The following is a 57,671-nucleotide window of genomic DNA, read 5'->3' as shown; positions in this document are numbered from 1 at the left end:
AGACGGATGTCCTCGGCGGATTCGTCGCGAATGTCGTCGAGCAGCGGCAGCTTGCGTGCGAGCAGCAGCTCGGCGATCTTCTCGATCATCCGCGATTTCTGCACCTGGTAGGGAATCTCGGTGACGACGATGACGTAGCCGCCGCGGCCGGCATCCTCCTTCTCCCAGCGGGCGCGCACGCGGAACCCGCCGCGGCCCGTCTTGTAAGCTTCGAGAATCGAGGCGCGGTCCTCGACGATGATGCCGCCCGTCGGAAGATCGGGTCCGGGCACGAATTCAACGATCTTGTCCAGGCGCGCATTCGGATGCTTGATGAGATGCAGCGCCGCGTCGCAAAGCTCGGCGGCGTTGTGCGGCGGGATCGAGGTCGCCATGCCGACGGCAATGCCGGTCGCGCCGTTGGCGAGCAGGTTCGGAAAGGCGCCCGGCAGGACCACCGGTTCCTCGTTCTCCTCGTCATAGGTCGAGCGGAAATCGACCGCATCCTCGTCAATGCCGCGCAGCAAAAGCTCGGCCACCGAGGTCATCTTCGATTCGGTGTAGCGCATGGCGGCGGCGTTATCGCCGTCGATATTGCCGAAATTGCCCTGCCCGTTGACCAGCGGGTAGCGCACGGCGAAATCCTGGGCGAGCCGCACCAGCGCGTCGTAGATCGCCTGGTCGCCGTGCGGGTGGAAATTACCCATCACCTCGCCGACGATCTTGGCGGACTTCTTGAAGCCGCCATTCGAACGCAGTCCCATGTCGCTCATCGCGTAGACGATGCGCCGGTGGACCGGCTTCAGACCGTCGCGCACGTCCGGCAGGGCCCGATGCATGATGGTCGAAAGCGCATAGGCGAGATAGCGCTCTTCAAGCGCCGATTTGAGGTCGACCGGTTCCGATCTGTCGTCGCCGTTTCCCGGCGGAACAAGGCTTTTTCCCATGTCCTGCACTTAGCCGATGCGTTGATTCGCGGCAAGGCTTGGTGCAGGTTCCAGAACTGCCATACAGTTGAAGTATAACCCTTGGGCAACCATGTAACAGTTTGGTGAGGTTCCCTGCCCCGAAAAATACCGTATAGGCTGTTATTGGACCGATTAACACGCTTGAATGGCACTCGCCGCCGCGGTGGCGCCTGCAAAAATAGAAATCTCATATCAGGAAGGACAAGATATGCGCGCCCAATCTTTCAAATCCGGACTATTTGCGGGCGTCGCCCTGCTGGCGACCACCCAATGGGCCGCGGCTCTCGACGCGGAGGATTTCGCCAAGAAATTCGCCGCCGCCTATGCCGCCCAGGGCGCAGAGATCACCTATGGCAGTGCCTCCGGCCAGGGGGACACGATCGTCATCAATGACGTGACCATGGAAATGCCGGGCGAGGAAGAAGGGTTGAATTTCGGCGATCTGACCTTCAACGGCGTATCGGAAGACGGATCGGGCGGCTACAAGGCCGATTCCCTGACGGAAGACAAGATCGAGTTCTCGGCCGAAGATGTGACGTTCTCCGTCAGCGACCTGAAGGTCGAGAACCTGCATGTACCGGCCGAACCCGGCGGCAATACGCTGGACGATCTCCTGTTCTACGATGCCGTCTCTACCGGGCCGATCGTGCTGAACGTCGAGGGCAATGACGTGTTCCAGGCGTCCCGATCGGTGACCAAGACCTCCAAGAACTCCGACAACACGCGGGTCGATTTCGACGCACGGATCGACGGCCTTGAGGTCGATCTCGGCGCTGTGGAGGATGCGCAGGCCCGCCAGGCGATCGACGGTATGGGCTACCAGAACATCAATGGCGACATCGTCATCAACGGCTACTGGGCGCTGCCCACGGGCGAGATCACCTTGTCGGAATACGCTCTAACGCTGGACGATGTCGGCCGCCTCGACCTGCAGTTCTCGATCTCGGGCTACACGCTCGAATTCATCAAGGGCCTGCAGCAGATGCAGGAGCAGATGGCCAGCCAGGAGGACGACGCCAAGGCCCAGCAGGCGATGGGGCTTGCCATGATGGGCATGATGCAGCAGCTCACCTTCAACAGCATGTCGGTCCGCTTCGACGACGCGTCGCTGACCAACAAGATCCTCGACATGGTGGCCAGCCAGCAGGGCATGAGCCGAGACCAGATGGTCCAGGGCCTGCAGGGCATGCTGCCCCTGGTTCTTGCGCAGCTTCAGAATCCCGAGTTCCAGCAGCAGGTGACGGAGGCCGTCAGCCTTTACCTGTCGGATCCGAAGAGCATCGAGATCAGCGCCAAGCCGGATGCTCCCCTGCCCTTCGCCTCGATTGCCGGATCGGCGATGGGCGCGCCGCAAACGCTGCCGCAGGTGATGAACGTATCGGTCACCGCGAACGAGAACTAGAAACAAAAAAGACCCGCCGTGAGGCGGGTCTTTTTCGATCTGGCGGGTGTCATTCCTCCCGGGCGACCGGGATGATCCTCAAATTGAGCTCGCGCAACTGGGCCGCGTCGGCCTCTCCCGGCGCGCTCATCAGCAGGTCCTGCGCCTGTTGGTTCATCGGGAACATGGTCACTTCGCGCAGGTTCTTTGCTCCGACCAGCAGCATGACGATGCGGTCGATGCCCGCCGCCATGCCGCCGTGGGGCGGCACGCCGTATTGAAACGCGCGGTAAAGCCCGCCAAAGCGTTCCTCGACCACGTCCGCATCGAACCCGACCAGGCCGAAGGCCTTGACCATAAGTTCCGGAACGTGGTTGCGGATCCCGCCCGAACCGATCTCGAAGCCGTTGCAGACAACGTCGTACTGGTAGGCGAGGATCGATTTCGGGTCCTTGCTCTCCAGCGCTTCCAGACCGCCCTGCGGCATCGAGAACGGGTTGTGCGAGAAGTCGAGCCGGTCTTCCTCGTCGTTCCATTCGTAGAAGGGAAAGTCGACGATCCAGCACAGATCGAACCGTTCGGTGTCGATCAGTTCCAGTTCCTCGCCCACGCGCGTGCGTGCATCGCCCGCGAAGCCGACGAATTTTTCCGGCACGCCGGCGACGAAGAAGCAGGCGTCGCCCGCTTCCAGGCCGAGCTGGCCGCGGATGGCATCGGTGCGTTCCGGCCCGATGTTCTTGGCGAGCGGCCCGGCGCCGGCGACGGCGCCTTCCTCCTCGCGCCAGAAGATGTAGCCGAGGCCCGGCTGGCCCTCTCCTTGCGCCCAGGAATTCATCCGGTCGCAGAAGGCGCGGCTGCCGCCGGTCTTGGCCGGTATCGCCCAGACCTCGACCTTCGGGTCGTTGGCGATCATGTTTGCAAAGACCTTGAAACCGGAGCCGGCGAAGTGCTCGGTGACCGCTTCCATCTCGATGGGGTTGCGAAGGTCCGGCTTGTCGGTTCCGTATTTGCGGATCGCCTCGGCAAAGGGGATGCGGCGGAATTCCTGGGTCACCGGCCTGCCCTCGGCGAATTTCTCGAAGACGGAGCGGATGACCGGCTCCATCGTCGCCAGGATGTCCTCCTGCTCGACGAAGCTCATTTCAACGTCGAGCTGGTAGAACTCGCCCGGCAGCCGGTCGGCGCGCGGATCCTCGTCGCGGAAGCACGGCGCGATCTGGAAATAGCGGTCGAAGCCGGACGCCATGATGAGCTGCTTGTACTGTTGCGGCGCCTGAGGCAGCGCGTAGAACTTGCCTTCATGGATACGGCTCGGCACCAGGAAGTCGCGCGCGCCTTCCGGCGAAGAGGCCGTCAGGATCGGCGTCGAATACTCGGTAAAGCCCGCCTCGCCCATCAGATCGCGCATCGCCGCGATGATCTCCGTGCGGCGCACGATGTTCCGGTGCAGCGTCTCGCGCCGCAGGTCGAGGAAGCGGTATTTGAGGCGCACGTCCTCGGGATAGTCCGGCTCGCCGAAAACCGGCAGCGGAAGCTCCTTGGCGGCCGACAGCACCTCGATCTCGCGGGCATAGACCTCGACCTCGCCCGTCGGCAGGTTGGGATTGACCGTGTCGTCGGAACGCGCCTTGACGTCGCCGTCGATGCGGATCACCCATTCGCCGCGCACGGTTTCAGCCAGGTTGAACGCCGCGGAATCGGGATCCGCAACCACCTGCGTCACGCCGTAATGGTCGCGCAAATCGATGAACAGGACACCGCCGTGGTCGCGAACGCGATGGACCCAGCCTGACAGTCTGACGGTGTCTCCGACATTGGATTTGCGAAGGGCGGCGCAGTTATGGCTGCGATAGCGATGCATCGGTCTTACCTGATTGTTTTTCTGAACCTGAAATGACAGCGAGCCTGTAGCGGCCGCATGTCACCGTGAAAGCCGCGCGGACAAGCGCATGACCGGCGTGATTTGTCAAGAAGCGGCTGAAATTATCGGCCGGATTGGGCGCGACAAAACCGATGAAGGTGCTATGGTCATTTGTCTTCAACCGACTCCTCGATTCCGTGCCGCCCAGACCATGAATTCCATAAGACCGCTCATCCCGCTGTTCGCGGCGGCCGCCATCCTGCTCGCCGGCAACGGACTGCAGGGCACGCTGATCGCGCTGCGGGGCGCCGACGAGGGTTTCTCCACGCTGGTGATCGGCGTCATCGGCGCGGCCTATTTCGCCGGCTTCATGGGCGGCTGCTTCATCGTGCCGCGCATTTTGCGGGCCGTCGGTCACATCCGCGCTTTCTCGGCGCTCTGTGCCATCGCCGCCAGCGGTACGTTGCTCCTGGTACTGATCGTCGATCCGATCGCCTGGATGGCGCTGCGGTTTGTGATCGGGCTTTGCTTCGCCTCGCTTTTCACCACCGTCGACAGCTGGCTGAACTCGGGCGTGACCAACGAGAACCGGGCGCGGGTGCTGTCGATCTACCGGCTGATCGACATGATCGTCGTGACGGCCTCGCAATATCTCATCCCGGTGTTCGGGGAATCGAGTTTCGCCATCTTCGCGATCCTGGCGATCATGATCAGCATGTCGCTGGTGCCGATATCGCTCGCCGACCGCTCCAATCCGAAGCCGCCACGCAGCTTTTCGTTCAGCCCGACGCTGATCTGGCGGCTGTCGCCGATCGCCTGTATCAGCTGCATCGCGATCGGCCTGACCAACGCGACCTTCCGCCTGATCGGTCCGATCTACGCGCAGGCGATCGGCCTACCGCTCACCGCGATCGCCACCTTCATGGGCGCCGGCATCCTGGGCGGCACGGTCCTGCAATATCCGTTCGGGGTGCTGTCGGACCGCTATGACCGCCGCATCATTTTGCTAATCGCGACCGCGGGCGCGACACTCGCCGGCATGTTCATCAACAGCTTTGCGGGGACGGACGCTGTGTTGAACTATGTCGGCATCTTCATCTTCGGCGCATTCTCGCTGCCGCTCTTCTCCCTCGCCGCGGCCCATGCGAACGACCACGCGACACAGGAGCAATACGTACAGGTCGCGGCGGGTCTGCTTTTCTTCTGGTCGATCGGGGCGATCCTCGGACCGTTCATCTCCTCGGCCCTGATGCAGGGTTACGGTCCGTCGGTGCTGTTCACGTTCACCAGCGCGGTGCACGGCGCGCTGATCGTCGCGACGCTGTGGCGTATGCGTGTGCGGGCCGCCGTTCCGCGCGGTGCACGCGGGCGCTACCATGCCCTGCTCCGGACTTCTCTGTCGTTCAACCGGATGGCCAGCAAGGAAGGGCGGCGTGCCCGCGACGAGCGGTCAGGTAATGGAAGACAAGACAAGGAATATTAGGTAAACAGCCTTCATGGATATCATCAGTACGACCGGCGGCCTCGAAGCCGCCTGTAAGAGTCTTTCCCAATCAGATTTTCTCACAATCGACACGGAATTCATTCGCGAGACAACCTTCTGGCCGGAACTCTGTCTCATCCAGATGGCGACCGACGACCTCGCCGTGATCGTCGATCCGCTGGCCGACGGCATCGAGCTGCGACCGTTCTTCGAACTGATGGCCGACACCTCCGTCGTCAAGGTTTTCCATGCGGCACGGCAGGACATCGAGATCATCTATCACCGGGGCGGCCTGATCCCGCATCCGATCTTCGACACGCAGGTTGCCGCCATGGTCTGCGGCTTCGGGGACTCGGTGTCCTACGATCAACTCGTGCAAAAGACCGTCGGGGCACAGATCGACAAGTCGTCGCGCTTCACCGACTGGCGCCAGCGGCCGCTCTCCGACAAGCAGCTGCGTTACGCGCTCGCCGATGTGACGCATTTGCGCGACGTTTACAAAATGCTCAATTCACGCCTGCAGGAGGACGGCCGCGAACACTGGGTCAAGGAGGAGATGGACGTGCTGGAGTCGGCCTCCACCTACGACCTTCATCCGGACGATGCCTGGAGGCGGCTGCGGATGCGGGTCCGCAAGCCGATAGAGCTGGAGATCATGAAACACGTGGCGGCCTGGCGTGAACGCGAAGCGCGCGAACGCAATATACCGCGCCGCAGGGTCCTCAAGGATGAGGCGATCTACGAGGTCGCCCAGCAACAGCCGCGCGACGTCGCCGCGCTCGGACGCCTCAGGACGATCCCGAAGGGCTGGGAACGTTCGCAGGCCGGCGGCGCCGTTGTCGCTGCGGTCGAAGGTGCTCTGGCCACGCCGAAGCAGGACCTGCCGCGCATATCCCGACCCTCGCAGCCGCCGGAAGGCGCCGCCGCTGCCAGCGAGCTTCTCAAGGTTCTGTTGAAGCTGACGACCGAGAAACACGGGGTCGCGCCGAAGGTCATCGCCAATACGGACGACCTCGAGCGGATCGCAGCCGACGGCGAGAACGCCGAAGTCGGCGCGCTGGCCGGCTGGCGGCGGGAACTGTTCGGCGAGAAGGCGCTCAAACTGTTGCGCGGCGAGATGGCGCTGCGCTTTGTCGACCGCAAGGTCGAGGTCGTCGAATTGCAGGATTGACCGTGGCTCCTCTTTCAAATGGAGGCAGTATTGAGCGAACACAAGATTTACGAGCGGCAAGGTTATGGCGGTTCAGTGGGCTTCGGAAACGCGCCTGCCCTGCTTGTTGTTGATTTCGTCAACGGCTTTCTCGACCCCGAGCTCTTTGGCGGAGGAAACATCGCCGAAGCGGCCGCCCGCACCGGCCCTTTGCTCGCTGCCGCACGCAAGACAGGCATCCCGGTCGTCTTTACCAGGGTTGTCTATGCGGAAGACGGCTCGGATGTCGGCATGTTCTGCAGGAAGGCGACGCGCCTCAGCCAATTGACTGAACACGCCGATACCAGCCAGATCATTGAGGGGCTGGCGCCGGCTTCCGGCGAATTGATCGTTCGTAAGACGCAGGCGTCCGCATTTTTCGGAACCGGCCTCGCTGCCAATCTGATTGCAAAGCACATCGATACTGTGATTGTCACGGGCTGCACGACCAGCGGCTGCGTCCGGGCGAGTGTGGTGGATGCGGTCAGTTACAATTTTCGGCCAATCGTCGTCACGGACTGTGTCGGCGACCGGGCGCTTGGTCCGCACGATGCCAATCTCTTCGACATGGGTCAGAAATATGCGGACCTGATGCTCTGCGACGATGTCGTTGCCCGATTGTAGTCAGTCCTCCATCTCGAAATAAACCGTCTTGCCCGTCAGCTTTGAGAGCTGCAGCAAACGGCCCTCGAGGCGCTCGCCGGCAAATTCCTTCAGGTGACCCGGTATCATGAGCACCAGTTCGTCGGGGCCCGTCGGCTCGAAGCGGATCGATGGCGTCACCCCGGGCATCGATGCCGAAAACAGGTAGCTCACGCGCAGCAGGCCGCCGAGGAGTTTTGCGAATTGCTGCAGGCGGGGCGTCGCGATCGCCGCGATGGCTTCGCTGAGCCCGTCGTCGCGCAAACCCTCGAAGCGATAGTAGTTGGCGAGCGCGATATAGGCGCGGCCGGCATGGGTTATGCCCCCGAAAGTGCCGTTTGCGATGAGATTGAGCGATTGGGATCCGCGATAGTCGGGATGCGCGCGCCAGCTGATGTCGGCGAGCAGGCACGCGGCGCAGCGATAGCGGGCCTCCTCGTCCGTCTCCATAATGCCGAATGCCTTGAACGCCTTTTCCGTCCAGCCGGTCAGTTCGCGTGCGTGTTCCGGCGAGCGGGCGCGCAGGATCGCCAGTTCATTGGCCGCGGAAATCAGCGGATCGAGCGCCTTCTCCTGCTCGCCGAGCAGCGAATAGAGGAACCCCTCGCGCACGCCAAGCGCGGAGAAACTCACCTTTTCCGGCTGCATCGCCTGCAGGATCTCGGACATGGCGACGGCACCGAACGGCAGCAGGCTGCGGCGGTTGCGCGACACCGCCCGCATCGCCCCGCTCTTGATCGCGCCGTTCTTCTCGATGCCGGCGAGAAAATCGATCGCATTGGCAACCGGGATCTCATAGCCCTGCGTCATGTGCAGCGGGTAGTCGGTCAATTCCATATGCAGCTTGGCCAGGTTTCGCCAGGTTCCCCCGACCGCGTAGAAGGTGCGGTCGCGGCCGTTCTCGAGCAGAGTCGCGGCCTCCAGCTTGGTGCGCACGATCTTGCGCGCCTTGGCCAGCGATCCGCCCGCCACTTCCGACAGCCGCAGCCCGCCGACCGGGAGGGTAATGCCGTCGCCGATCTCGGTTCCGACGATATCGACGAGTTCCAGTGAGCCGCCGCCGAGGTCGCCGACAATGCCGTCCGGCCGGTAGTAGCTGCCGATCACGCCAAGCGCCGAATAGTAGGCCTCCTCGCGCCCGCTGAGGACGTGGATCTCCTGTTCGAGAATCCCTTCCGCCTCCTGGATGAAATCCGGGCCGTTGGCGGCCTCGCGCGCGGCGGCCGTGGCCAGGACGTGGAGATGGGTGGCGCGGGCCTGCTCTGACAGGGCGCGAAACCTGCGCAGTGCGCCCAGGGCACGCTCGACACCCTCGATATGCAGCATGCCCGTGGCCGCGATCCCCTTGCCGAGACCGCACAGGACCTTTTCGTTGAACAGCACGGTCGGCGTCCGGTTCAGCCCCTCGTAAATGACGAGACGAACGGAGTTCGAGCCGATATCGACAACCGATACCGGGGCAATACCGGGCAACCGGCCCTGGGCTTCCGATTCAACCATTCAGCGTTCTTAGCGTTCTGAGCGTTGTCTTTTCTGCTGCGAAACCAGTCCCGCTATCAGCTTGGGCGCGCTTGATGCCAGTGCACCCCCCCGCCCCGACAGGCTGGGATTGGTCATGAAATAGTGCTGGGCGTTGAACGGCTCCTCTCCTTCGCGCACATCCATCCTTCGCGATGTGCCATCTGCAAGTATTTCGTAGCCTTGCTGGTTGTCGATCAGGTTGCCGAGCATGATCTGCGACTGTACCTGTTCCTTGACGGTCGGATTCTCGAGCGGCACCAGCGTCTCGACCCGCCGGTCGAGGTTGCGCGGCATTATGTCGGCCGAGCCGATATAGACGATGGAATCGGCGCTCGGCAGACCCTTGCCGTTGCCGAAACAGAATATGCGGCTGTGCTCCAGGAACCGGCCGACGATCGATTTGACCCGGATGTGCTCCGACAGGCCCTTGACCTGCGGGCGCAGGCAGCAGATGCCGCGGATCACAAGATCGACTTCGACCCCCGCCTGGCTGGCGCGGTAAAGCGCGTCGATCGTCGCCGGATCGACCAGCGAGTTGGCCTTCATCCAGATCGCCGCCGGTCTGCCGTTACGGGCATGTTCGATCTCGCCCTCGATGTGATCGAGCAGTCGCGTGCGCATGGTACCGGGCGACACCAGCAGCTTCATCTCCTCGGTCGGCTGGCTGTAGCCGGTGATGAAGTTGAAAACGTGGGCCACGTCGTGGGCGATGTCGGGATCGCAGGTGAAGAACGAGAGGTCGGTGTAGATCTTGGCTGTCACCGGGTGGTAGTTGCCGGTGCCGAGATGGCAGTAGCTCGCCAGCCGGCCCTCCTCGCGGCGCACCACGAGCGACATCTTGGCGTGGGTCTTGAGCTCGATGAAGCCGAACACCACCTGCACGCCGGCGCGCTCCAGGTCGCGTGCCCAGCGGATATTGGCTTCCTCGTCGAAGCGGGCGCGCAGCTCGACGAGGGCGGTCACCGATTTGCCCTCCTCGGCGGCATCCACAAGCGCCCGCACGATGGGACTGTCGTTGGACGTGCGGTACAGCGTCTGCTTGATCGCCAGGACATCGGGATCGCGCGCCGCCTGGCGCAGGAACTGCACGACCACGTCGAAGGACTCATACGGGTGGTGTATGACGATGTCCTTCTCACGGATTGCCGCAAGGCAATCTCCGGCATGCTCGCGGATGCGCTCGGGGAACCGTGCATTGTAGGGCTCGAATTTCAGATCGTCGCGCGGCGTGTCGACGATCTCCGAGATCGTCGAAAGGGCCAGCAGGCCCGGCAGGACGGCAATGCGGTCCTCCGGAACGTTAAGCTCCGTGGCCACAAAGGAGCGCAGCGATTCCGGCATTTCTGAATCGAATTCGATGCGGATCACCGAGCCGCGGCGACGGCGTTTGAGGGCGCGCTCGAAGAAGCGCACGAGATCCTCGGCCTCTTCCTCGACCTCGATATCGCTGTCGCGGATAATGCGGAACGTTCCCGACCCCATGACGCTGTAGCCGGGAAACAGCGTCTCGATGAACTGCCCGACGACGTCTTCGAGGGTGATGTAGCGGACCTGATTGTCGCTGTCCGGAAGGCGCACAAACCGGTTGAGCGCCACCGGTAGGCGCAACAGCGCCGTCATCTGCTCGCGCTTGCGGCGGCTGAACAGCTTGAGCACGATGGAGAACCCGAGATTCGGAATGAACGGGAACGGATGGGCCGGATCGATCGACAGTGGTGTCAGCACCGGGAAAATAGACGACAGGAACTCCTGCTTGAGCCAGTCGAGATCGGTCTTGCCGAGGTCGTCCGGCCGAACGATGAGGATGTCTTCCTCGGCGAGATACTGCTGCAGGACAGCCAGCGATGCCTGCTGTTCCAGCTGCAGTTTGCCGATTTCCTCAAGCGCTTCGTTGAGCTGGCGCAGCGGCGTACGTCCGTCGGCGGAACGGCTGGTGATACCCTCGCGGACCTGGCCCTCCAGACCGGCGACGCGAACCATGAAGAACTCGTCCAGGTTTGCCGCCGAGATCGAAAGGAAACGGATCCGCTCGAGGAGCGGATGGGCGTTGTTCTGGGTCTCCTCAAGGACGCGGCGATTGAACTGGAGCCAGGAGAACTCGCGGTTGACGAAGCGCTCCGGGCTGTTCATCAGCGCCTCGAGGGCTTCCGCCGACATATCCGCGTCGCCCAGGGGGCTTATCGTGGTCCGATCGTCCATGTGCCATTCCGTTGTGGCCGTTGTGGCTCAATCCTATATCGCGGACCGTGATATGGCCACGCAGCAAAAAGTCTATGACAGTTACGTGTCATAACCGTCCGCTTCCATTTCAGCGAGCACTTCCGACGCGAGCGAGCGCGTTATTTTGCCTCGCCGGGCCATTGCCAGGCGATCCATGCGCGCCACAATCCACTGTGCGGCGTCCAGCGAGCGCTCCATGCGCTGCACCAGATAGGATATTACTTTAGGGTCGATCACTATCTGCCTGTCAGCAAACAGTTTTTCGATCACCTGCTCGAGAAGCTCATCGTCCGGCTCGCCAATCTCCACGGTGGTGGCCGCACGCAGCCTCGAGCGAAGGTCCGGCAGGGTGACGGGCCAGGCAGCCGGCCAGATGCGCGTCGTGATCATCATGCTCGTCTCGTTTTCGCGCACCGTGTTGATCAGGTGAAAAAGCTGTGTATTGTCGAAGCCGCGCCGGTCAATGTCCTCGATCAACACCGGACCGCGGCTCGCAAGGTCCAACTCCTCACCTGAATCGGCCTTGGCGAAGACCGACGCGGCGCCCGACCGGCCTGCCCATATGTTCGCCAGATGGGTCTTGCCGGCCCCGGTGGGTCCGGCGAGGATGACGACGGGCGAAGGCCATTGCGGCCACAGGTCGACGAGCCCCACCGCCGCACTCAGCCGATCGGAAACGACGAGGTCGTCCCGGCTGCTGCTGGGGCTGTGTGCGAATTCGAGCGGCAATTGCCCGCCCGACGGATCGGGCGCCTTGTCACCGCTACTGCGCGTCGTCTTTTTCTGCATCGTCCTGAACGGCCGCCGATGCGGTCGCGTCGTCGTAGAGATCGCTTTCCAGATATCGCTTCAATGCAAATCGCACAAGCACCGCGAGCGCTGCCGATGCCGGGACCGCCACAAGAAGGCCGACAAAGCCGAAGAGCGAACCGAAGGCAAAAAGCGCGAACATCAGCCACACGGGATGCAGTCCGACGCTGCGGCCGACGAGGCGCGGTTGCAGGATGTTGCCCTCGATGAACTGACCGGAAAAGAACACCGCCGCGACAACCGCAATCCAGACATAGTCAGGCCAGAACTGAACCAGCGCCACGCCGAGTGCCAGCACCAGTCCGACGATCGAACCGACATAGGGGATGAAGCTGATCAGGCCGGCGAACAGGCCGATGAGCAGCCCGAAATTCAGCCCGGTCAGCGTCAGCCCCGCGGCGTAATAGATACCGAGGATGATGCAGACGCTGCCCTGGCCCCGCACGAACCCGGCGATCGCCTTGTTCATGTCGGTGGAAATCTCCTGCACCGCTTCGTAGTGCCGGCGCGGTATCCACCGGTCGACCGCTTCGATCATGTCGTCCCAGTCGAGCAGCAGATAGAACGCGACAACCGGCGTGACCACGAACAGCGAGGCGATATCGGCAAGCGCCTTGCCGGAGTTCCACACCTGCAGGAACAGCTGGCCGACGAGCCCGGCCCCTTGCGACAGGAGATCACCGAAGGCGGTTTTCAGGTCCGGAAGCTCGGAGCCGATCCAATTGTCCAGCCATTGCAGATTGACAGAAGCGATGAGCGACTGAAGCTGGGAGGCGTATTCGGGCAGTTTGGAAATCAGACCGCTCGCCTGGCTCGCAAGAATCGGCACGACGATCATCAGAGCGATGACGAATATCAGCAGGAATGCGATGAGAATCAGGATCGTCGCGATGAGCCGCGAAACGCCCCAGCTTTCCAGCTTGTCGGCAACAGGATCCAGGAAATAGGCCAGCGCCATGCCGGCGACGAACGGCAGGAGAATGCCCCGGAAAACGTAAAGAAACAGGCCGAATGCAAGCAGTGCGGACAGCCAGAATACGACCTGCCTGCGCAGGGATGCCCTGCTGATCTGCGTTACCATGGCGTACCCCGCTATTATTCGCGCATATCGTCCTAGTGACCGTTAGCCCCGGCCATGTGGTCGATCCAGACCTTGAGATAGGCCGCCGCCGAAAGGATGGTCAAGGCCGTAACGAAATAGATCAGTATCACGCGAAGGTCGCCGAACGTGACATTGAACGCGAGCTCCGCAAGCACAACCGCCGCCAAGGCGATCTGGAAGGCTGTGTTGGCTTTTGAAACAAGGATCGGGTTCATGTCGAGCGGCTGCGACATGACGCTGGACAGGATGACGGCAATGACAATCAGGATGTCGCGCGACACCACAAGAACCACCAGCCAGTGCGGCAGGTGGCCGAGGATCGCCAGCATGATGAACACGGTCACCAGCAGCAGCTTGTCGGCAATCGGATCGAGATAGGCGCCGAGTTCCGTCTGCTGGTTGTAGTGGCGGGCGATGAATCCGTCGACGCCGTCCGAGATGCCGGCAATGACGAAAATCACGAAGGCCGGCATCATTGCGCCGACCAGCAGCGAATAGACCACTGCCGGCACCATCAGGAAACGCAAAACGGTTATAATATTCGGTATCGTCATGCGTCAGGATCGCCCAGAGCAAAATCGCACATTGCACAAACCCTCCAGCGCAAGCAACGATTGCATCAGGAAACGAAATTCCCGACGCCACTTCGGCGCAGCCGTTGCTTGTTCAATCGGGCCGGATTCGGCGAATATTCCCAATATGTCGTTTTGTCCATCCACAAATTCAACGCCTGTACAAGGGTTTACCCAGAAATATGTCCGTTTTGCATCGAAATGCGCGAAGCCGGCGACCGCCGGCCGCACCGCATTTGTCGACCGCTTATGCAGACGGAGCCTTGCCTCGCGGGACAGGACATGTCATTTCGCCCGGAAACGGAACGCTATGCCAGAGGACGCGCATGACGCAGCGCACGAACGGGCTGACATACAGTGACGCGGGTGTCGACATCGACGCCGGCAACCGCCTGGTGGATCGAATCAAACCCCATATACGCGCGACGCGCCGAAGCGGCGCCGATGGCGAAATCGGCGGTTTCGGCGGCTTGTTCGACCTGCGTGCCGCCGGCTTCGAGGACCCGGTGCTTGTCGCCGCGAATGACGGCGTCGGAACCAAGCTGAAGATCGCCATCGAGTCGGGTGTCCATGACACGGTGGGCATCGATCTTGTCGCCATGTGCGTCAACGACCTTCTGGTGCAGGGCGCCGAGCCGCTGTTCTTCCTCGACTATCTGGCGACCGGCAAGCTGGAGGTCGACCAGGGTGAAGCCATCGTTGCCGGCATCGCCAGCGGTTGCATCGATGCCGGATGCGCCCTGATCGGCGGCGAGACGGCCGAGATGCCGGGCATGTATTCCGGCGAGGACTACGACCTGGCGGGCTTCGCCGTCGGCGCGGCAGAACGCGGCACCTTGCTGCCATCCGGCGATATTGGCGCCGGGGACGTATTGCTCGGCCTCGCATCCTCGGGCATTCATTCCAACGGCTTCTCGCTGGTGCGGCGGATTGTCGAAACCGCCGGACTGTCCTGGGACGCGCCGGCGCCGTTCGACGCCGATAAACCGCTCGCCGAAGCGTTGCTTACCCCGACGCGCATCTACGTGCGGCCCGTCCTGCAGGCAATCAGGGAAACAGGCGCGATCAAAGGGCTTGTGCACATCACCGGAGGCGGCTTTCCCGAGAACATCCCGCGAGTCCTGCCGGACGGCGTGGCCGCCGAGCTGGATCTCGGCGCGGTCAGCGCGCCGCCGGTCTTTGGCTGGCTGGCGCGAACCGGAGGCGTCGAGAACGCCGAGATGCTGCGCACGTTCAATTGCGGGATCGGGATGATCGCGATCGTCAGCGAGGAAAATGCGCCTGAAGTCCGCCAGGCCCTCGCCGCCGCTGGAGAAGCTGTTGTCACGCTCGGCCGTCTGGTAGCGCAAAACGATGGCGAACGTGTTCTCTACAAGGGCGCGCTCGCCTTATGAACGCCGCCCGCCAACCGTCCCCCAACGAACGCAAGCGCGTCGTCGTGATGATTTCCGGGCGCGGCTCCAATCTCGGCGCACTGATTTCGGCCAGCATGGCCAGTGATTTTCCCTGCCGCATCGTTGGCGTGGTTTCGGACAAGGCGGATGCCGGTGGCCTGCAGCTTGCGGCGGACTACCACATTGCAACGCATGTTGTCGAACGCAAGGACCACGCGGATCGCGAATCGCACGAGGCGGCGATTCAGGCCGTGCTCGAGGCAATGCGGCCGGACGTTATCTGTCTCGCCGGCTACATGCGCCTGTTGTCGGGTGACTTCGTCGCCAAATGGATGGGTGCGATGATCAACATCCACCCTTCCCTGCTGCCGAGCTTCACCGGCCTCGACACCCATCAGCGTGTTCTGACCCATCAGGTCCGGTTGCACGGATGCAGCGTTCACTTCGTCACCGAGGGGATGGACGAAGGGCCGCTGATCGCGCAGGCGGCGGTTCCGGTGTTGCCGAATGACGACGTCGAATCCCTCGCGGCACGGGTCTTGAAAGCCGAACACCGGCTCTATCCGTCGGCGCTCAGGTTGGTGGCCGAAGGCAAGGTCAAGATCACCGACAGCGGCACGGTCCTGCTGCGCGACTACCCGTCAGCCGACGACGACGCAGTCCTATTCTCGCACGAAATCGACGACGAGTAGGGCTCAGGTCCTCAGCCAGACATGATTGTCGTGGAACGCAGCGCCGCCGAAGGGCGCAATGCTGTCGGCGCCGGTCAGCACGTTGATGCCCTCTCCATCGACGAAGGCGCGGTTGGGCCAAAGACCCTCGGAAACCAGAACGCCGGATTGCAGGCCGTCGACAAGGCGCGCATGCAGCCGCACGCTGCCGCGCTCATTGCCGATGGTCACCAGGTCCCCGTCTGCGATCTGCAGGCTCGCCGCGTCGGTGCGTGCGATCATCACCTCCGGCCGACCCTCCCGTTTGCGCGATGATTCGGTTTCGCTGAACGTCGAATTCAAGAACGTGCGTGCCGGACTGGTCGCAAGCCGGAAAGGATGTTCCTCGTCCTGCGTTTCTATGAGTTCGACATGATCCGGGAATGCCGGCAGCCGGTCGTGGGGTCCTTGCGGGCCCATGGATTCAGGAGGCCGATTGGGCGCCTGCGCATCCTGCCAGCGGAGCCGAAGCCGGAATTTGCCGTCCGGCCAGCCGAAGCCGTGAACGAAATGCGATGTCTCGAAATCGGGCTGGCAGTCGATCCAGCGGTTTTCGGAGAGCGCCGCCAGGTCCCCGTGGCCGGAGCGCTGCAGCAGGTCGTCGATCAGTGTTTCGGCATCCGCCTCGAACACCGACCGATCGGCAACGCCCAGCCGCTTCGCCAGCTCGTTGACGACCTCCAGGTTTGAACGCGGCCCGTCCGGCGGCTCGATGAGCTTCGGCCCCAGCACGATGTACTGGTTGCCGCCGCCGCGGTAGATATCGTCGTGCTCGAGGAACATCGTCGCCGGCAGGACGATGTCGGCCATCATGGCCGTCTCGGTCATGAACTGCTCGTGTACGGCGACAAAAAGGTCGTCGCGCGCGAAGCCCTGCCTGACCTTGCGCTGCTCGGGCGCAACGTTGATCGGGTTGGTGTTCTGGATAAACAGGGCGGTGACGTCCGGGCCGCCCTGCAAGGCCCCGGCATCGCCGGTCAGCACGCGTCCGATCTGCGATTGGTCGAGATGGCGTATGCCCGGATCGCGCAGCGCCGTGCCCATGATTTCGGACTTGTCGAGACCGAAGATCGCGTTGTTCGAATGAAAGGCACCGCCGCCCTCGTATTTCCAGGCACCGGTGACAGTGGCGATGCAGGATGCCGCGTGCATGTTGACGACACCGTTGCGCTGCCGGGAAAACCCGTATCCGAGCCTGAAATAGGTGCGCTTTGACTTGCCGATGAGATGCGCGAACGCTTCGATCTCTTCGACGGAGAGTCCCGTGATCGCCGCCGCCCAATCGGGTCCGCGGGATTTGAGGTGCTCCTCCAGGCCCGCGGCATCGTCCGCGTAGCGCGCCAGGTAGTCGCGGTCGGCAAGGCCGTCGCGAAACAGGACATGCATGACCGCGCAGGCCAGTGCTCCGTCCGTTCCGGGTTTCAGGATCAGCTTGACGTCCGCCTGCTTCGCCGTCGGATTGTCGTAGATATCCACCACCACGATCGTGGCGCCGCGCTCCTTGCGCGCGCGGGTCGCGTGGGTCATGACATTGACCTGCGTCGATACGGCGTTGGTGCCCCAGATGACGACACAATCGGATTTGGCCATCTCGCGCGGATCCGGCCCGGCCACCGTCCCGGCGCCCAGAAAAAACCCCGTCCAGGCGGCATTCGTGCAGATGCTGTCGAACTGTCCGGAATAGCGTTTGGCATGGCGCAGCTTGTTGATCGAATCGCGCTGCACAAGCCCCATCGTGCCGGCATAGTAGTAGGGCCAGACCGTTTCCGAGCCCAGTCGCTGCTCGGCCGTCAGCAGGCGCTCTGCCGTTATGTCCAGGGCGTCGTCCCAGGCGATCTCCTGCCAGTCGCCGTCTCCCCTGCCCCCGATACGGCGAAGCGGTTTCAAGAGACGGTCCGGATGATGGACGCGTTCCGCGTAGCGGGCGACCTTGGCGCAGATCACGCCTGCGGTGTAGCTGTTGTCGCGCGAGCCGCGGACGCGCCCGATCGTCCGCTCGTCGACGAGATCGACCTCCAGGGCGCATGTCGACGGGCAATCGTGCGGACAGGCCGTGTAGCCGGTGTGATTCGAGGTCGCCTGACTCATCCAAATCCCTAATTTTGACACGTTGAAAGGCATATAGAGCAAAGGCGATGTCGATAAAACCGATTCGGGCGGCCGCTGTCCGCCACTTTCGATTCGGCAATCGCCGCCATTGCAGTAAAGCGGGTGCATCAAGAACACCCTTGCATAACAAGACACGGGGCGCGAGGTCAGTTTGGACGACAGGCATATCCATCACGCAGGCAATTTCGCGGATGTGCTGAAACACGCTGCCCTGGCGCGCGTCGTCACCCATCTGCAAAACAAGGAAAACGCCATCCGCGTGGTCGACACCCATGCCGGCGCCGGCCTTTACGACCTGACCTCAGAGGAGGCACAGAAAACCGGCGAGTGGCATGCCGGAATCGGCCGGCTCCTGAATGCGCGACTGCCGGAGGAAGCCGACCGGCTGCTGGAGCCCTATCTTTCCGTGGTTCGGGCGCTCAACCCGGACAACGGCATCTCCCGCTACCCCGGCTCTCCGAAACTGGTGCGGGAACTGTTCCGGGAACAGGACCGGCTGTCGGCCATCGAACTGCACCCGCAGGATGGCGAAGCGCTGCGAAGCCTGTTTGACGGAGACTATCAGACGCGGGTGACGACACTCGACGGCTGGCTGGCGCTCGGCGCTCACCTGCCGCCAAAGGAACGGCGCGGCGTGGTGCTTGTCGATCCCCCTTTCGAGTTGGAGGGCGACTACGATCGCCTGGTGGACGGGCTCGCCCGGGCCTATGGCCGCTGGCAGTCGGGGCTCTATTGACTGTGGTATCCGATCAGGGCCGGTGCGCCGATCGCCGAATTTCACGAAAAACTGAAGGCGCTTGGAATTCCCAGGATCCTGTGCGCAGAACTGAATGTGTGCGATGCCGTTGAGACGGCCGGCCTCAGCGGTTCGGGGATCATTTTTGTCAACGCACCGTCGACGCTCGAAGACGAGCTCGCGGTCCTGCTGCCGGCGCTGGAAAACTGCCTCGCCCAGTCGGCGCGGTCGGGCTATTCCGTCTTCTGGATTGCCAGGGATCACTAATATGCCTTCAAAGGCGCGCGCGAGGCGATACGAGGCTTGACGCGGCGCCGATCGAGGCCCATCCTTCGCGGCGGAGAGGCAGACATCCGTTCCCGGCTCAGTGGCCGGCCAAGCAACGAGGGGACCGTAATTCATGCTCCGCATCATCGCCTTGCGATTCGTACTTGCCGTTTCCGTTTTCGTGCCCGGAATTCTTGCCGGCACCGTTGCGCCCGCGCAGGCATTCGGGCTCCACTGGTTCAAGGCCTGTGACAGTCCCGCGGTCCTGCGCACGATTCGCCACCGTTTCAGCATTGCCGACCGCAATGTGCTGCATCTGGACCTGGCGATCGAAGACTATTTCAATATCCATCAGAACCGATACACGCCGAGCACCGATACCGAACTGATCGCACGGCGCTACTGCCACGGCCAGGTGGCCATGAGTGACGGCCGCACCCGTTACATCTGGTTCCTGATCGAGAGCGGCCAAGGCTATGCAGGCATCGGCGACAATGTGGAATTCTGCATATCCGGGCTCGATCCCTGGCATATATACGGTGCCAACTGCCGGTCGGTCCGATAGGCGAAACAGCGATAGCGATGTGCATACGCGTCCTGGCCCTGGCCGGGATGCTGGTGCTTTGCGGCTGCGACCAGCCGACCGAAGCCTCGCCGTCGGGCGCGTCCGGCTTCGATTTCTACGTTCTTTCCCTGTCCTGGTCGCCAAGCTATTGCGAGGCCGAGGGCGAGCGCGCCAACCGCGAGCAGTGCAACAGCGCACGCCGCTACGAATTCATCGTGCACGGGCTGTGGCCGCAATTCGAGAACGGCTATCCGGAATATTGCGGCGCAGACATAGAGCGGACCAGCAGAGACATCGAGGACCGGCTGCTCGATATCATGCCGAGCCGCGGTCTGATCCGGCATCAGTGGAAGAAGCACGGCAGTTGCTCCGGCCTGCCCCAGGCCGAATATTTCGATACACTCCGCGCCGCGCATGAGCGCATCGCCATACCGTCCCTCGCAATGGAACCGGGCCAATACCGGACCGTGTCGCCGGCCGAGATCGAGCGGGCCTTTCTGCAATCAAATCCGGGCCTTGCAGAAGACCATGTCGCCGTGACCTGCGATCGCCGCCGATTGCGCGAGGTGCGCATTTGCCTGACCACGGACCTCAAGTATCGCTCGTGTCCGGAAGTCGACCGCCGCGCATGCCAGCGCCCGTCGATCGTCCTGCCGCCAGCCCGCAACCGCTGATTTCCAGAACACAATCGTGAAGACCAATCGAAGGATCCGCCCGATGAAGATTTTGTACGCACCCGCTTCACCCTATTCGGCCAAGGTCCGAATGGCGGCGCGCTATTGCGGCCTTGAAGCGCAATCGGTCGCCGTGGACACCAACGCCGATCCGGCGGAACTGGTCGACGCCAATCCGCTCGGCAAGATTCCGACACTGATCGACGGTGACACGGCGGTCTATGACAGCCGGACCATCATGCAGTTCCTCGACCGAAAAAGCGGCAAGAAGCTCTATCCGCGCAATGCCGGCAAAAGGACGGAAGCGGAAGTGATGGAAGCGCTTTGCGACGGCATCACCGACTGCCTTCTGGCGATGGTCTACGAGAACCGCTTTCGCCCGCTGGAGAAAATGCACCAGCCCTGGCTCGACCGCCAGTGGTCGAAAATCGAGCGTTCGCTGGACTATCTCAATGACAACCTGCCACGCACGACAAAGAAGCTGCATGGCGGCCACTTCGCGCTGGCGAGCCTCATCGGTTATCTGGCGCTGCGCTTTGACGGACAATGGGAGCGCGGCAGGCCAAAACTGAAAAACTGGCCCGGGAAATTCTCGAAATTCTTTCCCGAATACGATGAGTACAAGTCGAAAGGCTGATCAGACCAAGCAAAACGCCCGGCGATAGTTCGCCGCCACAGCATTGCGTTTCGACCGCCCGAACCTATATGCAGGGGACCGCAAGAAACTGCGAAAATCCAATCCCTGAAGCCCGGACCGCCTGTTTTCATGATCAGTTTCCTCATTTTGATAGCCGGGCTGACGCTTCTGATTTTCGCGGGAGACTATCTGGTTCGGGGGGCGGTCGCGCTTGCCGAGAAAATCGGCATCAATCCGCTCATCATCGGCCTGACAATCGTTGCCTTCGGCACGTCGGCGCCGGAGCTGGTCGTGTCGCTGAAGGCCGCATTCACCGGCGTCTACGGCATCGCCATCGGCAATGTCGTCGGCTCGAATATCGCCAATGTGCTTCTGGTGCTGGGTGCACCGGCCCTCATTGCCCCGATCGCGTGCAAGGAGGGCGGCATCGGGTTCAGCCTGCTGGTGATGGCCGTCATGACGGTTGTGCTGATGGTCATGATGAGTTCGGGCGTGCTGACGCATCTCGACGGGCTCGCGCTGCTCGCGCTGCTTGGAATTTTCCTCGGCTGGCAGTTCGTGCACGCCCGCAAGGACCTGGCATCGGCCCAGCTTGGAGGCGACTACCACGAGGAACTTGACGAACTGCCGGCGGAGAATTCCCGGATCGTCGCCTATCTCCTGTTCGGCCTGATCGGCTTGCCGCTGGGCGCCCAGCTCACCGTCAACGGCGCTGTCGACATCGCCCGCCTGTTCGGCGTCTCCGAAACGATCATCGGTCTGACAATCGTGGCGATCGGCACGTCCCTGCCCGAGCTCGTCACCACGGTCATGGCCGCCTGGCGCGGCAGCGGCGCGGTCGCCATCGGCAACGCCGTCGGTTCGAACATATTCAATATCGGCGCCATACTCGGCATCACCAGCCTGCTTCACCCGCTCTACGTACCGGCACGCATCACCATGATCGACATGTGGATCATGGCCGCGGTCACCGCGCTGGTCATCGTCCTGGCGCTGATGTCGCGTTCGATCAGCCGGTGGGGCGGTTTCATCATGCTTGCGCTTTTCATCACCTACGTCGTGGCGGTTTTCTAGATCAAGTCCGCTCTGCCGCCGCCGCACCCGACATCCGAAAACGGTGTGGAACATCACGCCCCGCGTTGCGCCATCATTTGACAGGCTGTCGCCGCAGCCTCACATAATGGCATTGAAACCCCTGGAAGGACCCGATGGCGAAGGCGGATCAAGCGGCGCCCGATGGCGTCGTCGACACGGATCGCGGTAATGCGAAAGACCGGCCGGCCGGCATTGACGGCTGGGACGACGGCGGACGTGCCGGTTCGGGCCTCAAGGGCGCGGAGCTGATCCAGGCTCTCGTCAAGATCCTTCCGAACGCGCCGGGCGTCTACCGGATGCTGAACGACAAGGGCGACGTGCTTTATGTCGGCAAGGCGCGAAGCCTGAAGAAAAGGGTCACGGCCTACGCACAGGGGCGCGGCCACACGAACCGCATCGCCGGCATGGTGCGCGCGACGACCAATATGGAGTTCGTCACCACCCGCACCGAGACCGAGGCCCTGCTGCTGGAGGCCAACCTCATCAAGCGGCTGCGGCCGCGGTTCAACGTTCTCATGCGGGACGACAAGTCGTTTCCCTATATCCTGCTGACGGAGGACGGACTGCCATCGGGCATCTACAAGCACCGCGGCGCCCGGTCCCGCAAGGGATCCTATTTCGGCCCCTTCGCCTCGGCGCAGGCCGTCGACCGGACGATCAATTCGCTGCAGCGGGCCTTCCTGCTGCGCACCTGCACGGATTCCATGTACGAGAGCCGCACGCGTCCTTGCCTGCTCTACCAGATCAAGCGCTGCGCGGCGCCGTGCACCGGCGAGGTCTCGGACGGGGACTACGCGGCGATGGTTGCCGAGGCCAAGGACTTCCTTTCCGGCAGGAGCCAGAAGGTCAAGGCCGCCATGTCCGGGGCGATGCAGGAAGCATCCGAGGCGCTGGATTTCGAGCGGGCGGCCATCTACCGCGACCGGCTCGCGGCGCTGTCGCACGTGCAGAGCCATCAGGGAATCAATCCGAACACCGTCGAGGAAGCGGACGTCTTTGCCATCCACCAGGAAGGCGGCATGAGCTGCATCCAGGTGTTCTTCTTCCGCACCGGGCAGAACTGGGGCAACCGCGCCTATTTCCCGAAGGCCGATGCGTCGCTGTCGCCGGCGGAAATCCTCGAGGCCTTCCTGTCGCAGTTCTATGACGACAAGCCCTGCCCCAGGCAGATCCTGATCTCGGAGGCCGTGTCTGAGCAGGATCTGCTTTCGGAAGCACTGTCGCTGCGGGCCGGCCACAAGGTCGCGATCAACGTGCCGAAACGCGGCGAAAAGCGCGACCTGATGGACCACGCCCTGATCAACGCCAAAGACGCGCATAACCGGCGGCTGGCGGAGACGTCGACGCAGGCGAGCCTTTTGAAGGGATTTGCCGACGTCTTCGGCCTCGAAAGGGCACCGCGGCGCATCGAGGTCTACGACAACTCGCACATCATGGGTACGAATGCCGTCGGCTGCATGATCGTCGCCGGGCCGGACGGTTTCGTCAAAAACCAGTACCGCAAGTTCAACATCAAATCGAAGGACCTGACGCCGGGAGACGATTTCGGCATGATGCGCGAAGTCATACAGCGGCGGTTCTCGCGGCTGGTGAAAGAGCACGGACTACCGCAGCCTGACGATACCGGCGCCGACGCGCCCGACGACGGCGAGGACAAACTGGACACGGCCGTGCCAGTGTGGCCCGATGTCCTTCTCATCGACGGGGGCCAGGGTCAGCTGTCTTCGGTCAGGGCCGCGCTCGATGACCTCGATCTTGCGGACAGCGTCGCGGTCATCGGCGTTGCCAAGGGCGTCGACCGGGATGCGGGCCGCGAGCGGTTCTTTTCCGCCGGAAGGAAGGCGTTCTCGCTGCCGCCGCGCGATCCGGTCCTGTATTTTGTCCAGCGCATGCGCGACGAGGCGCACCGGTTCGCCATCGGTACCCACCGGGCCCGGCGAAAGAAGGAAATGACCGCCAACCCGCTGGACGAGATCGCCGGCATCGGGCCCGCCCGGAAACGTTCGCTGCTGCATCATTTCGGAACGGCAAAGGCCGTTTCGCGTGCCGGGATCGAGGATCTTCGCAGCGTCGAGGGCATCTCCGAGGCGATGGCGCAATTGATCTACGACCATTTCCACGAGGACGCGGCCGGCTGAGCAGGCCGGCGTTTCTCCAGATTGATTGTTGACGCCGCGGCAACAGCCCTATTTGTATGGTGGCGACTTCGAGCAGATGAGGCCCCATGGCATCGCACACCTACAATATTCCCAATCTTTTGACCTACGGGCGCATTGCAGCGGTGCCTCTGATCGTCCTGTGCTTCTTTGTCGAGGGACGCCTGCACGGATCCGATCTGGCGCGCTGGAGCGCGCTGGCGCTCTATATCGTCGCGTCGATAACCGATTTCTTCGACGGCTATCTCGCGCGGATCTGGAACCAGACCTCCAATATCGGCCGCATGCTCGATCCGATTGCCGACAAGCTGCTGGTATCGTCGATCCTGCTCCTGCTGGCAGCGGACGGAACGATCGCCGGATGGACCATATGGGCGGCGATCATCATCCTTTGCCGCGAAATCCTGGTTTCGGGCCTGCGCGAATACCTTGCCGAACTGAAGGTGTCGGTGCCCGTTACGTGGATCGCAAAATGGAAGACCACCGTGCAGATGATCGCCATCGGCTTCCTGCTGGCCGGACCGGCCGGCGAGGTTTACATACCGCATACAACGGCAATCGGCATCGGACTGTTGTGGATCGCGGCGCTGATCACGATCTATACCGGCTACGATTACTTTCGCGCCGGTCTCAAACATGTTGTGGAGGACTGATGGTCAAGCTGGTCTATTTCGCCTGGATCCGCGAGCGCATCGGCAAGAGCGAAGAGAATATCGAGCTGCCCGAAGGCATCGATACCGTTGCCGATCTGATCGGCCACCTCAGAACACGCGGCGAGGAATACGCGCTTGCCCTGGAGGTTCCGGAAGTCATCCACGTGGCGATCAACCAGGAACACCGCCAGCACGGGGACCCGATCGGCGGCGCGCGCGAGATCGCGCTGTTCCCGCCCATGACCGGGGGCTGAGCCGTGCCGGGCGAGCCGACGATACGCGTCCAGGCGGAGGATTTCGACCAGCAGGCCGAGATCGCCGCGCTGACACGCGGCAGGCGCGATATCGGCGCGGTCGTCAGCTTCACCGGGCTGTGCCGCGACGAGGACGGTGCGCTGGCGGCGCTGGAACTCGAACACTATCCGGGCATGGCCGAAGCCGAAATGCGGCGCATCGCCGACGAGGCGTGCCAACGCTGGCCGCTCGACGGCATCACCGTCATTCACCGCTTCGGGAAGATCGCGCCGGGCGAGAACATCGTTCTCGTCGTCGCCGCCTCGCAGCACCGACAGGCCGCTTTCGACGGCGCCGCCTTCCTGATGGACTTCATGAAATCAAAAGCGCCGTTCTGGAAACGCGAAATCCGCAAGGACGGCAGCGAGGGCGCCTGGGTGGATGCGCGCGATACCGATCAGGACGCGCTGGAGCGCTGGCGCTAGAAAAAGCCGCCGCCGGTGCGGCGACGGCCAATGATATCTTGCTGAATTTCAGCCGACGATCTCTGTGCCGGAGAACCAGTAGGCGATCTCCTCGGCTGCCGTTTCCGGCGCGTCGGAACCGTGAACGGAGTTCTCGCCGATCGACAAGGCGTATTTCTTGCGGATCGTGCCCTCGGCGGCGTCAGCCGGGTTGGTCGCACCCATGATCTCGCGGTTCCTGGCAATCGCGTTCTCGCCCTCGAGCACCTGGACGACAGTCGGGCCGGAGGACATGAACTCGGTCAGTTCGCCAAAAAAGGGACGCTCCCTGTGCACGGCGTAGAAGCCTTCCGCTTCCCGCAGGCTCATCCAGACACGTTTCGAAGCGACGACCTTCAGGCCGGCCTCCTCGAACATCCGGGTTATTTCTCCGGTCAGGTTGCGCTTTGTGGCATCGGGCTTGATCATCGAAAAGGTGCGTTCGATCGCCATGAAATTCTTGTCCTTGCATTTGTTTGCGGGGGATTTGCGCGCTCTATAGCCTTGCCGGACGGGCAAGACAAGGGCCCGGCCAGGCGTATCCATCGATGCCTGCCGCCGGCCCCGCCGAATGCTCAGGCGGCGGCCGCCACCGAACGGCCGGTTCCGCCATGCAGATCGAGGCAGCGCCCGAACCACTGGGCAACCGGATCGTCGGGTTCCAGCAACTGCTCGGCGGAGCAGACCCGTGCCCATTGAAAGGCGCCGAAGACGATGTAGTCGGCAAACAGCGGCCCCTCGCCGCCGATGAAGGGCTGCCGCCCGAGCATCAGCCGCAATGGTTCGAGCTTGGCCGCGAATTCCCTGACGCGTTCGGCGCCTGCCTCGACCACCTCCTCGAGGGACTTGCCGAAGCGGGCCTCGCGGCTCTGACGGAAATAGGCCTGGTCCTGCGGCTCCAGCATCGCGTGGATATCCAGGAGGAGCCGCCCGCCGATGGTCGTGTGGATCTGTGTCATGGTCCAGGCCTCGACGAAACGCGAGAGCGCGATGCCGCCCTCGCCCGCGAAGAGCGTCGGCCGGTCCGGATAGGCTTCTTCGAGGTAGAGCGCGATGTCGAAGGAATCGGATATCACCCTGTCGCCGTCACGCAGCACCGGCACTGTCTTGCCGAACCGGTTCTCAACCTCGGGCACGCCCGTAAAGGGAACCGGAGAACGCTCGAACTCAAGACCCTTGTGCGCCAGCGACATGACCGTCTTCCAGCAATGGGGACTGAAGGGCCGCGCCGCGTCCCGGCCGGTCAACTCGTAAAGCGTGATGGTCATCGATTGCTCCGCTCAAATTCCGGTTGGATGAATGTTGCGGCATTGTGCCCTTTTTGACCGGCGGTTCAATATGTTCCGTCACCGGCGCTACCCTGTCGCCGATTTCAATCGGACCCGGCGCGGGGCAGACGCATTGGCTCCAGCAGGCGCCGCAATTGGGGCTGTTATTGTTGCGCGCGACCGCACTATGATTGTGCCCGAAGTGAGGGAGGCCAAACCGATGCCCAATTCGTACAAGCTGCTCAACGGCAGGACGATTGCCGCCGATATCCGCAAGGAAGTCGCGTCCGATGTGGAGGCGCTGAAAAAAGAGGGCTGGCCGGTCAAGCTGGTGTCCATCTCGATCGGCGATGCCGAGGCGTCGGCGCTTTACGTCCGCAATCAACAGAAGGCCGCCGAAAAGACCGGTATCGCGTTCGAGGCGCGCCACTACCACGAGGATATCGGCCGCGACGAATTGCTCGGCATCATCCAGGGCCTCAATACCGATCCGCGCGTCAGCGGCATTATCATGCAGCGGCCGACGCCGGAACATCTGACGGCGCGGCGATTGCAGCGGACAATACATCCGCTCAAGGATGTCGAGGGCATGCACCCGTCCAATATCGGCGACATCGTCTACAACGATCTGAAAATGGGACCCTGCACGGCGGTTGCGGCGGTCGAGTTGCTGAAGTCGACGGGCGTCAATCTCGAAGGCCTCGAGGTCACCGTCATCGGCCACTCGGCCATCGTCGGCAAGCCGATCGCCTTCCTCCTGATGGCCCAGGGCGCCACGGTGACGGTCTGCCACCACGAGACACGCAACATCGCCATGCATTCGCGCTCAGCGGACGCGGTCTTTGTCGCCGTCGGCAAGCCGGGTCTGGTGACCGGCAACATGCTCAAGCCCGGAGCGGTGCTCATCGATATCGGCATCAACCAGATCGACACGGCCGATGGCCCAAAGGTGGTCGGCGATGCCGAATTCGAAAGTTGCGCAGAAGTAGCCGGCTGGATCACGCCCGTGCCCGGCGGCGTCGGACCGGTGACCGTCGCCACGCTGTTGAGGAACTCCGTGACGGCGGCGCGGCTGCAGCGCGATCACTACGCATCGGAATTCGCGACGCGCACCAGCGCCTAGACGCATTTTACGCTTGCCATCAGGCCGCCGCCGATCCAATAAGCGGGAATGCTGACCATCTCGGACCTTTCAGCCCGCATTGCCGGGCGCCTGCTGATCGACCATGCCTCCCTGACGCTGCCGGAAGGGACAAAGGCTGGCTTCGTCGGCCGCAACGGCGCCGGTAAATCGACACTGTTCCGCGTCATCAGCGGCGATCTTGCTGCCGAGACGGGCTCGGTCAGCCTGCCCAGGAACTGCCGCATCGGACAGGTCGCGCAGGAAGCACCGGGTACAGAGGAGCCGCTGATCGACATTGTGCTGCAGGCCGACACCGAGCGTGTCGCGCTGCTCCAGGAAGCCGATACGGCGACGGATCCGCACCGGATCGCCGAAATTCAGGCGCGGCTTACCGACATCGGCGCACACTCGGCCGAAGCGCGTGCCGCCAGCATCCTGTCGGGGCTTGGTTTCGATAACGAGGCGCAAAAGCGCCCGGCCTCGAGCTTCTCCGGCGGTTGGCGCATGCGTGTCGCCCTCGCCGCGGTTCTTTTCGCACAGCCCGATCTGCTGCTGCTCGACGAGCCGACGAACTATCTCGATCTCGAAGGCACGCTGTGGCTTGAAGACTATGTGCGCCGCTATCCGTACACGGTCATCATCATCAGCCACGACCGCGACCTGCTGAACCGGGCTGTCAACGCCATCGTGCATCTGGAACAAAAGAAGCTCGCATTCTACCGCGGACCGTTCGACCAGTTCGAGCGCCAGCGTGCGGCGGCACGCGAACTGCAGATGAAGGCGCGCGAAAAGCAGCAGGCAAGACGCAAGCACATGGAGGCCTTCGTCGAGCGCTTCCGATACAAGGCCTCGAAGGCGCGCCAGGCCCAATCGCGGCTCAAGGCGATCGAGCGCCTCGGCGACATCTCAGCGGTCGTCGCGGAGCACCAGCAGGGCTTTGCCTTTCCCAAGCCGAAAAAACAGCCTGCCTCGCCCATTGTCGTGCTGGAGCGGGCATCCGTCGGCTATCGGCCGGGAAACCCGGTACTCGGCAAGCTCGACCTGCGCATCGACAACGACGACCGGATCGCCCTGCTCGGCGCCAACGGCAACGGCAAGTCGACCTTCGCCAAGCTGATATCGGGAAAGCTGCGGCCCGACGGCGGCACCTTGTCCAGTGCGCCGAACCTGAAGATCGGCTATTTCGCGCAGCACCAGATCGACGATCTCAAACCGTCGGCGAGCGCCTATCAGCACGTACGCGAGCTGTTGCCCGACGCGCCGGAGGCCGAAGTCCGGTCCCGGGTGGCGCAGATGGGACTGTCGACGGAGAAAATGGACACCCCTGCCCGCGACCTGTCGGGCGGCGAGAAAGCGCGGCTCATGATGGGCCTTGCGACCTTCGACGGGCCGCATTTGATGATCCTGGACGAACCGACCAACCATCTCGATATCGACAGCCGGTCGGCGCTGATCGACGCGCTCAACGGCTTCGAGGGCGCCGTCATCCTGATTTCGCACGACCAGCACCTCATCGAAGCGACGGCTGACCGGCTGTGGCTGGTAAAGGACGGGACCGTTTCGAGCTATGACGGCGACCTGGACGACTACCGCACCCTTGTCGTCACCGGCGCACGCAGTCAGGGGCGTCAAAGGGAAACGCCCGGCGGCACATCGAAGGCCGACCAGCGCCGCGCCGCCGCGGACCGCCGCATGGCGCTTGCACCGCTGAAGAAAAAGATCAATGAAATCGAATCCTTGACGGCGCAGCTTGAAGAACTGATTCAGCGACTGGATGCCGAGCTGGCGGATCCTTCGATCTACGAAAAATCCCCGGAAAAGGCGGCGCAGAAGGCCAAGGAGCGCAGCGATGCACAATTGCAACTCGCCGAAGCCGAGGAGCAGTGGCTTTTACTTTCCGCAGAATATGAAAATGCTTCACAATAGATGCCGAATAAGCGTTATATTTCAGTCTACTGACGATAAGTTGATTTGATTATTACAGATTTGGGTTGCATACTGGCCACGCGGGTACCGTAGAGAAGAAGCATTTCTGACACTCTAATCAGTGGAAGTCCCAGACCGCTGAATACAATATGGATCAGGCGAACCGTCATCGCGGTTCGCCTGATCCATTTTTACGCCAGTAAATCGGACCGTCCGACCAAGTAAAAAACGACGTTGCTCACTGCTCGCGAAAGGCGCGGGCCATGCTGTCTATGACCGGCTGGCTGATATAGTCGAAAAACGTCCTTTCGGCTGTTTGGATCATGATCTCGGCAGGCATGCCCGGTGTCGGCGAAAATCCGGGCACACGCAGGATTTCGCTGGCGTCGAGACTGACCCGCGCCACGTAGACTTCCTGCGGAACCTGACCGCTCTTGTCCGGTACAGAATCCGCCGACAGGTAGTCGACATTGCCGCTGAGCACCGGCGTGATCCTCTGGTTGAGGGCCGTGAGCCGCACGACGGCAGGCTGGCCGATCCGCACGCTGTCGATGTCGGTACGCGACACATGGGCTTCTATAATCAGCGGCACGTCGGTTGGAATGATCTCCGCAATGCTCTTGCCGCTTTCGACGACGCCGCCCGGCGTGTGGTAGTGCATCTTGACGACCGTCCCGGAGACCGGGGCCTTGATCAATGTCCGCCGCAGGATGTTTTCCGCGTTCCGGGACTGCTCCCTGACCGAATCGAGCTCTGCCTCGATTGCCTGCAGTTCGTCGACCGCCGCCTCCCGGTAGCCGGCCCTGACCTGGTCAATCTGCTGCCTGAACTTCTCAACCTGCGACTGGGTCTCCTTGACTTCCGCCTGAAGTCGGCCGATCTGACCGTTTGCGTCGGCGATCGCGCGACGAATGGCGTTGACCTCGACCTTGCGTATATATCCTTTCTCGAGGAGCACGAGTTTGCCCTCCAGCTCGCCCTCCAGGAGCTCGGCTTGCTGGATCATCGATTCACGCTGCAGGTCGTACCCTTCGGCGCGGAATTCGAGCGAACGAATATTGCTTTTCAAGAGCCGAAGGTCGCTCTCCAGCTTGTTGCGCGACGACTGGAAGCTGATTGACTGGCTTTCGATGATCGAGGCGATTTCCTCGTTCTCCACCTGTTGGTGGAGCAATTCCGGAAAGACCAGTTCGTCGCGTTCGTTGTATTGCGCGAGAAGCCGGGCATTGATCGCCTCAAGGCGCGCCCGGCGCAGAAACAACTGACGCTCGTTTGCCAGAGCCGCGGTCTCGTCCAGCCGCACGATCGTCTGGCCCTCCTCGACATTGTCGCCCTCGCGGACCATGATTTCCTGGATCACGCCGCCTTCCAGATGCTGGACGATCTTGTTCTGGCCCGTCGCCACGAAGCTGCCCTGCGATATGACCGCGGCCGCAAGCGGTGCCGTAAACGCCCACAACCCGAAACCTCCGAACGCCGCGACGAGGACAATCAGCCCGATAACGGTTTGCTTGCTGATCGAGCGCGGCACTTCGGAATACCATTCGATGTGGTAGGTGTCCGATTTCGAAGTCATGAAGGATCACTCCTCATTTCCGGCATGACCCAGCCGACCCTCGTTCTGGCGTCTGGAGAGTTCATGCAAGACCATGTTCCTTTCGCCGAACAGGGAGACCGTTCCGTTCGTGAGCAACAGGATCTTGTCGACGAACTGAAGGAGCGCCGGCTTCTGTGTGATCACCACCACGGTAATGCCCTGGTTCCTGGCGTATTCGAGCGAATTGGCGAGCGCCTTGTCCCCAAGCGCGTCAAGATTGGAGTTGGGCTCGTCCAGCACGACAATTCTGGGATTGCCGAAAAACGCGCGGGCCAGCGCTATGCGCTGCTTCTGACCGCCCGACAAGGGCGAACCGTCCGCCGCGACCGTTGTCTCGTACCCCTGCGGCAGCGAAGAAATCATCTCGTGAACATCGGCCAGCGACGCTGCGTCGAAAATCTGCCGGTCGGTCGCGTCGTGGCGCATGCGGCCGATATTGTCCTTGATCGTGCCGGGGAACAGCTGAACGTCCTGGGGCAGATAGCCGATGTTTTCGCCGAACTGCCTCTGATCCCAGTTGCGCAAGTCCATAAGGTCAAGACGCACGCAGCCCGAAGTCGGCAAGATGGAACCGACCAGCATCTTGCCAAGCGTTGTCTTGCCGGCGCCTGAATCGCCGATGACAGCAAGTGAATCTCCGGGAGACAGGGAAAACTGAATCGCGTTCAACACAACACGCTTTGTGCCCTGCGGCACATAGAGCAGCCGCTCGACGTCCAGCCGCCCCTGCGGCTGCGGCAGTTTCAACCGCTCGAAATTGAGCGGCGAGCTTTTCAGCAGTCCCGCTATTCGCCCGAAGGACGCACGCGAAAGGAGGTACTGGTTCCAGCCTTCGATCGCGCCTTCGATCGGTGCAAGCGCCCGTCCGGCGATGATGGATGCGGCTATGACCATGCCGCCGGTGATTTCGCCGTTTATCGCCAGGAAGGCACCCCAACCGAGCATTCCAACCTGGGTCAGCAGTCGGATACCCCTGGACACGGTCGCGGCGACGATGTTGCGATCCTGCGCCCGCACCTGCGCGCGCAGCGATGCCGCGGTGTCCTTGCCCCAGATGCTTACCGCCTCCGGGATCATGGCCAGCGCATTTATGATCTGCGAGTTGCGCGCCATCGAATCCAGGTGGAGATTGGCCTTGCTCAGATGCGTGTTCGCCTCGCCGAACGGTGTCGACGTAATGCGCTGATTGATGAGGGCGACGACTAGAAGAGCCAGCGCCGTCGCGATGACGATCATGCCGAGGTTGGGATGGATCAGGAAAATCGCCAGAACGAACAGGGGCGCAAACGGCGTATCGAGGAATGACAGCAGCGTCCCGGAAACGAGAAACGTACGCAATTGCTGCAGGTCACCGAGGATCTGATATTCACGGCCGTTGCCGTTCAGGGAAGCGCGGGCAGCCGCGCTCAAAATCGGCGAACCCAGTTGCGCCGCGACTTCCACCGCCGTCCGCATGAGAATGAACCGGCGGATTGCGTCAAAGAAGACCTGCAACAGCACGGCGCCGACGATGACGGCCGTCAGCATGATGAGCGTGTCCACAGAACGGCTCGTCAGCACCCGGTCGGAAATCTGAAACAGATAGATCGGGATCGCCAGAACAAGCGCATTCGCGGCTGTGCTGAAAACCAGGACAATCGCAAGATTCCTGCGAACGGCATTGAGCCCGGCCTTGAGGCTCTTTGAAAAATCAACGGGACCCAGACGTTTGTGAAAGTGGCCGCCGCCGCCACCGCCGCCGCCCGATCCACCTGCGTTGCCGTATCCGTTTCCACCGGTCTGGGTGTCCTTGTCCAGCGGCCTGACCGGACCCGTGTCGCCCTCGATCGTCTTTCCGCCGGGGAGGCGCGGCTGCTGCTTGAACTTGGAGTCCGGCGCCTCGCTCCTGGCTTCAACATTCTCCTTCGGCGGTTCGTCCGTCGTTTGAGCCGCTAGCTCTTCACCGAGTTCGGAGACGGCTGCTTCCAGTGCCGCCTCGACTTTTTCGCTGCAATCCTTGTCGGCCTGGTCCTTCAGATCATCCACCGCGTTGTCGATCTTCCGAAGAGGATCCGGGGAATGTCGGTGCGCCACGTCGGGATCGTCGTCCTGCGGCTGTACGCTGTCCGCTTCCTGATGGTTCATGCGGTCGGAATAATTCATGCTTCATCCCCTACTCAGGCAAGCATTGTCTGCATGACGTCGGCATCGGCGGAATCCTCCCGCTCGTCGGCGGTAGCGTTTTCGTCCTGCCGCTCTTCCGGATCCAGCATGCCCTCGGCGAGGAAAACGACGGCCTCGTTGGCGATGGCGTCGGGATCGCCCTCAAGCGTTATCGGCTCGTCAGAAACGAATTCCGCCTGATGAAGATAGGCGTCGTCGTAAAGCTCTCCGCCGTAATAGACGACGCCATCGATGTCGGCATCCGTGATCGACGCGATGTTCAGCACATCGTTTTCGCCGGTTTCCAGTTCCCAATGGGTATCCGCATCCTCGGCAAGATCGGTGGCAAGCACAGCAATCTGGTCCGAGTCGCCGAGGACATTTTTTTGCAGGATGTAGTTGAGTTCCAGGATGCTGCCGTCGACGTAAAGGACGCTCAGGGCGCTGTCGCCCTCAAACGGATCATCGGCAAGGACACCGTCCGTCACCGTGTCGTCGCCACTCGCCAGGTTGGCTGCGGTCTGCGCATAGGCATCCGGCATCGCCTCGTATGTCTTGTGGCCTATCGAGTGGATGCTCGCCTGGTTCCAGATCAGGTTGTCGCTTGTCGACACCGTATCCTCGGACGTCGTCTCGAATTCTCCGATTGTCGTCAGGTAATCGCTGTCGAGCATGACGATCGTCTGGTCTATGATGTTTGCGGAATAGATATCGCCGCCGACCACGATCAGATCGTAGTAAAATCCCAACTCCTGAAGCGACATCGTGTTGAGAACCGCGTTGCCGCCCGTCATCAGGAATGTTTCGGTGCCCGAGGATGTCAGGACCGATGTATCGCTGTCGGATACAAGCGTGATCTGTTCCAGCCAGTTCAACATGACCAGGTTGCCGTCGATGCGGGTGACGGCCCAGTTCTCGGGGAAACCGGACGACGATTCCTCGCTCTCGGTGGTTTCGGTGCTGAACGCGGCGATATTGAAGGCGAGCGTGGTGAGATCCTTGCCCGCGGGCGGAGAGCCAAACCCGTCGGCGACCTGGTCCAGGTCCTGCCACACGAGGACCTGGCTTATCACGTCCAGTGAGACGACGTCGCCCATGGCCGCATAGACGGGCGCGACCAGCCAGCTCGAACCGATGGCGGCCTCGTTGACCAGCAGATTGCCGCCTGTAACGGCATCCATGTGCGACGTCATTTCGAATTCACCGGGGCCGGCGACGAAGGTCGTGCCTTCGGTTTCTTCCTCTTCCACTTCTTCCGGCTGAGGCAGGTAGTCGGTGATGTCCGGCATCTCGTCAACGGCCTCACCGTTGACATGAATTCCCTGGACACCGGAACCGGTCGCGACGAAAGCGCCGTCGCCGGCAGCGATCAGATTGTCGATGACCCCGTCGATCACCTCGGCGATTGCCTCCTCCGACCCCGGAATGGCGTGGGAGCCGACCAGATCGTATTCGCCGGCCTTTTCAACAAGCCAGTCCAGTTGCGCGTCAAAGATGCCCGTTGACATCGTCTCGACGTGGATATCCGTCATCGTGATGAAATCATTGTCGACCAGAAAAGCATGTTGCTTCGCCACAACCGCTACGGAACCGGGCGGCGTTAGTTCGATTTCCAGCCGTCCGTGTCCCGCCGAAAACGTATATTTCGGTGGAATCCAGAAATGGGGATCGTGTGAAAATCTGACCGGAATCAGCGGCAGGTCCGGAAGATACAATCCGTCATACAGCCGCGGAACATCGACGGTTTCCAGGTAGTGGGACCCCGGCTTGTAGCTCACATGGGGGTCAAAATCCTTGTGAACGTGGTTTTCCTTGAACCGGTGCCCCGAAGAAGGAAGGTCCTCCTCGTGCTCCAGATTGTTCTTTGTCGCAACGAACGAGTCGTAATCGATACGCGCCCGCTGCTGCTCTACTGTTATGTTAAATACACCGATAAAGTGCGCGATGATCTCTGTGACTTGATCCATTGGTCCGCACGCGCCTCCCGACTGAACCGAATTGCCGCGTTTGATGTTTCAAGATCGTTCGAACTGCCTGTCGCGCGCCTGCTTTTGGGAAGTGAGGAGCCGGGCGAAACCCGCCCGGCTCCTTGGTCCTGGGAGTAATTAGGCCGTACCGTCGGCGTCTTCGCCGGTCATGGTCTGGGTGTAATCACCGCCAACCACCGTCATGTCGACCGTGTTGCCAAGAACATTGGCACCCTGGACGAGGGTCTGGTTGAATGCCTCGGCATTGATGATGCCGTCTGCCGTTGCACTTGAGATCCCTTCGACGAAACCGTCATCCTTGTTGTTGGATCCCCACGTACCACCTGCGCCACCGTCACCACCGGCGCCTTCTTCGTTCTTGTGGTACGGCTTTCTGTAGTAGTAGTACGGGTGGCCACCGCCATCGCCGCCATTACCGCCGGCGTCGATACCGTCGTCCGAGGACGCCTTGCCGCCCTTGGCATTGCCGGTAATCTTGAAGCCACCGCTGCCCATGTTGGTGACATCGGGATCTTTGATGTAGTCGTTGTCCTCAAGCGAGTTGCTCTGGCTGAACACGATTCCCGTGTCGTTGCCTTTGCCGTCCAGGGACTTGTTGAGGATGTCTTCAAACGACACATCGTTGCCCGGGTTGTAGTCGATGTCGCCCTTCTGGCTTACGAGGAGGTTCTCGACCTTGACACCCTTGGAAAGATCGATGTCGACGCCATCATTGTCTTTTTCCGGAAGCACGCCGTCCATGTTCACGTTGGCAGTCGCCGTGGCCGTGCTCTCGGACTTGTTGATGTTTACATTCTTGTTGTAGTTGCTGTTGTCGTTGTCGTTCTTGTTGACGCTCTTCTGAACCTGAGCCTGGAACTGGCCCTGACCCTGAAGTTGCGCCTGACCTTTCAGCTTGGCGTGGATGTCGATGTCAATGTCCTTGTCGTGGTCCTTGCCATCGCCGTGGCCGCCGTGGCCGCCGCCATAGTCCTTGCCGTCCTTGTCATCGCCCTTTTTCCTGCCGCCCTTATGGCCGCCGGAATCCTTGTCGCGATAATCGTGGTTGTCATTCCAGTCGTATGCTGTGTTTCTCTTTCCAGACATGAGTTTGTCCTCACATGAATGAAGGACAGCCTCACCGCCATTCTTCTACAAAGCGGTACTCGGCTGCTTGCGTTGAAATCCGGAAGGCCGGTCGCGTAATGCGTCCCGGTCTTCCCGTTCGAACTGCTCCTTTTTGCTTCGTTGCACACAACCGCCGGGTGCAGGACAGCGCAGACAGGCCCGCTCCGACAAATGGCGACACGTCGCCAGTCGTCGTTCGTGACACTGTTCTTGACTTAGAATTCCCGCCCGTTGCGGCAATTTATATTCTTAGAAGAAATGAGCGGGCTGATAAGCTGATAATTGCTACTAGCTCAGAACTACTGTCAAAATACTCGAAAGCAATCAAAAATTTCTTTTATTTCAATATTTAGACGAATCTGAAATGAATTCGTATTGTTATCTTTTGGCATCAATCCAAGAAATTAGTCAGTTTTACCTGATCGAATTATGTATTCCGGGCCGAATTTCGGCGCCCGGGCACCGGCCCGGCGAAATGCAACCCGAAACAACACGTAAAATAAACAAGCCAAACAGTATGTTACCGTTTTCCAGCCGAGTAAAGGCAGATATATCGAATGATCTATATACGCCTGTGGAAAATGTGGATAACATTCAATAATTGCAGCGAGGCGGTGATGCTTTGCCGAGCAAAACGCCTCCGATACAGCCTATCCGGTCTGGGACCTCCTCACGGGGGTAGCGATGGGTACAGCAGTTCAGGAATACTTGCGTGCCGTGATCTATATCGGCCCGCAACAGAAATTTGCCCAGTGTTTGGCAAAAGCGCTGGTGGAAGAACTGGAAGAACTGGATGTCGTCAAGAAAAACGACTTCCAGGACGTGTTTCACAGCATTGAAGACTTGAAACATCGGGCTGTTCTGCTTGTTGTTGACGAAACGCTGTGCGAGCACGTGGCAGACGCCTTTGGCAGGCTGCGCCGGGTGTTTCCGACGCAGGTCATTTGCATGGCGTTCAACCAGTACGAGACGCTTCCGGACAGCGCGCGCAAACTGGCCCTTGACGGCACAGTGCGCAGTTTCCTGCCAATGAACCTGCGCCTCGACATCTGGTTGTCCGCGGTCCAGCTGATGATCAATGGCGGCGATTACATGCCGCCGGAATTCCTGAAGGCCAGCGGCAAGCAAAAACAGGTCAACGGACATTCCGGCGATCACGTCAATGGCGGCGGTCACCGGCATAGCGGCAATCCCGGCACCGGAGCGAAGCTGACGGCCAGGGAAATCGACGTGCTCGCGCTCGTTGCACGGGGCTGCCAGAACAAGATCGTCGCAGCGGAACTGAACCTGTCGCAGCACACGGTGAAGCTGCACATGCACAACATCATCGCGAAACTGGGTGTTAGCAACAGGACCGAGGCAGCGGCGATCTATTTCGAAGAATTCGCCGACGGTGCCGGCAGCGGGCAGCCGGCCCGATGAAACCCGACCGCCCACCAGAGCCGTGCAATCCCGGCGCGACGGCCGAAGCCCGAGCGGCTGCGCCAACGCCGCAATTCCACGAGATTCTCCTGCTCGTCGGGCAGATGAACTATTCGTGGACCAACACAGAAACCCTGCTCATTCACTTCATCGCGGGACTGGCCGGTGTCGACAAGGAAACGGCCATCGTCATATTCCTGACGCTGAACACGACAAGGGCGCGACTCGACCTCGTCGACCGGCTTGCCAAGATGGGACGGGTCAAGGCCTCGGCGAAAGATGAAATACTTGAGCTGACCGGCGCCATGCACAAGGTGCTCAAGCACAAGAACCGCTACAATCACTGCCTGTATTCCTTCGATGACCAGGGAAGGAACGCGAAGACGATCCTGATGCGCATCGCAGAAACCAAGAGCGACATCAAATTCGGCAAGACCCAGGATCTCGACGCGGCGGAAGTACGAAAGATCCGGAATTCCATTCGCACGATCGAGAAGATCAACCACGATGCGTGGCGACTGATCCTGAAGCAAGGCTATCCCGTCTGATCGCCCTGACGGCGCGTTGCCTTTCCCAAAAAACCTATGCCTGCCTGCGCAGCAGCCTTTGGTAGACGAGGCCGACGGCGACCAGCACGGCGCCGAGACCGATAAACGACAGAGCCCGCAGAAAACCCGTCAGGCTGGACATATCGACAACAAACACCTTGGCCACCACGGCCACGATGATGAGGCCCGACAACAGCCGCAGCATCCTGACACCGCTTGCCATCCCGGCGGCGAGGATTGCGATGCCGATGGCCAGCCACGCTGCCGAATAGGTGTAGAGTTCGGGGTCCCCGGTCGGCCCGACATTCAGAGCCACCGGATGGAACCAATGGCGGATGGAAAGGCTGACCCAGGCAAAGAACAGCACACCGCTCAGCGCGTATGCGGCCCTCGAATAGGCGGGCCGCTGCGCAGAACTGCGATAGCCGAGCGCTCCGTAAAGCAGACCGGTCAGCAGATAGCTGAACGTAAGTTTGTTGAATATCGCCGCGGACCCGATGGCTTCGCCGGTCAGCAGCGGATTGAAGACGACCAGCAGGCCCAGCACCGCGACGACCATTCCGGCATAGCCGAGTACATCGGCTGCAGTGCGCAGCGTCGCACTTGTCTCAGTCAGCTTCAACTGCAGGAGACCGAGCGCCACTCCCCCGCCGACGAGCGCCAGCATTGCCGCCTCGGGCAGTGTTTCGATGGGCGTGAACACCGAATCCGGGTCGAGTGCGTGCAGGCCGATGAGCGCGACTGCCGCCGTTGCCACCGCGACGGCAACGGCTTCCATGGCCTCCAGCCAGCGGTCACGGCCATGGCGGCCGAGCAACCAGGCGGCGGCCGCGAAGCCGGCCGCCGGTACGCCATATCCGTAGAGCAGCCAGTTGAAGACCGGCATATCGCCGAGGTCAGCGCCAACGACCGCCGGGTCCCAGGCGATGCGCGCGGCCCACAGGACCGCCGGGACAAGCGTCAGCGGCCGCAGCGCCGCAAGGGGGCGCCGGCTGTAGACATAGGCCGTTGCCGGCGACATCAGCGCAAGCGCGACCGTGAGCACGCCCTGCTCAAGGAGCATGCAGAGGCACAGCGTCAGGGCCGACAGCGCCGCGATCAGGTAGTTGGCCGTCACGCCTGTCTGGCCGTCATCCCGGTCCGAAAGCCGGCGATCGGCGAACAGGGCTGCAAAATAGAAAGCGACACTCAAAATCAGGGCAAGGGAACCGAAGCGCACCGAGACATCGAGGAAGTCCGTGCGGGCGTAGCAGACCGCCAGGACGAGGACCGGAACGAAGGCACCGCCAAAGGCGAGCGGAACACGTGCGGCGGAGCGCATGGCGCCAAGGAAGCCCGTCGCGGCAGCCAGCAATGCAACCGCAAAGCCGAGGAGGCCGAAGAGCGACAACGCCTTCTGCTGATAGCCGGGCAGGATGTTAGGATCGACCGGATCGAGCGCATCGAAGCCGTTGGCCAGGGGCGCCCAGCTCTCGCTCGACAGATCCCAACCCGCATAGCCGACCACGACCATGATGCCGGCAACCGGCACGATGAACCGGACGGCGGAATAGTAGAAGGCGGAAACGAAGGGAACGAAGACCAGCAACAGCAGCCCGACGACGGTGGCGGCGTCCGTTTCGGCCAACACGAACCCCAGCGCCAGCAGGAGCGCGGCGGACAGCATCAAGACGGCGACCCGGTCGTTGGCCGTCCGTTCGGACACCGACCGTTCATAGAGGCTGTAGACGAACACGTAGAAGATGGCCGCCCAGGCAGCGAGAACGTAAATCCCGACGATCGGCCGTTCCCCGGCCGATGCGAGGACGAACAGCACGGCTCCGAAAAACACCAGGCCGAGCGCCGCTATCACCGCCAGCCAGCGCCACAGACGCAGGCGCCCGACGCCGAATGCCGCGACCGAGACGGCAAAGGCATAAAGGCCGAGGCCCGCCGTGTTCGGCTCCTGCGAGCTGACGAGGAACGGGACGAGATAGCTGCCGATGATGCCGAGGGCGGCGAGCAACGGGCCGTGCAGCAGTGCGGCAACCATCGTGGCCACCGCAACAAGACCGAGCGCAACAAAGGCCGTCGCGGAGGCAAGGAATCCGTAAAGCTGGTAGGCCGCGTAGATAGACGCGAAGGCACCCAGCGTTCCCGCCGCCGTCAGGATCGCGGGAATATTGGCACTCTCAAATCCGCCGACGGAAAAAGCAGCGCCGCGCCGGCGCGTCCACTCGCCAATGGCGCACAAGGCCGCCGAGAACAGCAATCCGGCGATTATCCGGGCACCCGGTCCGAGAAGGCCCTGCTCGATGGTATATCGCACCAGAAACACGGCCCCGAGCGCCAGTGCGAGACCACCAACCCAGACCGCCCACTTGGCGCCGACCGTTTCCTCCAATCCGCCACCGGCCCTGCCCGGGGCTGCAGCGGGCGGCTGTTGCTGCTCGCCCCCCTCTCCGGCGTCGTCGGGCGCGGGCGTCGCTGACGGTTCCGTTGCGCCGGCTTCCGCCTCGGACTCTAGAGGTTCCGGTCTTTCGGACGGGCGCTTGACGGACGGCACCGATGTCGCAGCGGAAATTTCCGGCACCGGCCCCGCAAGCCGGGCACGCAGCTCGTCGACCTCGCGCCGCAGCGACCGCACCTTGAAAAACGCGATGGTTCCCAGAATAGGTCCGACGATCAGCAGCGCCGCCAGCAGCAGGGCCGGCACCAACAGGTCAAACATGGAACCGCATCCTTTTCCTCCGCAACGCCGGACATGACGTTACGGACAGCAACCCCGCCCGGTCAATCCTGACTTATTTCTGCCTGTGGAGAGCTTCCATGACGTCGTCAAGCCGGTCCTGGCCCCAATGCATCTCGCCGTTGACGAAGAAAGTCGGTGCGCCGAATGCGCCGCGCTCGACAGCGGCCTCGGTATTGGTGCGCAGTTCGTCCTTGATCGCCTGGTCCTGTACCATGTTGGCGATTTCCTGCGCCGGCAGGCCCGCATTGTCCATGAGCTCCATGACGACCGCCGGGTCCGACAGGTCATCGTCATTGGCCCACGCACCGTCGAACATGACATCCATGTACTTCTTGCGCACGTCGTCGCCCAGTTTTTCGGCCGCTACGGCGCCGCGCAGCACCATGATCGTGTTGAGCGGAAACTTCGGATTGACCGAGAACCTGAACCCGTGCCGGCTGCAAATCCGTTGCAAATCGTCGAACATCCACTTGCCCTTGGCCGGGATGTTCGCCGGTCCGGAATTGCCGACGGCCTTGAAAACCCCACCCAGAACCATCGGTTTCCAGTTGATGGTACCGCCCGCCTTTTCGATCATTTCAGGAAGCCGCTTGTAGGCGATATAGGACGCACTGCTTACGAAATCATAATAAAAATCAACGGTTTTTGACAATTCACACCTCCCGGATCGATCGCTTGCGGCATTGATGCCGCACACCCTGCCCTGTCCATCCACTTAGGGATAAATAACGTTTACGTAAAAGGCAATGAAATCCTCGGCGCCCGACCGGCTTGCGCGAGCCCGGACCATGCGGCACAACCGGTTTACGGAATTCTAATCCTGTCGGCTTACGGTTTTCTGGCTCAGGAGGCGGGTATTGTCATGCGTTTGCTGCCCTCGAAAAATGTCGCCGCTGCGGTTGCTTTCTCCGCGATCGCGCCGTTTGCTGGCGAACCGGCGAAGGCCACAAGCATCCAGTCGTTGAATTCGGGTGAGGTATCGTCCGTCCTGCCGGAAGACCGCCCGACGGAGCCGGTGCTCATGCTCGTCTCGCTGGACAACCAGTCGATGCGGGTGATTGTCGGCGACAGGCTTGTCGCACGCTCGCACGTTTCGACCGGAAAGGCGGGCCACGATACGCCGACCGGCATTTTCAGCGTGCTGGAAAAGCGACGTCACCACCATTCCAACATCTACAGCCAGGCGCCCATGCCTTTCATGCAGCGGCTGACCTGGTCCGGGATCGCCCTGCACGAATCAGACCATGTTCCCGACTATCCGGCCTCGCACGGATGCATCCGCATGCCCGGCAGTTTCGCCAAACAGCTCTTCGGCTTTACCGGGACCGGCGCGCATGTGCTGATCACCGACGACGAACGGACCCCACGGCCGGTAACCCACGACAAGCTGATCTATCCCGGCGGCAAGCCGGCGCGGACCGTTGCCCGGTCGGCGGCGATCACACCGGTCGTCGTGAAACCCATGCAGCGCAAGTCGACGGGATCCGTGGTCGTCTTCGGAGCAAGCAATCCCGAGCAGACCGAATCCGGCACGAGCGCCCCGGGTTCCGACGGCCTCGAGCTTCGCAGCGGTTTCGATGCGGATATGGAACTCGTGGATGGGGATGACGGCTTCATCATGCCGAGTTCGCGCGAACCCATCCGTATCCTGATTACACAGAGAACCGGCCGGGAGCTGGTACGCGACATCCAGTCGATGCTCAATCAGCTGGGATTCGAGGCCGGCGATGCGGACGGCCTGATCGGCAGCGAGACCGGCGAAGCCATCCTGCGCTACCAGCGGGACAAGGCGATCGAGCCGACCGGCGCCGTCTCGGTAGCGCTGGCGCGGCAGCTTTACCGGGACACCGGTCGCGGCGGTTTCTCGACGGGGCACATCTATGTACGGCAGGGATTCAACCCGCTCTTCGACGCGCCGGTCTTTGTCGACAACCCGACACAGCCGCTGGGCACACATTTCCTCACAGCCATCGCCCACCGCACCGAGAGCGACAAGTTGCAGTGGCAGCACATGCGGCTCGATGACATTGTCGCCTCATCGGCACTGCTCGATATCGACGAATACAGCGGCTCCTGGTCGTCGGCGATACACGCAACGCTGGACCGGATCCATCTGCCGCAATACGTGCGCTCGCGCCTGCTGGCGATGACCGTCCCCGGGTCATCGATCGTCATTGCCGACGGAGGCATCAATGACGAGGCCCACAAGGGCACAGACTTCATTGTCGTGACCAACAACTGGTCCGATTGACGCGCAGCGCGGAACGCGTTAGAGCACCGGCAGATTTTGCCCGCACCGGCGGGCACCGACAACGGCGCAGTGGAACCGATCGCGCCTCACGAAAGATTTGCCTTCATGTCTGCCTTCGAGCGCGCCGATCCGGCGCTTGCCGACGCGTTGACCCAGCGCGGTTTTACGCAATTCACACCCGTACAGTCCGCCGTTCTGGAAAAGCAGAATGAGGACCTTCTTGTCTCGGCGCAAACGGGATCGGGCAAGACGGTGGCCTTCGGCCTCGCCATTGCGCGCGCCGTGCTCGATACTGCCGTCAGAGATCGGCCAGGCGCGCCGCTGGCGCTTGTCATCGCGCCAACGCGCGAGCTTGCGCTGCAGGTGCGCCGTGAGTTCGAATGGCTGTACGCGCTGACCGGCGCGCGCGTGTCATCCTGTGTCGGCGGGATGGATCCGCGCAGTGAACGGCGTGCGCTGGAGCGCGGGGCGGATGTCGTCGTCGGCACGCCGGGGCGCCTGCGCGATCACATCACGCGGGGCGCACTGGATCTGGCCGATTTGCGGGCCGTCGTGCTCGATGAGGCCGACGAGATGCTCGACCTCGGATTTCGCGACGATCTGGAGTTCATCCTCGATGGGTCGCCGGCAGAGCGTCGCACGCTGATGTTCTCTGCGACCCTGCCGCGCGACGTGACGCTCCTGGCAAAACGCTATCAGCGCGATGCGCACAGTGTTTCGATCGATAGTGAAAAGAAACAGCACGCCGACATCACCTATTTCGGACACGTCGTTTTCCCGAACGAACGCGAGAACGCGGTCATCAATCTACTGCGTTTTCACGACGCACCACGGTCCATCGTCTTTTGCGGCACCCGCAGCGAGGTCAAGCGCCTGTCCAGCCGGCTCGCCAATCGCGGCTTCTCCGCGGTCGCCCTTTCGGGCGAGCTGACCCAGGGCGAACGGTCGCACGCCCTGCAATCGATCCGCGACGGGCGCGCCCGCATCTGCGTGGCCACCGACGTGGCGGCGCGCGGGATCGACCTGCCGGAGCTCGATCTCGTCATCCATGCCGACCTGCCGGCCGATCCGCAGACGCTGCTGCACCGCAGCGGCCGCACCGGGCGTGCCGGGCGCAAGGGCGTATGCGCCCTGGTGATCGGCGAGAACCGGCGCGGCGGAGCAGAGCGTCTGGCGCGCGCGGCGAAGGTCAAGCTGACCTGGGCGCCGGCGCCCAGCATCGAGCAGATTGCCGCGCGCGACCGGGACCGGCTGCTGGACAGTCCCTTTCTCGCCGGCGAACCGAACAACGGTGAGCAGGACCTCGTAACGGAACTGCTCGAGCAGCACTCGGCTCAACAGATCGCGGCCGCCTTCTGCCGAATGCACCGGTCCTTGCTGCCGGCGGCCGAAGAGATGACCGAGATTTCCGGTTCCGAGCCCAGGAAAAGCCGTCGCCAGGAATTCGAAAACGGCATCTGGTTCCGCATCAGCGCCGGCAAGAAGCAGAAGGCCGAACCGCGCTGGCTGCTGCCGGTCATCTGCCGTTCGGGCGGCATAAACCGCAAGTCCGTCGGATCGATCCTGATCCGCAATTCCGACACACTCTTCGAAATCCATCCGGACAGCGTCTCGGCGTTTTGGAGCACGGTCAATGAATCCGGATGCGTCGAACCCGGCCTCACGATCGAGCATGTCGGCGAAATGCACCTCGAGGAGAACGCGGATGACGGGGCCTCGGCCGCGAAGGTTTCGGCCAAGCCCCGCCGCGGGAACCGAAATCATCCGCGCAACGGCGAAAAGCCCCGCCACGCGAAAGGCCGCAAGACGGCGAAGCGCCGCAAGACGCCGGCAGGCAAACGTCATTCAAGGTCGAAATCGGCCTGACCCCGGCCTCCGGTTTCAGAGTTCGCCCGTGGCGCCCTTCTGCTTCCCGCCCGCCCTGCCGACCAGCAACCAGTGAAGCAGCACCGCGACCAGCGAGACGAACAGCACCGAACCCAGCGTGTCGGAAAGAAAATGCCGTCCCTTGAGGACGCGAAGGAACGCGGCAAGCGACGCACAGACCAGCGCAAGTCCGACCACCCAGCGCCGCAGCGACGGATGCGGGATGTAGGCGCTCAATACCAGCACGGAGATGAAGAACGCCGTCGCGCCGGAGCCCTCGCCCGAAACGAAGGAACAGTTGCTCTCGCACTGATCCGAAAGGATGAAGGCGGGAGAGAACGTCCTGTCGCCGCCGAACTCGACCACATCACCCGGCCGTGCCCGGCCCCACATGTTCTTCAAAACAACGTTCACCAGAATACCCGGCCCGAGGATGTAAAGAAGCGGAACGAAACCCCATATGGGCCCCGGCACCGAGAACACCGGCCCACGCCAGACCGAAACAACCCAAAGCGCGAGACAGGTTACGGCGAGCCCGATGCTGACCACGTTGAAGGAACTGCGATAGGCATGGAACAACGCGTTGTTGGCCGTCCAGCTGCCGGTGACCCCGTCGTAAAACAGCGTGGAAACCCAGATATCGACGCCGGGAAAGAGATTGAACACCAGAAAGAGGATTCCAAGCGCCAGCAGTATCCTCTTGGTGAGCTGGCCGTGCGCCGATTCAGCCATCGAAACATCCACGGTCCATCACGAACGCATACATGGCGCCGCCGTGGTAGGCGCCGCCCTGAGTGGTCAGCGTTCTCACCGGCTCGATCGTCTCGCCGTCGCACTCGACGGTCGGACGCCCCGCCACCCACAGGACCACCTGTCCGGGCGTGCTCTCATCCAGCGCGTAGTTGAGCTGGTAGTAGTTCGTCGGGCGGCCGCGCGGCCTTATCGAGCGGATGACAAAACCCGCATCACGGCCGGTATAGAAAAGGTCCGCGAGGATATCGCGGCCCGCGGCAAGGATGATGTCGGCATTGTTCTCCTTCGCAGCCTCGATCAGTTCCTGGCTCAGCCGCTCGCGTCCGAGCAGGCGCTTGAGTGCCGGTTTTTCGCCATCGACGCTGACGTGGTAGGCAATGGCCGTCAGGATCGGCAAGCCGACGGCTACGACGACACCGATCCAGACGGACAGACTGAGCAGGCGATAGAAGCGTTCCTGCAACAGCCCCGCGACGACCAGGACCGTGCCGCCGAAATAGGCGGCGACGGCCCAGTTGGCATAGGCCTTCGACAGCAGGGCCTGGACGCAGACAATGAGGATAATCGGTACCGAGAAGAACAACAGGATGCGGGCATCCGTTTCCCGCGCCTTGTAGACGCTGGCGATCAGCGATCCGAACAGGATCGGGCCGAAAACGCCGAACTGACTGAAAAAGAACTCGGCAAGCTTGAGGTATTTCAGGTCCAGATCACTGGAACTGCGGCGCACCCAGTCGGCATTGTCGAGGGTGTGCTCGAAGGTCGACAGGTCGTTCAGATAGTTCCAGACAAGGTTGGGCATGGCGACAATGACGAACGTCACCAGCACCAGCAGTCCGTTGCGCAATGAAGGCCGCGCCTTGGACATGAAGACGGCTGCGAGTACCGCGCAGACGACAAAGTAAATGCCGGCATATTTGGCCAGGAAGGCCAGACCGGCCATGGCCCCGGCCAGCAGCGCGTAGCGGGCCTTGTCCTCGTTCAGAAGCCGGAAATAGAAAAGCAGCGCCAGCGAAAAGAAAGGCGCCATGATCGTGTCGGTCGAAATCACCGCGCTGCCCAGCGTCACTGCGGGCATGGTGATATAGGAGATCATCACCCAGCAGGCGATGCGTTCATCGTACAGATATCGGGCAAGCGAACCCAGGATCAGAGCCGTCGCGAAATGAAAAAGCGGCACCGGCAGACGCACCCAGAATATCGAGTCGCTCTGCCCGAGTTCCGTGAACAGCCTTATCGTCCAGGCGATCAGCGGCGGCTTCGAATAATAGCCGAAATCGAGATTCTGACCCCAAAGCCAGTACTGCGATTCGTCGACAAACAGATCGGTCTGGTCGAAGAGGAACAGGACGATCCGGTACAGTGTCAGGATGGTGCAGGCTGCCAGGCCGGCGCGCCGCCAGTCCTGCGAGGCCGGGTCAAGTTCAAGGTTTTTCAGGGGACTGAGAATGGCGCGCACGAACATTGCCTGGCTGTCTTGGAGTCTAGAGCGGTTGTGATCAGCTCCAAACGGCTCTTAGCAGGAATGGAACAGGATTTAAATCGCAATCGGCACACACCCTGCGGGCAAAACGAAGCGGCACCGGTATCAGCGGCTATCGGTCAGTTTCCTCGCGTACGATATAGCTGTAGTCAACCGTCCTCTCATTGCCGTTGACCGGCATGCTTGAACGGAAAACCCGGCTGTCATTGCCGGTAAATCCCAGTTCTCTGGCGACGGCCGACAGGTGCCCGGGAACATCACCGTGTCCTGACCACATCAGCACGGCGGGCGCCTGGACCGGGTGACCGGCGCGAACCAGATTGTCGTTGTAGAATCCTATGCCCGGTTCATAGAGAAGAATGTTTCCGAACACGTCCGACTCATTGGACACGACCGTGCCGACCGGCCCTGACAGGCGCGTCTCGAGTTCATTCAACAATACGTCGTAGGCATAGTGGGTCTCGTTCCCCTTGATCCTGCCCATGACCGTCTCCGAGACCGGCAGGGCGACAAGGGTAACTGCCATGACGACCAAGCCAAGAACGGAAAAAGTCCTTGTCAATCCGGGATTACCGATTGGCTCTTCGGAAGACGCAGGTCGCGGACCGCTGCCAAAAAGCGCCAACACGGTCAACGGCAGAATGAGCAGGACCGGCTGCAGCCAGCGGTTCTCCATCCTGGTGGCACCGAAGACCAGCAACATTCCAAGCAATACAAGCTGGAATATGAGGATGAGGCACACCAGCAATCTGCTTGCATCGCCGATCTCAACCGTCCAGGCACGGCCGCGGAACCTGTCGACAACGAAGGCCGCTCCCACGGCGACCATGACAACGGCCGAGGTCAGGACAGTCGACCCGGCCCACGAAAGAAACGCGGACAGCCGGTCCCCGGCCGAAGCGATGCCGTCGCCAATCCCAAACTTGATTTGCCTGTGGAATACAATGTCCAGATTTGCCAGTACCCACAACAGATGCGGGAGAATGGCTGCGCCGAACACGACCGCCGACACGACGATCTTCCTGTCGCGGATGGGCCGGGAAAAGCTGCCTATCGTCAGGGCGGCCAGCAACAGGGCAGCAACGAAAAGGACCCCGTTGTACTTGGACAGCACTGCCGCGGCGGCCGCGAGACCGAAGAACCCGTAGTCCGCAATGCGGCGGTGGTTTCTCAGCCGGACGAATGCAAAGAGGCTCATCGCGCAAAACGCGTTGACGGCGGCGCTGTGGGACAGCGCCCGCTGGGCCTCCCAGGCGATTTCCGGCACCGCAAAGATGCCCAGTGTCGAGGCAATGGCCGGACCGGTGCGAAAGCCCAGTTCCCGCGCCGACAGATAGACGCACGCAAAGGCCAGGAACAACAGCATGAATTTGACTGCTGCATAGACAAAGACCGATGTGCCGAAAATATCGGCCGCAAGATGCGTCAGCCAGTTGTAGAGCGGCGGCTGGCTGCCCCAATATCCCAGCGACCAGAACTGGTTGTACATCATCAGTTCGGTGGTATCGATATCGGCGCCGCTCTTGAAAGCGGAAAATGACAGCGACTGAACCAGGAAATAGGCTAACAGCAACAGGATGAACGCGACCGGCAGACGGCTTTGCCGGATTAATTCCGTCAAGCCTTTTTCTCCCAGCGCCGGTCCTCGGTCTGCTGCCAATAGGTCAGCTCGTGACCGGCGTCCTTCAGCGCCTTCCAGTGGGCGCGCGCCGTTTCGACCTGCGCCCGGTCGTGGCCGTCGAACATGAAGACCGCCCGCTCGTATTCGTCCAGACCGGAAGGTTCGGCGCCGTCGACCAGAAAGCGCACCTGCGCGGAATTGGCGTTGCTCTGCGTCGCGCAGATCAGAACCGGTTGGCGGTCCGGCTGCAGTGACGCATCCGTCCCGTGCGGCAGGAAGCTCTCGTCGCGATAGGTCCACAAATGCTGGTCCAGCGCATCGCGGCGTTCCTCGCTGCCGGCCTGCACCACGACACGCCAGCCGCGCTCCAGGCTCTTTTCAAGCAGCGGCGGAAGCGCATCCTCGAGGCGCGACTCGGTCAGATGATAAAAAAGCACGTCCGTCATTCGAGCGAAGCTACACCCGGACGCCGTTGAGGGACAACCGCCAGGGTGTGGATCAGCGCTCGTAATGGGCGCGCACGAGTTCGTCGAGCAGCCTCACTCCGAATCCCGACGCCCAGGAACGGTTGATCTCCGTTTGCGGGGAGCCCATCGCCGTTCCGGCGATATCGAGATGCGCCCACGGCGTTTCGTTGACAAAGCGCTGGAGGAACTGTCCCGCGGTGATCGAGCCCGCCCATCGTCCGCCGACATTCTTCATGTCGGCGAACTTGGAATCGATCAGCTTGTCATATTCGGGTGCGAGCGGCATGCGCCACACCTGCTCGCCGGTGGTGTTGCCGGCTTGCGAAAGCCGGTCGCACAGCTCATCGTCGTTGGAAAACAATCCCGCATGGTGGTGGCCAAGCGCGACGATGATGGCACCCGTCAGGGTCGCCAGATTGATCATGAACTGCGGCTCGAAACGGTCCCGGCAATACCAGAGCGCGTCACACAGGACCAGGCGCCCTTCCGCGTCGGTATTGATGACCTCGATTGTCTGGCCGGACATGGACGTCACGATGTCGCCCGGCCGCTGGGCATTGCCGTCGGGCATGTTTTCGACCAGGCCGAGTATGCCGATCACATTGGCTTTGGCCTTGCGCGCCGCAAGGGCGTGCATCAGCCCCAGAACCGCGGCGGCTCCGCCCATGTCCCCTTTCATGTCCTCCATCCCGGCGCCCGGCTTCAGCGAGATGCCGCCGGTGTCGAAAACGACGCCCTTGCCGATGAAGGCGATGGGCTTTTGTTTCTGTTTGCCGCCTTTCCACTGCATGACGGCCAGCCGCGGCGGGCGCACCGAGCCCTGCGCCACGCCGAGCAGCGCGTGCATGCCGAGCTTCTTCATCTCCTTCTCGGTCAGGATCTCCACCTCCACGCCGAGCTTTTCCAACGCGCTGGCCTTTTTCGCGAATTCGACGGGACCGAGAACATTTGCCGGTTCATTGACGAGGTCGCGCGCGAGCGCCACACCGTCTGCCACCGCACGCGCGGATGCGAATGCCTTCTTGGCCGATGCCGCGTTGCCGCTGACCAGCGTGACGGCGACGCTGTCGTTCTTTCCGCTTTTTCCGTTGTCATTCTTCTTTGTCTTGTAGGCATCGAACCGGTAGCTGCGCAGCAGGATCCCCAGGGCAATGTTGGCAATCTCGTCCGCCGGAACCTCCGAATCCCCCGCATCGGCAAAGACGGTCACCTTCTGTGATTTCTTGACCTGTCCGAAAACCGCACCGCCGATTCGCAGCCAGTCCTTGCCGTTCAGCTCCGCCGGATCGCCTATACCGACGACCGCGATCCGATCCGCAGAACTTCCCTGGGGAACAAGCATCTCAAGCGCGGCAAATTTCTTGCCTTCGAATTCGGCGACGTCCATGGCACGTTTCAGGACACCTTCCGGGTCGGCCTGTGCCGCGCTCTGCGGAAGTTCTCCGCCCTCCGGGCACAGCAGAACGACCAGCCCACCATCGATCGCCGACGACTTCGAGAAATTGATTGTGATTTTCCGCGACATAAAAGCTCCGCAATTTCAGTGGGTATTGGGACGAAAGTCCATGAGGGGAACGACAACGGTCAGATGAACATGTTGGCGTTTTCGTACGCAATAACAAGTCCAGAATTTGACGGGTTTAAGAAACGGCGCCGCTCAGACAAGGAATAATCCGGCTGCCGGGCAGTGATTCGGCGAAATCGCCGGACCTTGCCGGTTGGTACAAGGAGTTAATGAAGTGTTTACTATCCCTGCTCACCCCGTGTTAGGTATAAGCAAATAGTGGGTGGCTCCGGTCGCGGAAATTCGCGGCCGGTGTGGTGGTCGGCCGGAACTTTGCTGCATGAACCAGATTGAACGCTACATACTGCGCAGGGTGCTCGTATTGTCCATCGGCACGCTGCTGGCGACGGCCACGATCGCCATGACTACTCAGGTGCTGCTTCGTGTCGATCTGCTCAGCTCGACGGGCCAGTCCCTGCTTGCCTTTCTCAGGCTGGCCGGCCTGGTCATGCCGACCATGATGGTCATCGTGATGCCTTTCGCGCTGATGATCGGAGCGGCGCAGACGCTCAGTACGATGAATTCGGATTCCGAGCTCGCGGTCATCGAAGCATCGGGGGGATCGCGCGCGCTGATTGCCCGTCCGATCCTGCTTGTCGCAGCGTTGATGTCGCTGCTCAGCCTTGCCGAGAGCAACTATGTCGAGCCCTGGGTGAACAAGCAGATCAAGATCCTGGTGAACCAGGCATCCGCCGATCTTTTCTCGGCGGCCGTCCAATCGGGCACCTTCCACAAGGTGGAAAACAACCTTTATGTCAGCGTTGCCGACAAACTGCCGGGCGGACAGCTCGGCGGCATCTTCCTGGCCGATGAACGCGACGAGGATTTCGATCTGCTCTACTACGCCAAGCACGGAGCATTTACGGAAAGCGGCGGCAAGGACCTGCTGGTCCTTTCCGACGGCGAATTGCACCGGAGGGAAAACGGCAGCGGCAATGTGTCGATCATACGCTTTGCGACCTACGCCCTGGACCTCAGCCTGATCGGCGGCGGCTCCGGCCAAACGGGCGCCCCGGTGCCGAAGGAAAGGCCAACCAGCTACCTGTTCAATCCGGATCCGCAGGATCCCTATTACGAGCGCAATCCGCGCGATTTCATAAAACGCATCAACAAACGGCTGTCGGAATGGCTTTATCCGCTCACATTCGGCTTCATCACCGTCTATTTCCTGGGAAAGGCCCACTCCAACCGGCACGAGCAGGTCTGGAGCGTGGTCACAGCGGCCTCGATTGCCTTCCTGCTGCGCGGATTCGGGTTCTACGCGGTGGATGAATCGTCCAGCAGCCGCATATTCAGCATATTATGCTACGCGGTGCCGCTCGGGGCGATCGCGATCTGCACGCTGCTGATGATCACGAACTGGACGTTCAGGACGCCGCGTTTCCTGCTCGACCTGTCGAGCCGCGTGTTTTCCGATGAGCAACCGGCCATGGCGCATCTGCGAAACTGGCTGTCCGAATTGACGGGCAACGGAAGAAGGAGCGCGCAATGATCGGCTTCACGCTCTGGCGATACCTCTTCAGACGCTACGTCGTGATGACCTGCTGGTTCATCCTCGGTGTTCTCGCAATCATATACATGGTTGATTTTACAGAGTTTTCGAGCCGTGCGTCGCGCCTACCGGACTACACGCTCGGCCTTGGGGCGCTGCTCTCCCTGTTGCGACTTCCCAACATCATCCAGGAGACGGTCCCCTTCGTGATCCTGTTCTCCTCGATATCGGTTCTTCTGGTTCTCAACCGGAAATATGAACTGGTCGTCGCCCGCTCGGCCGGCATTTCGGCCTGGCAGTTCCTCACACCGCTTTGCGCCGCGAGTTTCCTGATCGGGGTGGTCATGATCACGGTCGTCAATCCGTTTTCAGCCTACGCGCTTTCAAAGGTGCAGGAACTGGAGCTCGGACTTGGTATCAAGCGCGGAACCGTGGGAACAATCGAACGCCCGCCCTGGCTGCGGCAGCGTACGGCAGACGGCGTTACGATAATCGGCGCCGAATCCGTGGCCCGCAGGGGCCTGCTTCTGGGCGGTGCGACGTTCCTTCGCTTCGACGAGGATGGAGGCATAACTTCAAGGCTGGACGCCGAGAAAGCCCTGTTGCAGGACGGCCAGTGGTCGCTGCAGAACGCGACCCGAATCGACCGGGGCGAGAAGCCCGTTTTTGTGGCGGAAACGACGGTCAAAACCAACCTGCGCCCCGAATTCGTTGAAGAGACGCTGGCCTCGCCCCAATCCATCTCGTTTTTCGAGTTGCCCCGAAAAATCGAGGTCGCCCGGTCCTTCGGCCTCGGCGCCAATGCATTTGCGATGCAATATCAGTCGCTTCTCGCCCTGCCTTTGCTGTTGGTCGCGATGACGCTGATTGCTGCAACAGTGTCTTTAAAATTTGTGAGATTTGGTCAGTCCGGAGCGGTGATTTTGGCTGGCATATTGGCCGGGTTTCTGCTTTATGTCGTGTCAGTGCTGGCGAAATCATTCGGGACTGCCGGCGCCGTGCCGCCCTTCGTGGCTGCATGGCTGCCTGCGATTGTCGCGTCGGCACTGGGGATAACGGTGCTTCTCCACAAGGAGGATGGATAGTGGGATCGGGGGCGATCTGCAAAAATAACATGTTGCGTATCGCAGGTCTTATCGCTGCCCTCACGGCAAGTTCGGCGCTGGATTCCGCCGTTTCGCGCGCCCACGCGCAGTCCGTCAACGGGACCGACATAAATATACAGGCTTCCCCCGACGCCCAGTTGCTGCTCACCGCGAATGAGTTGGTCTTCAACCAGGACAACCAGACCGTCATAGCCACGGGTGCGGTTCAGGTCGAATTCGATGGTTACCGCATGGTGGCGCGCCGGCTCGAGTACCATCAGCGGACGGGGCGGTTGAAGGCCTATGGCGACATCGAGATGATCGAGCCGGACGGCAATATCATCTATGCCCAGGAACTCGATGTTACGGACGATTTCGGAGACGGATTCGTCAACGCGTTGCGCATCGAACGTCCGGACAACACGCGGATCGTCGCCGACAGCGCGCAGCGGTTCGACGGCGAGCGAACGACCCTGAACAACGGCGTCTACACGGCCTGCGAAATCTGCGAGGAAGATCCGAGCAAGCCGCCGCTATGGCAAATCAAGGCGCGGCGGGTCACCCAGGACGGGAGAACGCAAACGATCCGCCTTGAAGGCGCGCATTTCGAGCTGTTCGGCCGGCCGATCGCCTATCTTCCCTTCCTTGTCGTTCCGGACCATACCGTTAAACGCAAAAGCGGGTTCCTGATCCCCTCCTTCAGCTACAGCAAGCAGCTTGGGGCGAAGGTCGGCGTTCCATACTACTTCGCCCTCAGCCCCTATTACGATCTGACCGTGACGGTGTCGGGCTACACCAGGCAGGGTTTCCTTGGAGAAGCCGAGTTCCGCCAGCAGTTCGAATCCGGCAAGCACATCCTCAAGATCGCCGGCATCCACCAGCTTTCGCCCGACGCCTTCGATGCGGGCTCCGTGGACGCCGGTGTGGAAAACCGCGGCATGATCGCTTCGCAGGGCGAATTCAAGATCAATCCGCGCTGGATGTTCGGCTGGGACGTGATGGTCCAGAGCGACAACAGCTTCTCCAACACATACGACATCAGCGGCTACAATCAGGTAACCCAGACCTCCCAGGTCTATCTGACAGGCCTTTCAGGGCGTAATTTCTTCGATCTCAGGGGTTTTTACTTCGACATCCAGTCGACTCTCGCCACGAGCACCGCCGAGGAAGAGCAGCCGATCGTGCACCCTTCGATGGACTACACGCGGACCTTCGACAGGCCGGTGGCCGGCGGCGAGCTTACGCTCAACGCCAACCTATTGAGCCTGACCCGCGATGAGGCCGAGGTCGATACCACCAACGACAAATATCCGGGCGTCGAAGGCACGAGTACCCGGCTGACGACCGAACTCGAGTGGAAACGGACAATCGTCACGGATCAGGGCCTGCTGATCACCCCGATCGCGGCCGCCCGTGGCGATCTCTATCACCTCGATGTCGATGCGCCGATGGGTTACACCGGGCCGTTCACCACGCAGACCACGCCGGCGCGCGGCCTGCTGACCGCCGGCCTCGAGGCGCGCTACCCGATCCAGATCGTGACGAGCGGAGCCTCGCACATCCTGGAGCCGATCGGCCAGATCTTTGCACGCAACGACGAACAGCTCGCCGGCGGCCTTCCCAATGAGGACGCACAGAGCTTCGTGTTCGACGCCAGCACGCTGTTCGAAAGGGACAAGTTCTCGGGTTATGACCGCATGGAAGGCGGCACCCGCGCCAATCTCGGCGTGCGCTACACAGGGACCATGCGCAACGGTGTCTCATTGCGCGGCATTTTCGGCCAGTCCTACCAGATCGCCGGTCTGAATTCCTTCGCAACGGACGATCTTGTCAATGTCGGCGCGTTTTCCGGACTTGAAACGGACCGCTCCGATTATGTCGGCAGTGTGGGGGTCGATCTTCCCAACGGCTTTTCGATGACCGCGGAAGGCCGCTTCGACGAAACGTCATTCACCCTGCAACGCTCCGATGTCGGCGTCTCCTACAGCGGCAAGATCGTCAGCACGTCATTTGCGCACACCACGGTGAAACCGCAGCCCGGATACGGTTCGACAACCAGCCGGAACGAGCTCAAGGGCGCGGCCTCGGTAAAATTTGCCGAATACTGGCGCGCCTTTGGTTCGATCAGCTACGACATCGAGAACAAATTCATGGCGGACAACACCATCGGTTTCGGCTATGCCGACGAATGTTTCGCCATTACGCTTTCGTACACGCAACAGCGCGATGTGGACTCCGCCATTGACTGGAGCGTCGGCGCCAAGATCAGCCTGCGCACACTCGGTTCCGTCAATTTCGGCTCCAGCAGTTTCAGTGAACTCACAAATAACAACTAGTTGATCGGGCCGGGCGATTCGGGCGGTGCATCTCGGCGTTCGGTACGGCAAAAGCCTTTATTTTGCCAAAATATCGGTGGGATTTACCGCGACGCTTAGTTTTGCGAAAATGTCCACCTGAGGGGGAACGAGGAACTGGAACAATGAACAGCGGTCTTAGCAGATTGCCAATTCCGGTGATTGCAAAATTCGTACTCATAGTGGCTATGGCCATCGCAGCAGCCACCGCATACGCCAACCCTGCGCTTGCCGCGAGGATCGCCATTGTCGTGAACGGCGAGGCGATTACTTCGGGCGACGTCCAAAGGCGGGTCAAGCTCCTGCAGTTGCAGCGCGAACGCGGCGACCTGAAGAAAAAGGCACGTGAACAACTGGTCGAGGAGGCCATCAAGATGACCGAGATCTCGCGGCTGCGTGCAGCCGTGAGCGACGCGCAGGTCAATCAGTCCTTTGCCCGATTTGCCTCAGCCAACAAGCTGTCCAGCAAGCAGCTCTCGCAAATGCTCAATCAGGCCGGCGTGGGCGCCAACCACTTCAAGGAGTTCATCCGCGTGCAAATGTCGTGGCCGCGCGTTGTCAACGCCCGGTTCAACTCGGGCGGGCGCATGAGCACCGAGGATCTCGTCGCAAAGATGCTGGAACGCGGTGGCGAGAAACCGAAGACGACGGAGTACATTCTGCAGCAGGTGATCTTCGTGGTCCCGGCAGCCAAGCGCAAATCGATCCTGAACAGCCGCAAACGCGAGGCCGACTCCATGCGCGGGCGGTTTGTGAGCTGTGACAGTACGCGGCAGTTTGCCAAGGGGCTGAGGGACGTTTCCGTGAGGGATCTCGGCCGTGTCATGCAGCCTGCGCTGCCTCCGGACTGGAAGGCGCTGATCGAGAAGACGCCCTCCGGCAAAGCAACGGCCACGCGGGTCACGGATCGCGGCGTCGAGTTCATTGCCATTTGCTCAAGCAGGGAGGTCTCAGACGATCTTGCGGCCGAGATGGTCTTCCGTTCGGAACAGTCTGCGGATGCGGGCAGCCGGAACAAAAACAGCGAAAAGTACCTTAAGGAACTGCGCGAGAGGGCCCGGGTCATTTACAAGTGACCCGTTGAGCCTTCGGACCATGGCCCAAGCCCGGAACGCCGCGCCCCTGGCGCTGACGATGGGCGATCCCGCAGGGATCGGCCCGGATATCACGGTCTCGATGTGGAGCCGGCGGGCGGAGCTAAAGCTCCCGCCCCTGCTGGTCATCGCCTGCCCGGCGACCCTTCTACAGAGGGCCGACCGCCTTGGCATCGAATTGACGATCGACCGGATCGACAGCGCCGCCGACGCGGGTTCCGTGGGCGACGGACTGCCAGTCCTGCCGTTGACCAATCCGGTGGATGCCGAGGCCGGTAAACCGGACCGGGCAAATGCCGCGGCGATCATCGAGTCCATCGAGCGGGCC

46 protein-coding genes and 1 pseudogene (2 of these 47 cut by a window edge) are annotated in these 57,671 nt (G+C 61.6%); 26 read left to right on the top strand and 21 right to left on the bottom strand.

Translation table 11 applies throughout. The features are described 5' to 3' along the window. A protein-coding gene (gene parC, locus E4M07_RS12885; protein WP_136658754.1) for a DNA topoisomerase IV subunit A crosses the window boundary here: on the bottom strand, window positions 1–926 show its 5' portion. Its footprint begins 1,327 nt before the window's first position; the window shows 926 of its 2,253 coding nt (coding positions 1–926); its start codon is at window positions 924–926; its stop codon lies beyond the left edge, outside the window. A gap of 229 nt (window positions 927–1,155) precedes the next feature. Between parC and E4M07_RS12880 the strand changes: the two genes are divergently transcribed. Then, a complete protein-coding gene (locus E4M07_RS12880; protein WP_136658753.1) occupies window positions 1,156–2,349 on the top strand; it encodes a hypothetical protein in 1,194 nt (397 codons plus the stop codon). Between the two features lie 49 nt (window positions 2,350–2,398). On the opposite strand, the gene aspS is transcribed toward E4M07_RS12880, so the two are convergent. Further along, window positions 2,399–4,189, bottom strand: coding sequence for an aspartate--tRNA ligase (gene aspS / locus E4M07_RS12875; RefSeq protein WP_136658752.1), 1,791 nt, complete (start codon window positions 4,187–4,189; stop codon window positions 2,399–2,401). A 211-nt stretch (window positions 4,190–4,400) separates the two neighbouring features. Between aspS and E4M07_RS12870 the strand changes: the two genes are divergently transcribed. Genes E4M07_RS12870 through E4M07_RS12860 form a run of 3 tightly spaced genes read left to right on the top strand, consistent with a single transcriptional unit; the run spans window position 4,401 to window position 7,485 of the window. Further along, window positions 4,401–5,672, top strand: coding sequence for an MFS transporter (locus E4M07_RS12870; RefSeq protein ID WP_136658751.1), 1,272 nt, complete (start codon window positions 4,401–4,403; stop codon window positions 5,670–5,672). Between the two features lie 19 nt (window positions 5,673–5,691). Continuing rightward, on the top strand, window positions 5,692–6,843 hold the full coding sequence (gene rnd / locus E4M07_RS12865; protein ID WP_136659192.1) for a ribonuclease D: 1,152 nt from the start codon (window positions 5,692–5,694) through the stop codon (window positions 6,841–6,843). 30 nt (window positions 6,844–6,873) lie between these two features. Next, window positions 6,874–7,485, top strand: coding sequence for an isochorismatase family protein (locus tag E4M07_RS12860; RefSeq protein ID WP_206057240.1), 612 nt, complete (start codon window positions 6,874–6,876; stop codon window positions 7,483–7,485). Here the strand turns inward: E4M07_RS12860 and ppx are convergent, their stop codons facing one another. The 5 genes from ppx to E4M07_RS12835 all read right to left on the bottom strand — a co-directional run bounded on the left by ppx (window position 7,486) and on the right by E4M07_RS12835 (window position 13,710). Beyond that, window positions 7,486–9,003, bottom strand: a complete 1,518-nt coding sequence (gene ppx / locus E4M07_RS12855) for an exopolyphosphatase (RefSeq protein ID WP_136658749.1) — start codon at window positions 9,001–9,003, stop codon at window positions 7,486–7,488. It lies immediately after the preceding gene. Window positions 9,004–9,012: 9 nt separating this feature from the next. Beyond that, window positions 9,013–11,181: an RNA degradosome polyphosphate kinase gene (locus E4M07_RS12850; RefSeq protein ID WP_246660465.1), complete on the bottom strand. Its 2,169-nt coding sequence runs from the start codon at window positions 11,179–11,181 to the stop codon at window positions 9,013–9,015. Window positions 11,182–11,304: 123 nt separating this feature from the next. Continuing rightward, window positions 11,305–12,033, bottom strand: coding sequence for a DnaA regulatory inactivator HdaA (gene hdaA, locus E4M07_RS12845; protein WP_136658747.1), 729 nt, complete (start codon window positions 12,031–12,033; stop codon window positions 11,305–11,307). Then, complete coding sequence (locus tag E4M07_RS12840) at window positions 12,008–13,135, bottom strand: AI-2E family transporter (protein WP_136658746.1); 1,128 nt, start codon at window positions 13,133–13,135, stop codon at window positions 12,008–12,010. The genes hdaA and E4M07_RS12840 overlap by 26 nt, the downstream gene beginning before the upstream one ends. 32 nt (window positions 13,136–13,167) lie before the next feature. After that, entirely contained in the window at window positions 13,168–13,710 is a 543-nt protein-coding gene (locus tag E4M07_RS12835) for a CDP-alcohol phosphatidyltransferase family protein (protein ID WP_136658745.1), read from the bottom strand. Window positions 13,711–14,054: 344 nt separating this feature from the next. On the opposite strand from E4M07_RS12835, the gene purM reads away from it, so the two are divergent. Further along, the gene (purM, locus tag E4M07_RS12830; protein WP_136658744.1) at window positions 14,055–15,122 is read left to right on the top strand and encodes a phosphoribosylformylglycinamidine cyclo-ligase; all 1,068 of its coding nucleotides are present in this window, start codon (window positions 14,055–14,057) and stop codon (window positions 15,120–15,122) included. Next, window positions 15,119–15,814, top strand: coding sequence for a phosphoribosylglycinamide formyltransferase (purN, locus tag E4M07_RS12825; RefSeq protein ID WP_136658743.1), 696 nt, complete (start codon window positions 15,119–15,121; stop codon window positions 15,812–15,814). The genes purM and purN overlap by 4 nt, the downstream gene beginning before the upstream one ends. Before the next feature lie 3 nt (window positions 15,815–15,817). On the opposite strand, the gene E4M07_RS12820 is transcribed toward purN, so the two are convergent. After that, window positions 15,818–17,920, bottom strand: coding sequence for a molybdopterin oxidoreductase family protein (locus E4M07_RS12820; protein WP_136658742.1), 2,103 nt, complete (start codon window positions 17,918–17,920; stop codon window positions 15,818–15,820). Between the two features lie 172 nt (window positions 17,921–18,092). On the opposite strand from E4M07_RS12820, the pseudogene rlmJ reads away from it, so the two are divergent. From rlmJ to E4M07_RS29085, 9 genes and pseudogenes are all read left to right on the top strand, one after another. Then, window positions 18,093–18,944 (top strand): annotated as a pseudogene (gene rlmJ, locus E4M07_RS12815) (23S rRNA (adenine(2030)-N(6))-methyltransferase RlmJ). A 133-nt stretch (window positions 18,945–19,077) separates the two neighbouring features. Beyond that, on the top strand, window positions 19,078–19,509 hold the full coding sequence (locus tag E4M07_RS12810; protein ID WP_136658741.1) for a hypothetical protein: 432 nt from the start codon (window positions 19,078–19,080) through the stop codon (window positions 19,507–19,509). A gap of 17 nt (window positions 19,510–19,526) precedes the next feature. Beyond that, entirely contained in the window at window positions 19,527–20,183 is a 657-nt protein-coding gene (locus E4M07_RS12805) for a ribonuclease T (protein WP_246660443.1), read from the top strand. 43 nt (window positions 20,184–20,226) lie between these two features. Next, the gene (locus E4M07_RS12800) at window positions 20,227–20,820 is read left to right on the top strand and encodes a glutathione S-transferase (RefSeq protein ID WP_136658740.1); all 594 of its coding nucleotides are present in this window, start codon (window positions 20,227–20,229) and stop codon (window positions 20,818–20,820) included. Window positions 20,821–20,949: 129 nt separating this feature from the next. Continuing rightward, window positions 20,950–21,894, top strand: a complete 945-nt coding sequence (locus E4M07_RS12795) for a calcium/sodium antiporter (protein WP_136658739.1) — start codon at window positions 20,950–20,952, stop codon at window positions 21,892–21,894. A 212-nt stretch (window positions 21,895–22,106) separates the two neighbouring features. Beyond that, the gene (gene uvrC / locus E4M07_RS12790) at window positions 22,107–24,053 is read left to right on the top strand and encodes an excinuclease ABC subunit UvrC (RefSeq protein WP_246660464.1); all 1,947 of its coding nucleotides are present in this window, start codon (window positions 22,107–22,109) and stop codon (window positions 24,051–24,053) included. An 86-nt stretch (window positions 24,054–24,139) separates the two neighbouring features. Next, window positions 24,140–24,724: a CDP-diacylglycerol--glycerol-3-phosphate 3-phosphatidyltransferase gene (gene pgsA / locus E4M07_RS12785; protein WP_136658737.1), complete on the top strand. Its 585-nt coding sequence runs from the start codon at window positions 24,140–24,142 to the stop codon at window positions 24,722–24,724. Further along, window positions 24,724–24,978 (top strand): molybdopterin converting factor subunit 1, encoded by a 255-nt coding sequence (moaD, locus tag E4M07_RS29090; RefSeq protein WP_169054204.1) that lies wholly within the window; start codon window positions 24,724–24,726, stop codon window positions 24,976–24,978. The genes pgsA and moaD overlap by 1 nt, the downstream gene beginning before the upstream one ends. Before the next feature lie 3 nt (window positions 24,979–24,981). Then, window positions 24,982–25,443, top strand: coding sequence for a molybdenum cofactor biosynthesis protein MoaE (locus E4M07_RS29085; RefSeq protein WP_169054203.1), 462 nt, complete (start codon window positions 24,982–24,984; stop codon window positions 25,441–25,443). A gap of 48 nt (window positions 25,444–25,491) precedes the next feature. Here the strand turns inward: E4M07_RS29085 and ndk are convergent, their stop codons facing one another. Together ndk and E4M07_RS12770 are read right to left on the bottom strand one after the other, a co-directional pair. Continuing rightward, window positions 25,492–25,914, bottom strand: coding sequence for a nucleoside-diphosphate kinase (ndk, locus tag E4M07_RS12775; RefSeq protein ID WP_136658736.1), 423 nt, complete (start codon window positions 25,912–25,914; stop codon window positions 25,492–25,494). A 122-nt stretch (window positions 25,915–26,036) separates the two neighbouring features. Further along, window positions 26,037–26,729, bottom strand: a complete 693-nt coding sequence (locus tag E4M07_RS12770) for a glutathione S-transferase family protein (protein WP_136658735.1) — start codon at window positions 26,727–26,729, stop codon at window positions 26,037–26,039. Between the two features lie 220 nt (window positions 26,730–26,949). On the opposite strand from E4M07_RS12770, the gene E4M07_RS12765 reads away from it, so the two are divergent. Then, window positions 26,950–27,852: a bifunctional 5,10-methylenetetrahydrofolate dehydrogenase/5,10-methenyltetrahydrofolate cyclohydrolase gene (locus E4M07_RS12765; protein WP_136658734.1), complete on the top strand. Its 903-nt coding sequence runs from the start codon at window positions 26,950–26,952 to the stop codon at window positions 27,850–27,852. A 48-nt stretch (window positions 27,853–27,900) separates the two neighbouring features. Beyond that, complete coding sequence (locus E4M07_RS12760) at window positions 27,901–29,778, top strand: ABC-F family ATP-binding cassette domain-containing protein (RefSeq protein WP_136658733.1); 1,878 nt, start codon at window positions 27,901–27,903, stop codon at window positions 29,776–29,778. Window positions 29,779–30,016: 238 nt separating this feature from the next. Here E4M07_RS12760 and E4M07_RS12755 read toward each other — a convergent pair whose 3' ends face one another. The 4 genes from E4M07_RS12755 to E4M07_RS12740 form a co-directional block, all read right to left on the bottom strand. After that, the gene (locus E4M07_RS12755; RefSeq protein ID WP_136658732.1) at window positions 30,017–31,354 is read right to left on the bottom strand and encodes an HlyD family type I secretion periplasmic adaptor subunit; all 1,338 of its coding nucleotides are present in this window, start codon (window positions 31,352–31,354) and stop codon (window positions 30,017–30,019) included. Between the two features lie 6 nt (window positions 31,355–31,360). Next, window positions 31,361–33,517 carry a type I secretion system permease/ATPase gene (locus tag E4M07_RS12750; RefSeq protein ID WP_136658731.1) on the bottom strand — a complete coding sequence of 719 codons (2,157 nt, stop codon included), beginning with the start codon at window positions 33,515–33,517 and terminating at the stop codon, window positions 31,361–31,363. A 14-nt stretch (window positions 33,518–33,531) separates the two neighbouring features. Beyond that, on the bottom strand, window positions 33,532–35,484 hold the full coding sequence (locus tag E4M07_RS12745) for a hypothetical protein (protein WP_136658730.1): 1,953 nt from the start codon (window positions 35,482–35,484) through the stop codon (window positions 33,532–33,534). 138 nt (window positions 35,485–35,622) lie between these two features. Further along, on the bottom strand, window positions 35,623–36,591 hold the full coding sequence (locus tag E4M07_RS12740) for a hypothetical protein (RefSeq protein WP_136658729.1): 969 nt from the start codon (window positions 36,589–36,591) through the stop codon (window positions 35,623–35,625). Window positions 36,592–37,296: 705 nt separating this feature from the next. On the opposite strand from E4M07_RS12740, the gene E4M07_RS12735 reads away from it, so the two are divergent. Both E4M07_RS12735 and E4M07_RS12730 read left to right on the top strand, forming a co-directional pair. Continuing rightward, window positions 37,297–38,034: a response regulator transcription factor gene (locus tag E4M07_RS12735; RefSeq protein WP_136658728.1), complete on the top strand. Its 738-nt coding sequence runs from the start codon at window positions 37,297–37,299 to the stop codon at window positions 38,032–38,034. Then, window positions 38,031–38,582 carry a hypothetical protein gene (locus tag E4M07_RS12730; RefSeq protein ID WP_169054202.1) on the top strand — a complete coding sequence of 184 codons (552 nt, stop codon included), beginning with the start codon at window positions 38,031–38,033 and terminating at the stop codon, window positions 38,580–38,582. Before E4M07_RS12735 ends, E4M07_RS12730 begins: the two co-directional genes overlap by 4 nt. 34 nt (window positions 38,583–38,616) lie before the next feature. Here the strand turns inward: E4M07_RS12730 and E4M07_RS12725 are convergent, their stop codons facing one another. After that, the gene (locus E4M07_RS12725; RefSeq protein ID WP_136658727.1) at window positions 38,617–41,292 is read right to left on the bottom strand and encodes a DUF2339 domain-containing protein; all 2,676 of its coding nucleotides are present in this window, start codon (window positions 41,290–41,292) and stop codon (window positions 38,617–38,619) included. A gap of 73 nt (window positions 41,293–41,365) precedes the next feature. Next, entirely contained in the window at window positions 41,366–41,965 is a 600-nt protein-coding gene (locus E4M07_RS12720; protein ID WP_169054201.1) for a 2-hydroxychromene-2-carboxylate isomerase, read from the bottom strand. Between the two features lie 210 nt (window positions 41,966–42,175). Between E4M07_RS12720 and E4M07_RS12715 the strand changes: the two genes are divergently transcribed. Both E4M07_RS12715 and E4M07_RS12710 read left to right on the top strand, forming a co-directional pair. Further along, window positions 42,176–43,564 (top strand): L,D-transpeptidase family protein, encoded by a 1,389-nt coding sequence (locus E4M07_RS12715; RefSeq protein WP_136658725.1) that lies wholly within the window; start codon window positions 42,176–42,178, stop codon window positions 43,562–43,564. Window positions 43,565–43,669: 105 nt separating this feature from the next. Next, window positions 43,670–45,430, top strand: a complete 1,761-nt coding sequence (locus E4M07_RS12710) for a DEAD/DEAH box helicase (protein WP_136658724.1) — start codon at window positions 43,670–43,672, stop codon at window positions 45,428–45,430. Between the two features lie 15 nt (window positions 45,431–45,445). Here E4M07_RS12710 and E4M07_RS12705 read toward each other — a convergent pair whose 3' ends face one another. The 5 genes from E4M07_RS12705 to E4M07_RS12685 form a co-directional block, all read right to left on the bottom strand. Beyond that, a complete protein-coding gene (locus E4M07_RS12705) occupies window positions 45,446–46,162 on the bottom strand; it encodes a phosphatase PAP2 family protein (protein WP_136658723.1) in 717 nt (238 codons plus the stop codon). Next, the gene (locus tag E4M07_RS12700) at window positions 46,155–47,642 is read right to left on the bottom strand and encodes a glycosyltransferase family 39 protein (protein WP_169054200.1); all 1,488 of its coding nucleotides are present in this window, start codon (window positions 47,640–47,642) and stop codon (window positions 46,155–46,157) included. The genes E4M07_RS12705 and E4M07_RS12700 overlap by 8 nt, the downstream gene beginning before the upstream one ends. Before the next feature lie 136 nt (window positions 47,643–47,778). Further along, the gene (locus E4M07_RS12695) at window positions 47,779–49,287 is read right to left on the bottom strand and encodes a glycosyltransferase family 39 protein (protein WP_136658721.1); all 1,509 of its coding nucleotides are present in this window, start codon (window positions 49,285–49,287) and stop codon (window positions 47,779–47,781) included. Beyond that, on the bottom strand, window positions 49,284–49,733 hold the full coding sequence (locus E4M07_RS12690; RefSeq protein WP_136658720.1) for a DNA polymerase III subunit chi: 450 nt from the start codon (window positions 49,731–49,733) through the stop codon (window positions 49,284–49,286). Before E4M07_RS12690 ends, E4M07_RS12695 begins: the two co-directional genes overlap by 4 nt. 52 nt (window positions 49,734–49,785) lie before the next feature. Continuing rightward, entirely contained in the window at window positions 49,786–51,279 is a 1,494-nt protein-coding gene (locus E4M07_RS12685) for a leucyl aminopeptidase (RefSeq protein ID WP_136658719.1), read from the bottom strand. A gap of 319 nt (window positions 51,280–51,598) precedes the next feature. Here E4M07_RS12685 and E4M07_RS12680 point away from each other — a divergent pair, with 319 nt between their 5' ends. From E4M07_RS12680 to pdxA, 5 genes are all read left to right on the top strand, one after another. Further along, window positions 51,599–52,810, top strand: coding sequence for an LptF/LptG family permease (locus E4M07_RS12680; protein WP_136658718.1), 1,212 nt, complete (start codon window positions 51,599–51,601; stop codon window positions 52,808–52,810). After that, window positions 52,807–53,895, top strand: coding sequence for an LPS export ABC transporter permease LptG (gene lptG, locus E4M07_RS12675; RefSeq protein ID WP_136658717.1), 1,089 nt, complete (start codon window positions 52,807–52,809; stop codon window positions 53,893–53,895). The genes E4M07_RS12680 and lptG overlap by 4 nt, the downstream gene beginning before the upstream one ends. A gap of 29 nt (window positions 53,896–53,924) precedes the next feature. Further along, window positions 53,925–56,231, top strand: coding sequence for an LPS-assembly protein LptD (locus E4M07_RS12670; RefSeq protein WP_136658716.1), 2,307 nt, complete (start codon window positions 53,925–53,927; stop codon window positions 56,229–56,231). A gap of 143 nt (window positions 56,232–56,374) precedes the next feature. Continuing rightward, window positions 56,375–57,325 (top strand): peptidylprolyl isomerase, encoded by a 951-nt coding sequence (locus E4M07_RS12665; protein WP_136658715.1) that lies wholly within the window; start codon window positions 56,375–56,377, stop codon window positions 57,323–57,325. Between the two features lie 19 nt (window positions 57,326–57,344). Further along, window positions 57,345–57,671, top strand: the 5' end (the start) of a protein-coding gene (gene pdxA / locus E4M07_RS12660; protein ID WP_136658714.1) for a 4-hydroxythreonine-4-phosphate dehydrogenase PdxA. The gene runs 705 nt beyond the window's last position; only the first 327 of its 1,032 coding nucleotides appear in the window; it begins with the start codon at window positions 57,345–57,347; its stop codon lies off the right edge, out of view.

The organism is Nitratireductor sp. XY-223 (assembly GCF_004959855.1).
Taxonomy (GTDB): Bacteria; Pseudomonadota; Alphaproteobacteria; order Rhizobiales; family Rhizobiaceae; genus Hoeflea_A.
Note: the sequence above shows the minus strand (reverse complement) of the source record. Positions and strands in the feature narration are given on the sequence as shown.

What these genes read in the sequence shown, in the direction of transcription:
- E4M07_RS12880 (WP_136658753.1), top strand. Translation starts at nt 1,156, where the DNA reads ATGCGCGCCCAATCTTTCAAATCCGGACTATTTGCGGGCGTCGCCCTG.
- aspS (WP_136658752.1), bottom strand. Translation starts at nt 4,189, where the DNA reads ATGCATCGCTATCGCAGCCATAACTGCGCCGCCCTTCGCAAATCCAAT.
- E4M07_RS12870 (WP_136658751.1), top strand. Translation starts at nt 4,401, where the DNA reads ATGAATTCCATAAGACCGCTCATCCCGCTGTTCGCGGCGGCCGCCATC.
- ppx (WP_136658749.1), bottom strand. Translation starts at nt 9,003, where the DNA reads ATGGTTGAATCGGAAGCCCAGGGCCGGTTGCCCGGTATTGCCCCGGTA.
- E4M07_RS12850 (WP_246660465.1), bottom strand. Translation starts at nt 11,181, where the DNA reads ATGTCGGCGGAAGCCCTCGAGGCGCTGATGAACAGCCCGGAGCGCTTC.
- hdaA (WP_136658747.1), bottom strand. Translation starts at nt 12,033, where the DNA reads ATGCAGAAAAAGACGACGCGCAGTAGCGGTGACAAGGCGCCCGATCCG.
- E4M07_RS12840 (WP_136658746.1), bottom strand. Translation starts at nt 13,135, where the DNA reads ATGGTAACGCAGATCAGCAGGGCATCCCTGCGCAGGCAGGTCGTATTC.
- E4M07_RS12835 (WP_136658745.1), bottom strand. Translation starts at nt 13,710, where the DNA reads ATGACGATACCGAATATTATAACCGTTTTGCGTTTCCTGATGGTGCCG.
- purM (WP_136658744.1), top strand. Translation starts at nt 14,055, where the DNA reads ATGACGCAGCGCACGAACGGGCTGACATACAGTGACGCGGGTGTCGAC.
- purN (WP_136658743.1), top strand. Translation starts at nt 15,119, where the DNA reads ATGAACGCCGCCCGCCAACCGTCCCCCAACGAACGCAAGCGCGTCGTC.
- E4M07_RS12820 (WP_136658742.1), bottom strand. Translation starts at nt 17,920, where the DNA reads ATGAGTCAGGCGACCTCGAATCACACCGGCTACACGGCCTGTCCGCAC.
- E4M07_RS12810 (WP_136658741.1), top strand. Translation starts at nt 19,078, where the DNA reads ATGCTCCGCATCATCGCCTTGCGATTCGTACTTGCCGTTTCCGTTTTC.
- E4M07_RS12805 (WP_246660443.1), top strand. Translation starts at nt 19,527, where the DNA reads ATGTGCATACGCGTCCTGGCCCTGGCCGGGATGCTGGTGCTTTGCGGC.
- E4M07_RS12800 (WP_136658740.1), top strand. Translation starts at nt 20,227, where the DNA reads ATGAAGATTTTGTACGCACCCGCTTCACCCTATTCGGCCAAGGTCCGA.
- E4M07_RS12795 (WP_136658739.1), top strand. Translation starts at nt 20,950, where the DNA reads ATGATCAGTTTCCTCATTTTGATAGCCGGGCTGACGCTTCTGATTTTC.
- pgsA (WP_136658737.1), top strand. Translation starts at nt 24,140, where the DNA reads ATGGCATCGCACACCTACAATATTCCCAATCTTTTGACCTACGGGCGC.
- moaD (WP_169054204.1), top strand. Translation starts at nt 24,724, where the DNA reads ATGGTCAAGCTGGTCTATTTCGCCTGGATCCGCGAGCGCATCGGCAAG.
- ndk (WP_136658736.1), bottom strand. Translation starts at nt 25,914, where the DNA reads ATGGCGATCGAACGCACCTTTTCGATGATCAAGCCCGATGCCACAAAG.
- E4M07_RS12770 (WP_136658735.1), bottom strand. Translation starts at nt 26,729, where the DNA reads ATGACCATCACGCTTTACGAGTTGACCGGCCGGGACGCGGCGCGGCCC.
- E4M07_RS12765 (WP_136658734.1), top strand. Translation starts at nt 26,950, where the DNA reads ATGCCCAATTCGTACAAGCTGCTCAACGGCAGGACGATTGCCGCCGAT.
- E4M07_RS12760 (WP_136658733.1), top strand. Translation starts at nt 27,901, where the DNA reads ATGCTGACCATCTCGGACCTTTCAGCCCGCATTGCCGGGCGCCTGCTG.
- E4M07_RS12755 (WP_136658732.1), bottom strand. Translation starts at nt 31,354, where the DNA reads ATGACTTCGAAATCGGACACCTACCACATCGAATGGTATTCCGAAGTG.
- E4M07_RS12750 (WP_136658731.1), bottom strand. Translation starts at nt 33,517, where the DNA reads ATGAATTATTCCGACCGCATGAACCATCAGGAAGCGGACAGCGTACAG.
- E4M07_RS12745 (WP_136658730.1), bottom strand. Translation starts at nt 35,484, where the DNA reads ATGGATCAAGTCACAGAGATCATCGCGCACTTTATCGGTGTATTTAAC.
- E4M07_RS12740 (WP_136658729.1), bottom strand. Translation starts at nt 36,591, where the DNA reads ATGTCTGGAAAGAGAAACACAGCATACGACTGGAATGACAACCACGAT.
- E4M07_RS12735 (WP_136658728.1), top strand. Translation starts at nt 37,297, where the DNA reads ATGGGTACAGCAGTTCAGGAATACTTGCGTGCCGTGATCTATATCGGC.
- E4M07_RS12730 (WP_169054202.1), top strand. Translation starts at nt 38,031, where the DNA reads ATGAAACCCGACCGCCCACCAGAGCCGTGCAATCCCGGCGCGACGGCC.
- E4M07_RS12725 (WP_136658727.1), bottom strand. Translation starts at nt 41,292, where the DNA reads ATGTTTGACCTGTTGGTGCCGGCCCTGCTGCTGGCGGCGCTGCTGATC.
- E4M07_RS12715 (WP_136658725.1), top strand. Translation starts at nt 42,176, where the DNA reads ATGCGTTTGCTGCCCTCGAAAAATGTCGCCGCTGCGGTTGCTTTCTCC.
- E4M07_RS12710 (WP_136658724.1), top strand. Translation starts at nt 43,670, where the DNA reads ATGTCTGCCTTCGAGCGCGCCGATCCGGCGCTTGCCGACGCGTTGACC.
- E4M07_RS12705 (WP_136658723.1), bottom strand. Translation starts at nt 46,162, where the DNA reads ATGGCTGAATCGGCGCACGGCCAGCTCACCAAGAGGATACTGCTGGCG.
- E4M07_RS12690 (WP_136658720.1), bottom strand. Translation starts at nt 49,733, where the DNA reads ATGACGGACGTGCTTTTTTATCATCTGACCGAGTCGCGCCTCGAGGAT.
- E4M07_RS12685 (WP_136658719.1), bottom strand. Translation starts at nt 51,279, where the DNA reads ATGTCGCGGAAAATCACAATCAATTTCTCGAAGTCGTCGGCGATCGAT.
- E4M07_RS12680 (WP_136658718.1), top strand. Translation starts at nt 51,599, where the DNA reads ATGAACCAGATTGAACGCTACATACTGCGCAGGGTGCTCGTATTGTCC.
- lptG (WP_136658717.1), top strand. Translation starts at nt 52,807, where the DNA reads ATGATCGGCTTCACGCTCTGGCGATACCTCTTCAGACGCTACGTCGTG.
- E4M07_RS12670 (WP_136658716.1), top strand. Translation starts at nt 53,925, where the DNA reads ATGTTGCGTATCGCAGGTCTTATCGCTGCCCTCACGGCAAGTTCGGCG.
- E4M07_RS12665 (WP_136658715.1), top strand. Translation starts at nt 56,375, where the DNA reads ATGAACAGCGGTCTTAGCAGATTGCCAATTCCGGTGATTGCAAAATTC.